This is a genomic window from Streptacidiphilus sp. MAP12-33, assembly GCF_041261265.1.
Classification (GTDB): Bacteria; Actinomycetota; Actinomycetes; order Streptomycetales; family Streptomycetaceae; genus Streptacidiphilus.
Map to the genome: position 1 here is coordinate 57,344 of NZ_JBGCCA010000029.1, position 56,175 is coordinate 113,518.

Genomic DNA, 56,175 nt, shown 5'->3' on the forward strand with positions numbered 1-56,175 from the left:
GGGCGCGCTGCTCGGCCGGGTCATCGGCCAGGACCAGGCGCGGCGCGTTCCCGCCGCCCGCGCCGTCCGCGCCGTCCGTGCCGTCCGAGACGGGTCGCGCCGCCGGGAAGCGGTCGGCGTAGCGGGACTCGGTGACCACGAGGCGGGTGCCGGTGTCGGCCGTCATGTAGGCGATCCGGTCCACCGGGTAGCCGGGGTCGATCGGAACGTAGGCTGCGCCCGCCCGCCAGATGCCCAGCAGGGCGGCGACCAGCTCGGGCGAGCGGTCGAGCAGCACGCCGACGGTCGTCTCGGGCCCGGCGCCCAGCTCGGCCAGGCGGCGGGCCCAGCACCCGGCGGCGGCATCCAGCTCGGCGAAGCTGGTGGTGCCGCCCGCCCACCGCAGGGCGACGGCCTGCGGGGTGCGGCGGGCCTGCGCGGCCAGCTGCTCGACGACGGGACGCAGTGCGGCGGGGTCGAGCGGCCGCTCGGTGCCGACCGGCTCCGGCCGGCCGTGGAGCAGCAGCTGCCGCTCCCCCTCCGACAGGAAGTCCAGTTCGGCCAGCGGCCGGTCGGGCTCGGCGGCGACGGCGGCGAGCAGCCGGGTGTAGTGCTCGGTGAACCGCTCGGCGGTGGCCGGGTCGAACAGGGCCGCGGCGTACTCCAGGCTGCCGTGCAGCGAGCCGTCGGCCTGCTCGGCCAGGTGCATGGTCAGGTCGAACCGGGCGATCCGGCCGGTGGCGGCGACCGGTGCGGCGGTGACGCCCGGCAGGTCGAGGCCCGCGCCGCCGTCCGCGGCCAGGTCGAACATGACCTGGAACAGCGGGGTGGTGGACAGGTCGCGCTCGGGCTCCAGCTCGTCGGCGATCCGGTCGAACGGCACCTCCTGGTGGTCGAACGCGTCCAGCACGGTGCCGCGGTTGGCGGCGAGCAGCTCGCGGAACGACGGCTCGCCCGACCAGCGGGCGCGCAGGGCCAGGCTGTTGTAGGCATAGCCGACCATGCCCTGGAGCTCGGGCCGGACCCGGCCCGAGACGGCGGTCCCGACCGTCACGTCCTGCTTGCCCGCCCAGCGGCCCAGCAGGGCCTGGTACGCGGTGAGCAGCACCATGAACAGGGTGGCCTCGCCGCCCCCGGCCAGACCGTCCGTGGCCAGACCGTCCGTGGCCAGACCGCGCAGCGACGCGGCCACACCGGCCGGCACGTCGAATCCCGCGACGGCTCCGGCCCAGTCGCGCTGGGCGGGGCGCTGCCGGTCCGTGGGCAGTCCCAGCGGGGCGACCCCGGCCAGCCGCTCGCGCCACCACTCCAGTCCCGCACGGGAGCCGTCGGCCTGACGAGCATTCAGCCAGGCCGCGTAGTCGGCGTACTGGAGCGACGGCTCGGGCAGCCGCTCGCCGCGGTAGCAGGCGGCCACCTCGTGCAGGAGCAGCGGCCTGGTCAGCGCGTCGCAGGCGATGTGGTGCATCACCACGCTGAGCACGTGGTCGTCCTCAGCCAGCCGCAGCAGCCGGATCCGCAGCGGGTGCTCGACGGTGAGGTCGAAGACCTCCACGGCGCGCTCGTGGGTGAAGGCGACGGCAGCGGCCTCACGATCCGCCGCAGCGAGCCCGGAGCGGACCTCCACGGCGAAGTCGGCCGGCTCGGCCGGGTCCACGAGCTGGACGGGGCCGGTGCCGCGCAGCAGGTAGCGGGTACGCAGGATCTCGTGCCGGGCCACCAGCGTGTCGAAGGCGGCACGCAGCGCCCGGGCGTCGAGCGGGCCGGAGAGCCGGAAGGACATGGGCAGCAGGTACTCGGGGCTGTCCGGGTCCAGCTGGTGCAGGAACCAGAGCTGGCGCTGTCCGGCGGAGAGCTCCAGCCGGTCCTGGCCGTGCGCCCGGGGGATGCCGCTGTGCGCGGGCCGGCCGGCCTTGGCGGCGGCCCGCCGGCGCATGAGCTCCGCCCGCAGCTCCTGCTGTGTCGGGGCGGTGGGTGCGGTCACGACGAGTACTCCCTGGAAACGACGGCGTCTGCGGTGGGTGCGGTGACAAGGTGGAGCGCCTCCAGCTCGGCGCGGAGGGCCTCCTCCACGGCCTCGGCGAGCCGGGCCACGGTGGGGTGTTCGAAGACGGCCCGCAGCGGCAGCTCGACGTCGAACTCCTCCTGGATGCGGGCGACGACCCGGGCGGCGCGCACGGAGTTGCCGCCGATCCGGAAGAAGCCCTGCCGTGCGCCGATCCGCGGCGCCTGGGCCGGTTCGCCGTGCAGCACCTCGGCCCAGATCTCGGCGAGCGCCTCCTCGACCGGGCCCTCGGGCTCGGTGTAGGGCTCGTCACCGAGCGCGGCGGTCAGGTCGGGGACCGGGAGCGCGGCGGTGTCGACCTTGTTGTGGCGGTTGAGCGGCAGCTCGTCGAGGTGGACCAGCAGGGCCGGGACCATGTAGTCCGCGAGCTTGGCCGCGCAGTGGTCGAGCAGCTGCGCCTCGGTGGTGCCGTGGCCGTCACCGACCCAGTAGCCGACCAGCGCCGCCTCCGGGCCAGTGCCCTGGACCACGACGACGGCCTGGGCCACGGCGGGGTGCTCCACCAGCACGCCCTGGACCTCGCCGGGATCGACCCGGCGACCGCGGATCTTCACGTGCCCGCCCTGGCGTCCGACGAACTCCAGCGCCCCGTCCGGCCGTTGCCGGGCCAGGTCGCCGGTGCGGTAGAGCCGGGTGCCCGGGGCGCCGTAGGGGTCGGGCACGAAGGCGGCGGCGGTCAGGTCGGCGCGGCCGTGGTACCCGCGGGCCAGGCCGACGCCGCCGACGCACAGCTCACCGACCACGCCGTAGGGGACCGGACGCAGCCAGGCGTCCAGCACCCGGGCGGTGACGTGCGGATAGGGGCTGCCGACGGGCACCGTGACAGCGGCGTCGGAGGCCTCCCAGCGGGTGGCCGCGATCGTCGTCTCGGTTAGCCCGTACTCGTTGACGAAGCGCTGCAGGCGGCGCGAGAGCTCCCGGGCCAGCGACGGCGGGCAGGGCTCGCCGCCGGTCTGGCCGACCAAAACGCGGCGTCCGAGCCCGGCGTCGATCAGCATCTGCCAGTGCGCCGGCGCGACCTGCAGGTGCGTCACCTCGTGGCGGTCGATCAGGCGCAGCTGGGCACGGTGGTCGTTCTGGTCCTGTTCTCCCGCCAGCACCACGCGTCCCCCGGCGACCAGCGGCATGAACAGCTCGGTGCAGGAGATGTCGAACGTCGGCTGGGCGAGCGCCAGCCACGCGTCGTCGGGTCCGACGCCGAAGTCCAGGTGGGCCTGGGCGGCGCGGAGCATGCGCAGCAGGGTGCGGTGCTCGACCTCGACGCCCTTGGGGCGGCCGGTCGAGCCGGAGGTGTACATCACGTAGGCCAGCCGGGCCGGGTCGTGGCGCTCAGCGGCCGGGTCGGCCTCCGGCGCGGCCGCGAGCTCCGCGTCGGTGTCCAGCGCCAGCACGGCGAGGGGAGCCCGGTCCGGCATGGCGGCCGCGACGGCGCGGGCCAGCCGGTCCGCTCCGGCGCCGTCCGAGACCAGCACGGTGGCCCCGGCGTCGGCGACGACGTAGGCGAGCCGCTCGTCCGGGGCGGCCGGGTCCAGCGGCACGTAGGCCGCGCCCGCCTGCCAGCAGCCGAGCACGGTGGCGATCAGGTCCGGGGTGCGCGGCAGCAGCAGCGCCACCCGTGTCTCCGGACCGGCCCCGAGCCCGCGCAGCCGCGCGGCGACGGCGGCGGCACGGCGCAGCAGCCGCCGGTAGCTCCAGCTCTCGACCGCCCCGTTCCCGGCAGCCCCGCTCTCGACCGCGCAGACCACCGCGGTGTCCTCGGGGGCGACCGCGGCGGTCTCGGCGACGACGGCCTCCACGCCGGTCACGGCGCGGAGCCCTGCGCCCGGCTCCGGCAGGCCCAGGCCCTGGGCCAGGATCCGGGTGCGCAACCGCTCGGGCAGCAGCTCCGCCTCGTCGAGACGGGCGAAGGGCCGGGTGGCGAGGGACTCCAGCAGCCGCAGCCAGCAGTCGGCGAGCCGCTCGACGGTGGCCGCGTCGAAGAGCGCGGTGGCGTACTCGGCCATGCCGAGCAGCGAGCCGTCCTCCTGACGCTGGAGCACGACGGTGAGGTCGGTGCGGGCGACCCGCCAGCCGCTGCGGAACGCCTCGAGGTCCTCGGCGCCCGTGACGGTACCGGTGCGGCCCTCCTCGTGGACGTCGAACATCACCTGGTACAGCGGGGTCCGGCCCAGGTCGCGGCCGCCGCCCAACTCCTCGACCAGCCGGTGGAACGGCAGGTCGGCGTGGGTCCGCGCCTCCCGGGAGCGGTCCCTGACCAGCGCCACCGCGTCGCGGAAAGTGGACTCCGCGGGGGCGTCGCAGCGCAACACCAGGGTGTTGAGGAAGAAGCCGACGACGTCGGCCACCTCGTCCTGGTCGCGCCCGGCGACGGGGATGCCGATCGGGAGGTCCCAGTGGCCGGTCAGCCGGCCGACCAGCGCGGCGAAGGCGGCCAGCAGCGTCTCCGGGAGGGTCGCGCCCCAGCTCCGGCCGAGGGTCGCGAGGGCCTCGGCGACGGGGGCGGGGACGGTGAACAGGTGCGCCGCGCCCGCCGCGTCCCGCAGGTCGGGCCGAGGCCGGTCCGTCGGCAGGTCCACCGTCGGCAGCCCGTCCAGGGCCCGGCGCCAGTAGGCGAGTTCGGCCTCGATCGCCGGCTCGCTCAGCCGGCGGCGCAGGTGGACGGCGTGGTCGGCGTACTGCACGGGCAGCTCGGGCAGGACGGCCGGGACACCGGTCGCGGCGGCCTCGGCGAGGGCGCGCAGGTCGCGTTCGAGCACCACGGACGACCAGCCGTCGCAGGCGATGTGGTGCACCGACAGGACCACCGTCAGCGCCCGGGCCTCACGGACCAGCAGCGCCCGCCAGACGGGGCCGTGCTCCAGGTCGAACGGCCGGGCCAGTTCGGCGGCGATCACCCTGGACCGCTGCTCCGGGTCGGTCACGGTGGCCGTGGCGATCTGCCAGGGCCCGGTGACGTCGGCCAGCTGCACCGGCTCGGCGCCGCGCAGCAGGTAGCGGGTGCGCAGGATCTCGTGCCGGTCGGCCAGCTCCTCGAGCGCCGCGTACACGGCGTCGTCGTCGAGGTCGGCGGGCAGCCGGACGAAGACCGGCGCGGTCCACTCGGCGCTGCCCGGCCGGAGCCGGTCGGCGAGCCAGAGGCCCTGCTGCCCCGGGGCCAGCGGCAGCCCCTCCGCACGGCGGTGCACGGGCAGCAGCGCGGTCGGCGCCGCGTCGGCACCGGCCTCGGCGGCGCTCTCCCGCAACGCCGCCTGGGCCGCCACCGTCGAGGCCAGCAGCAGCCGGCGGACCGGCACCACCGTGCCGAGCGCCTCGGTCAGCCGGACCGCGAGGCGGGTCAACTGGAGCGAGGATCCCCCGAGCTGGAAGAAGTCGCTGTTGGCGCCGATCTCGTCGACCGGCGTGCCGAGCAGCTCGGACCACTGCTCCGCCACCAGCCGCTCGGCGGCCGTGCGGACGGGCACGAGCGCCTCGGCGGGAGCGGCCGTGGACGGGTTCGGCAGGGCGCCGCGGTCGATCTTGCCGCTGGCCGTGAGCGGCCAGGCCGACACCGGCACGTAGACGGTGGGCAGCAGCGGCTCGGGCAGCGCGCGGCGCAGGAAGGCCCGCAGCTCGTCGGGGCGCGGCGCCTCGCCGCGCGACTGCACCCAGGCGGCGAGGCGGTAACCGCCGTCCGCCGTGGGGACGGCCCCGACGACGGCCTCGCGCACCCACGGGTGGGCCACCAGCGCGGCCTCCACCTCGCCGGGTTCGATCCGGACGCCGTTGACCTTGACCTGCTGGTCGAGGCGGCCGAGGTACTCCAGCGCGCCGTCGGCGCGCCACCGGGCCCGGTCGCCGGTCCGGTACAGCCGCGCGCCCGGGGTGACCGGGTGCGGCACGAAGCGCTCGGCGGTGAGCCCGGGCCGGCCGAGGTAGCCGAGGGCCAGCCCGGCACCGCCGACGTGGAGCTCGCCCGGCACGCCCACCGGCACTGGCCGGCCGGCCTGGTCCAGCAGCAGCACCTGGGTGCCGCCCAGCGGCCGCCCGATCGGGACGGCACCGGAGTCGACTTCGGCGTCGAAGCGGTGCTCGGTCACGTCGACCGAGGCCTCGGTGGGGCCGTAGGTGTTCCAGATCTCCACGCCCGGCACCGCGGCGGCCAGGCGCCGGCACAGCTCCGCGTGGAGCGGCTCGCCGGCGCTGAACAGCAGGCGCAGCGCGTGCAGCCGGTTCCATCCCGGCTCCTCGACCAGCCGCCGGTAGACGGACGGGACCGCCTGGAGCACGGTCACCTCGGCGTCGGCGGCGGCCCGCAGCAGCGCCGCGGGGTCGCGCTCGGCACCCTCGGGGGCGAGGACCAGCGTGCCGCCGGCCACCAGGGGCGCGAAGAGCTCCAGCCCGGCGGCGTCGAAGCCGACCGTCGTCTTCAGCAGCATCCGGTCCGCGGCGCCGAGCCGGTGCTTGTGCACCAGCCAGCGCACCCGGTTCGCGATGCCGCGGTGCGGCACCAGCACGCCCTTGGGGCGGCCGGTGGAGCCGGAGGTGTGCAGCACGTACGCGGGCGCCTCCGGGTCGAACGGCACCTCGCCGGGCACGAACGGGCCCGCGGCGGTACCGGCGTCGGCGTCGAGCCGGAGGGTGGCGGTGAAGTCCGGCAGCGCGGCCTCGGTGGCCGCCTCGGCCAGGACCAACGGCTGGTCGCAGTCCTCCAGTTGGAGCGCGAGCCGGTCGGCGGGGTGGGCCGGGTCGAGCGGCAGGTACGCGGCACCGGCCCACCACACGCCGAGCAGCGCGGCCGGAAGGCCGGGCCCGCGCCGCAGGCAGACGCCGACGATGTCGCCGGGGCCGACGCCGCGGGCGCGCAGCGAAGCCGCGACCCGTCCGGCCTGCTCGGCCAGCTCGGCGTAGCTGCGGACAGAACCGTCGGCCGCGCGGAGCGCGGGGGCCTCGGGGGTGCGCGCAGCCTGGGCGGCGATCAGGGCGGGGAGCAGCAGGCGGCCGGGGGCGGTACCCGACGGCGTCTGGTCGTTCACTTCTTACTCCTTCATCAGGTGTGGATCACGCGGTGACGGCCTCGGCCATACGGCGGCGCAGGCTCAGCGGGCGCAGGTCGGTCCAGATCTCGCTGATCCGTGCCAGGCACTCCTCGCGGGTCCCGGTCGTGCCCTCCTCCCGCCAGCCGGCCGGCAGCTCCCGTGCGGCCCACCAGATCGAGTACTGCTCCTCGTCGTTGAGCACGACGCGGTACACGGTCCGGTCGTCGTTCGGCTGTTCGCTCATCGGATGTCCCTCCACTGGGTCTGGATGGAGTCCATGCAACGCGCGCGGGCTATCGACGCCCTATCGATCCCGTATACGGAGCCCGGAAAAGGGGACGGGCCCCTGACGCCGGGGAGCGTCAGGGGCCCGTGGGGAGGTCGGCCGATCGGCAGGGGACCGATCAGGCGACGTTGACCAGGTTGTTCGCGATGGTGTTGTCGACACCGTTGTTCGAGTTGCTGTTGTTGTTGGAGTTGTTGCTGTTGTTGTTGCCGTTGTTCCAGTTGTCGATGTTGTTGGAGTTGTTGTTCAGGTTGGCCTGGACGTCGTTCTCCAGAATCCAGTTGACGTTGGCGTTGACGTTGTTGCTCATGTTCTTGCCCTCCTGTGATGGTTTGTCGGCCCGGGAACCGAGCTGCACCCTGGTGGTGTGCGGCCGGCGGGCCTCCTCGTAGCGGCTCAGGGCGGCGGCGATGCCGTCGGCCCCCTTCGCCGCTCCCTCGAGGCAGATGGCGAGTGCCACCCCGTCCTCGATGGCCTGGTTGGCTCCCTGCCCGTGGTGCGGGAGCATCGGGTGGGCCGCGTCGCCGAGGAGCGTGGTGCGTGCGGTGCTCCAGCGGTCGAGCGGCTCGCGGTCGTACAGGGCCCAGCGGCGCACCTGGCCGGCGGCGGGGATCAGGCTCCGCACCTCCGACGACCAGCCCGCCAGCAGCGCGTCCAGGTCGGACACGTCGGTGACGCTGGTCCAGGACTCGGCGTCGCCCTCGGGCGCCTCGGTGACCACGACATAGGTGAAGTGCGTGCCGCCGCTGACCGGGTAGAGCAGCACCCGGCCGCTCGGACCGGCGTACAGGTACATCAGCGACGGGTCCAGGTGCGGCATGTCCGCGGTGGCGACCAGCCCGCGCAGGGCGCTGTTGCCCGAGTAGACGGCGGCGTCCGCCCCGGCCACCGACCGGCGCACCCGCGAGTGCACCCCGTCGGCGCCGACCAGCACGTCGCACCACTCCTGGCGGCCGTCGGCGAACCAGAGCCGCACGCCCTCGGCGTTCTCCTCGAAGCCGGCCAGCTCGGCGCCCGTGTGGATGCGCTCCGGCGGGACCAGCGAGGACAGCATCGAGTGCAGGTCCTGGCGGCGCAGCGTCAGGTACGGGGCTGAGAAGCGCTCCTCCCAGGACTGCCCCATCTCCTGCCGCGCCACGACGGAGCCGTCGTGGAAGGCGCGCACCTCCAGCGCGTTCGGGCGGACGCCGGACGCCGTCAGCGCCGAGCCGAGGCCCAGGCGCAGCAGCAGCCGGCTGGCGTTCGGGCCGAGGTGCATGCCCTCGCCCTCCTCGCGCAGGTCGGCGCCGCGCTCGTAGACGTGGGCGTCGATCCCCCGGGCGACCAGCGCCGCGGCGGCCGTCAGGCCGCCGATCCCGCCGCCGACGACGGCGACGCGCAGCGGGCGGTTCGGGGCGGCGTTCTGTGAGCTCTGCTGACTGGTCATCGGTAGTCCCATGCGCTCTCGAAGGCTTCGAATTCGTCGTAGTCCGTACCGCCGCTGCCCAGCGCGAGCAGCGCGTCCAGCTCCGCCGCGCCGGTCAGGTCCGCGTCGGCGACGAGCGCGTCCGGATCGGCGGCCGCGGCGGCCAGCAGCCGCTCGTAGCCGTCCGCCAGCCGCTCGACGGTGGTGCGGTCCAGCACGTCGGTGTCGTAGGAGAGGACCAGGGTCAGGCCCTCCGAGGTCTGCTCCACCCGCAGCAGCAGGTCCAACTGCCCCTCCTGCTGCGGGACGTCGATCAGCGCCAGGTCCAGGCCCGCGTAGCGGACCGGGGGTCCCTCGGCCGCGCCCGCCGGCACGTTGGGCACCGGTGGCTCCATCCGGTCCATCTGGACCAGGAAGAGCCCCATGTGGAAGGCCCCGCTCTGCGGAAAGGCCAGGGCGGCCGGGTAGCGCACCCCGAGCAGCCCCTGCATGACCCCCTCCCCCGCGGCCTTGACCGTCTCGCGGAAGGTCGTCACCGGGCCGAACGCGGCACGCAGCGGGAAGGTGTTGAGGAAGCACCCGACCACGTCCCGCTGCGCCCGGCCCATCCGGCTGGTCGCCGGCACACCGAGGGCGAACTCCGGCTGCCCGGTCCAGCGGTGGGTCAAGGCCTGGAACACCCCGAGCAGGAAGGCGAACGGCGTGGCCGAGCAGCTGTTCGCCGCCCCCTCCAGCTCGGTGGAGGTCCCGGCGGGGAGCCTGCGGACCACCGTGTCCCCGCGCAGCGAGCGCACGGCCGGCCGGGGCCGGTCCAGCGGCAGCTCGGCGGCCGGGGCGCCGGCCAGCGAGTCGCGCCAGCGCTCCGCGGCCCTGGCCCCGCTCTCGGAGCCGAGGTAGCGCCGTTCCTCCGCCGCGTGGTCGCCGTAGCCGCCGCCGGGGATCTCCCGCCAGCCGGGCTCGCCACCACCGGCGAAACCGGCGTAGGCGTCCAGCAGGTCGCGGACCAGCAGCCAGCGGGAGGCGAAGTCGCTGACGATGTGGTGGGCCGAGGTCACCAGCGCGTGGTCCTCGTCCCCGCGGCGCAGCAGCGCCACCCGGAACGGTGCCGCGTCGAGCCGGAAGGGACGCGCGCCGATCTCCTCGGCGGCCTTGTGCAGCTCCGCCTCGCCGGCACCGTCCAGGTCGCCGTACTCCAGCCGCACCAGCGGGTCCACCGACTCGAACCGGACGGGCTCGCCGTCCTGCTCGGCGAAGACCGAGCGCAGCAGGCCGTGGCGGGCGCCGACGGCAGCCACCGCCCGCTCCATCGCCGCGCGGTCCAGCGGGCCGCGCAGGCGGAGCGGCATCACGATGTTGTAGGCGGCGCTGTCCGGAGCCAGCCGGTAGGCCGTCCACATGGACTCCTGGATCACCGTCAGCGGCAGCGCGGCACCGGTCACGGGGCTCATCCGCAGCCTCCCGCGTGGCTCAGCTCGCTCGCCGGTCCGGCGACGAGGGCCGGGTTCGGGCCCGCCCCGGGCTGCCTCTCGGCGGCGGGCGCGAGGGTCCCGCCCGCCTCCAGCGCGGCGACGAAGGCGGGCACCCGGTCCAGACCCCAGTACGGCTCGCGGCCGTCGACGAAGTACGGCACCCCGAAGACACCCTCACGATGCACGTCCAGCAGTGCGCGCACCGCCTGCTCGCGCAGCTCCGGGTCGTCGGGCCCGGCCGCGACCGCGTCCGGGTCCAGGCCGATCGAGGCGGCCAGCTCGACCACGGTGGCCAGGTCGCAGATGTCGCGCCCCTCCAGCCAGCGCGCCCGTCCGGCCCGCTCCACCCAGGCCCGGCCCAGGCCCTGGCGCTCCGCCAGGAACCAGGTCAGGTGGGCCGGCTCCCACCACGGCTCGCGGTCCACCGGCCAGCTGACCGCGAGGCCGCGGTCGGCCGCGAGACGCTTGACGTCCCGCAGGATGTAGAACTGCTTGGCCCGGGACATCGGCGTGTAGGGGAACTCGCCGCCGGCCTCGGCCAGCCCCTTGGCCGAGGCCTCGTCCGGCTCCCAGAAGGGCCGCCACTCGACGCGGTCGAGCACCTCCGGGTACCGGGCGGCGAGGTCGTGCAGGGCGAAGAAGTTGTAGGGACTGCGCAGGTTGAAGTAGAACCGCGGCTTCGCGGCGGCCCGTGCGGGCATCGCGCGTGCTCCTCTCGGGAGACGGGTCAGACGACGAGCCCGCCGTCGATGTGGAGGACCTGTCCGGTGATGTACGCGGCTCGCTCGGAGACCAGGAACGCCACCAGTTCGGCGACCTCCTCCGGCTCGCCGAAGCGGCCCAGCGGGATGCGTGCGGTCATCTCGGTCGCGTGCTTGGCGGGCAGGCCCGCCGTCATGTCGGTGGTGATGAAGCCCGGTGCGACGGAGTTGACCCGCAGCCCGGCCCGGCCGGCCTCCTTGGCCAGCGCCTTGGTGAAGCCGATGATCCCGGCCTTGGAGGCGGAGTAGTTGGTCTGCGTCGCGTGCCCCTCGGCGGCGACGGAGGAGAGGGTGACGATGGCGCCGCGACGGCGCTTCATCATCGGGAAGGCCACCGCCCGGCAGAAGTGGAACGTCCCGTCGAGGTTGGTGCGGATGACGTCGTCCCAGTCCTCGGGCCGCATCATCGCCAGATGCGAGTCCCGGACAATGCCGGCGGCGGTGACCAGCGCGTCCACGGTGCCGAGCTCCTGCTCGACGTCCCGCACGAACGCCTCCACCGCGAGCCGGTCCGTGACGTCCACCCGCCGGGTGAGCGTCCGCCCGCCGTGCTCCTGCGCGGCCTTCGCCGCGAGGCTCGCGGCCTCCTCGTTGGACTGGTAGCACAGCGCGACGTCGTACCCGTCCCGCGCCAGCACCTCCACCACCGCGCGGCCGATGCCCCGCGAACCACCGGTGACCACGGCAACCGGCCTCATGACGTTTCCTCTCCCTCTCATCGGACGTTGCACCCCTTTACGCGGCGTAGCCGCAAAAGGGGCGCGGGGCTCTGCTTGATCAACTGCGGGCGCGACAAGCCACCCGGCCAGGTAGGGCACCGAACGAGCAGGGCCATCCGCACGCCGGTGGTTGCCCGCGCCCACGCACGGGGCACCTCCCGGCCGAAGGCCGGGGGAGGAGCCGCGTATCGGCTGGGCCTCGCGCCCCTTGGCGGCTACGCCACCTGAGGGGGGTGCAACTGGCTGTCAGTTCAGCCGGAGCAGCGTCGCGCCGACGGTGCCGTCGCGGTCGACGGCGGTGACCAGGGCGAGGCGGTCCGCCAGTTCGGGGCGGTCCTCCCGCTCCGCGAGCACCGCGGCGAGTTGGAACGCCGCGGACGCGGCCGTCGCGTCGCCGAGCAGCGGACGGACGAACCGTCGCACGCCGGCCACGCCGGCCAGCGCGGCGTCCTCCTGCTTGCCCAGCAGACCCGGCGAGCCGCCGGGAACCACCAGGGCGACGTCGTCCGCGAGGACGCCCGCCCCGGCCAGCAGGTCGACGACGCACCGTTCCAGCGCGGCACCCGCGCGGTCCGGGTCCTGGAAGGCCCGGAACCGGGAGCCGAGCACGGTGGCCAGGACCTCCCGGCCCGCCGCCCGGGCCGCCGCGCCCTGCTCCAGCAGGAACAGCGCCGCGCCCTCGCCGAGCGGCTCCGGCTCGTCCCCGCCGTGCTCGGCGGCCCGCTCCAGCCGGGCGCGCTGGACGGAGAACTCCTCCGCCGCGCCGGCCAGCAGGGCCGTGGCGTGGCCGCCACGCAGCAGGCGTGCCGCGTACTGCAGCGCCAGCAGCGCGGTGGCCGCGCCCCCGGAGACGGTGACGTTGGGGCCCTTGAGGCAGTGCCGGATGGCGCTCTGGCCGGTGGGGCAGTTCATCACCGTGTTGGGGAAGGCGGCCGGGTCGACCAGGTAGGGCTTCTCGCCCGTCAGCGCGTCCCGGGTGAAGTCCATGATCGACTGGACGCTGCCGGAGGTGCCGAGCACCAGGCCGGTCGCCTCCGGGTCGGCGGCCAGGCTCCGGCCGTAGTCGGCGAGCAGCATCCCCACCGTGGCCACCGCGATGCCGGTGACCCGGTCCATCGAACGGGTCCCCTTGCGGCCCAGCACCTCGCGGATGTCGAAGCCGGGGATCAGCCCGGCCTCCGCGTAGGGCACCGGCCACAACGCCGGGTCCACCGGCGCGACGGCCCGCCGGCCGGACCGCAGGCCCTCGGCGAATCCGGCCCGGCCCAGGCCGAACGGGGAGGACACCGCCCAGCCGGAGACCACGAGCTCCAGCCCTGGCTCAGGGAACCGCTGATCGGCTGTGGCTGCCATGTGTCTCGACTCCTCTCCTGTATCGGGATGTTCGGGCGGGCCTCAGGCGACCCGGTCGGCGGATGCGGTGGCGGGCGCCGTGGCGGCCTCGTCCCAGCGGCCGAGGATCAGCACCGCGTTGTTGCCACCGAAGGCGAGTCCGTTGTTCTGGACGACCTTCAGCTCGGCCTCGACGGCCTGGTTCGGCACGCAGTCGACGTCGCAGAGCGGGTCGGTGCTGCGGTGGTTGATGGTCGGCGGGATGAAGCCCTCGCGCAGCGCGAGCGCGCAGGCGGCCGAGGCGAGAGCGCTGGCGGCGCCCATGGTGTGGCCGATCATCGACTTGATGGACACGGTCCGCGGCAGGGCCTCGCCGAAGACCTGGCGGATCGCGCCGACCTCGGTCACGTCGTTGGCCTTGGTGCCGGTGCCGTGCGCCGAGATGAAGTCGACGTCGGCGGCCTCGATCCCGGCGTTGCGGTGGGCCGAGGTGATGCACCTGGCGATCGAGTCCCGGTCCGGCGCGACCGGGTGGCTCGCGTCACAGGAGAGCCCGTAGCCGAGCACCTCCGCGTAGATCCGCGCGCCCCGGGCGAGCGCGGAGTCGAGCGACTCCATGAGCAGGATGCCCGCGCCCTCGCCGGTCAGGATGCCCTGGCGGTCCGCGTCGAAGGGACGGCAGACGTCCGGGGCGATGGTGCCGAGCCGGTAGAAGCCGGTGAAGGTCTTGCGGCACAGCGCGTCCGCGCCGCCGCACAGGGCCACCTCCACGTCGCCGGAGCTGATGGCGTCGTAGCCGTAGCCGACCGCGTAGTTGCCCGCCGAGCAGGCGGTGGGCACGGTGACCGTCTCGACGTCCTCCAGTCCCAGCTCCCGCACGATCCCCGCGGAGAGCCGGCCGGGCCAGACCCTGCGGGCGACCACCGGGTCGAGCCGGTCCTCGCCGCCGGCGACCTGGAGGCCGGTGAGATGGTCGAGGTCACGGGACTCGCCGTCGGTGGTCCCGACCGAGACCAGCGCCCGCTGGTCCCTGACCTGCGCCACCGTCAGTCCGGCGTCGGCGACGGCCATCCGGCCGGCGGCGACGGCGAACTGGGACGCCCGGCCCAGGTCGTCGGCGGGCAGCTCGTCCATCCACTGCCGCGGGTCGAAATCGGTGATCTCACAGGCGTTGGCGTGGGCGAAACCGGTGGTGTCGAAGGCGGTGATCGGCTTGGCGCCGCTGAGCCCGGCCCGCAGGCCACGGGCGAAGGCGTCGACCCCGGTACCGATGCTGGTCACCACGCCGAGGCCGGTGATCACCACCCGCTTCCGGCCGGCCGGCCGGTGCCTCGACAGAGCGGCGCCGCCGGTCACTTGGCCTGAGCCTCTGCGACGACGGCGTACACGCCGACCAGGTTCACCATGCGGCTGAGCTCGGCCTGCTCCAGGGCGATGCCGAAGATCCGCTCGAGCGAGGCGAGGATCTCGATGGTGCGCAGCGAGTCCGCGTCGTGCTCCTCCTTGAACAGGCTGGTGTCGGTGACCTCGTCCAGCTCCAGCTCCAGGATGTCGCAGACGAGCTGCTTGATCTGCTCCCGCTGAGCTGCGTCGAGGGCGGGGGTCGAAGTGGTCATCTCTGCCTCCGAATTGCGGTCAGTGCGGTGTGTTCGGTCGGTGGTTCGGGCGGTGCTTCGATCGGTGCTTCGATCGTGGGGCGGGCCGCTATCCCTGGCCTATATCGGCCAGCGACGCCCCGCCGGCCGCGCCCACCGGCACGTCCTCGGCCGCGGAAAGGCCCTGCCACAGGTGGGAGACCTCACCGAAGTTCTCGCGGACCCAGTCGTCGTCGAAGATCGTGTCGAGGTACCGGTCGCCGCCGTCCGGCAGCACCAGCACCACGTTGGCGCCCGGTTCGATCCCGGGTGCGAGCCACTCCAGGGCGGCGACGACGGCCCCGGAGGAACCGCCGGCCAGGATGGCCTCACGCTGGACCAGCACCCGGCAGCCGACCACGCAGTCGAGGTCGGTGACGTGGTGCACGTGCCGGGCGTCCTCGGTGCGCAGCAGTCTCGGCACCACCGAGGCGCCGTGGCCCGGGATCAGCCGGGCGCAGGACACCGGGGAGCCGAAGAGCGCGCTGCCGACCGCGTCGACGGCGTGCACGACGGTGCTCAGCCCGGCCTCGCGGACGTAGGCGGCGCAGCCGCCGAGCGTGCCGCTGGTGCCGGCGGCGACCAGCAGGTGGTCGACCTTGCCGTCGAGCGCGTCGGCGATCTCGCGCATGGTGGTGCGGTGCGCCCGCGGGTTCAGGGTGTTGGCGTACTGGTCGGGCCAGTAGGCGTGCGGGGTCGTGGCGATCAGCTCGGCGACCCGGCGCAGCCGGGCCGGCAGCAGCTCGCCGGTGACCGGATCCGGCCGGGTCACCACCTCGATCTCGGCGCCGTAGGCCCGCAGGATCGCGAGGTTCTGCGCGGTGGTGCGCCGGTCGACGACGCAGATGAAGCGCATTCCGAAATACCGGCAGATCTGGGCGATCCCGATCGCCAGGTTTCCCGAACTGGATTCCACGACAACCGAGCGGCCGGGCACGAGTTCCCCGGACCGAATGCGTCCGATCAGCATCGAGAGCGCCGACCGGTCCTTGATACTGCCGCCCGGATTGAACCGTTCCAATTTGGCGAATATCCGGAACGGAAAGCCGGGCAGCAGCCGCTCCAACTCGACGAGCGGGGTCTCCCCCACGGTGGAGAGGACACCCTTCAGCCCTTCTGCGTACGGCATCTGCGGCAGCCATCCTCTGCTGGGATTTCAGGTGGTTTCGCGTTCGAGAACGAGGTTCACCCCACCCGCTATACGCGCTCGATAATCCGTTCGGCGACCTGGCTATAGCTGGCTCATAGTGCCGGGACGAAGCCTTGCGACCAGCACGCTGAATCGCACGCACGTCCCACTGGTCCCCGGATCTCGAAAGAGGGTTCGCTCAATGACCGGAACCGATACCCGTATCAAGAAGGTCGTCATCCTCGGCGGCGGCACCTCCGGCTGGATGACGGCCGCGTACCTCGGCAAGGCGCTCCAGGGCGCCGTCGAGGTGACGGTCCTCGAAGCACCCGCGATCCCCCGGATCGGCGTCGGGGAGGCGACCGTCCCGAACCTGCACCGCGTTCTCTTCGACTACCTCGGCATCGCCGAGGAGGAGTGGATGCGCGAGTGCAACGCGAGCTTCAAGATGGCCGTCAAGTTCGTCAACTGGCGTACCGAGGGCCGCGGTGAGCCGACGGCGAGATCCCTGGCCGACGGCCGGCCGGACCACTTCTACCACCCGTTCGGCATCCTGCCCGACCACGACAACGTGCCGGCGCCGCAGTACTGGTTCCAGCGCAAGTTCGAGCAGGGCGACGACGAGCCCTTCGACTACACCTGCTTCCGCGAGCCCCCGGTCATGGACGCCAAGCTCTCCCCGCGCACCCTGGACGGCGAGGCGGCCACCCGCTACGCCTGGCACTTCGACGCGGCCATGGTCGCCGACTTCCTGCGCCGCTTCGCGACCGGGAAGCAGGGCGTCAGGCACGTCGAGGACGAGATGACGTTCGTGGAGAAGGACGAGCGCGGCTTCGTGCACGCCCTGCACACCAAGGGCGGGCTGGTGCTGGACGCCGACCTGTTCGTGGACTGCTCCGGATTCCGCGGTCTGCTCATCAACCAGGCCATGGAGGAGCCGTTCCTCGACATGAGCGACCACCTGGTCAACAACGCGGCGGTGGCCACCGCGATCCCGTTCGACGGCCGGACCGAGGGCGTCGAGCCGTACACCTCGGCCATCGCGATGTCCGCCGGCTGGGCCTGGAAGATCCCGATGCTGGAGCGCTTCGGCACCGGCTACGTCTACTCCACCAAGTTCACCACCCAGGAGGAGGCCACCGCGGAGTTCTGCGAGCTGTGGGGCCTGGACCCGTGGACCACCACGTTCAACCACGTCCGGTTCCGCGTCGGCCGCAACCGCCGCGCCTGGGTGAAGAACGTGGTGAGCATCGGTCTCTCCTCCTGCTTCCTGGAGCCGCTGGAGTCGACCGGCATCTACTTCATCACCGCCGCCATCTACCAGCTGGTCAAGCACTTCCCCGACCTGACCTTCGACGAGCGGCTGCAGGACGCGTTCAACCGCGAGATCGAGACGATGTTCGACGAGACGCGCGACTACCTCCAGGCCCACTTCTACTTCGCCCCGCGCAACGACACCCCGTACTGGCAGGCGATGAAGGAGCTGACGCTCGCCGAGCCGATCAAGGAGAAGGTCGCGGCCTACCGGGCCGGCCTGCCGGTCAACACCCCGCTGACCGACGAGCACAGCTACTACGCCAACTTCGAGGCCGAGTTCCGCAACTTCTGGACGAACGGCAGCTACTACTGCATCTTCGCCGGCCTCGGCCTGGAGCCGGACCGTCCGCTGCCGCTGCTGGCCTACAAGCCCGACTCACTGACGGCGGGCGAGGCGATGTTCCGTCAGGTCAAGACGGAGCAGCAGAACCTCCTGGAGACCATGCCGACCATGGCCGAGTACCTCCAGCAGCTGCACGCCAAGTGACCTCACGCCAGTAGCCCGACGGCGCACGGCGGTTCCGGCGAGCCGAGCCTCGACCGGAACCGCCGCCCCGGACACCGCCCCCCGACGCTCCGCACTCCGCCCTGCACCCACCCGACGGGAGACCGACGTGATGACCCAGTCCAGGCCCGCAGGTGATTCCCTCGCCGCACAGTCCGCAACCGACGCCGGCGCGGCCACACCCGAGCCCGACATCCGCCCACTGATGACCCGGTTCCCCTCCGGCGTCTCGGTGATCACCGCCCTCGACGACGAGGGCCTGCCCCGCGGCCTGACCTGCAGCTCGCTCGCCAGCGTGGCACTCTCCCCGCCCACCGTGGTGGTCTGCCTGCGCAGCGCCAGCCCGAGCCTCGTGGCCGTGCTCGACTCGGGCCAGTTCGTGCTCAACCTGCTGCACGAGGACGCGCAGGCCACCTCCGACCTGTTCGCCTCGGGAGCGACGGACCGCTTCGAGCGCGTCGAGTGGCGGCTTCCCCTCGGGGCCGGCGGGCCGCACCTGGTCAACGACTCCATCGCGATCGCCGACTGCCGGGTGGTCCGCACCCTCGAAGTCGGCGACCACACCGCCGTGTTCGGCGAGGTCCAGCGGCTCGCCGTCGAGGAGGGCGCCGAGCCGCTGCTCTACGGCCTGCGCCGGTACGGGCGCTGGTCCGACACCGCCCCCCGCCCCGTCAGCACGGTCGCCGGCGCCCCCGCGCCGTCCGGCCCGTCCACGTCCTGATCCGCCGGGGCCGCCCCGGCATACCGCGAAGGAGTCACCCGTGTCGCAACCCGATCCGCTTCCGCAACTACTGCTCGCCGTGCCCGCGGTCATCCTCGCCTGCAAGGCGGGGGCGCTGCTCTTCCGCCGCTTCGGTCAGCCGCCGGTGATCGGGGAGATCGTCGTCGGCCTGATGTTCGGCCCCTCGCTGCTGGGCTGGCTCTGGCCGGCCGGGCAGCACGCGCTCTTCCCGTCCACGGTGCTGCCGTACATCGTCCAGTTCGGCAACATCGGACTGCTGATCTTCATGTTCCTGGTCGGCCTGGAACTGGACACCTCGACGCTGCGCGGGAACAGCCGGACGGCCCTGGCGGTGAGCCAGGCCAGCATCCTGCTCCCCCTGACGCTGGGCTCGCTGCTCGCGATCGCGATGTTCCCGGCGTTCGCCCCGCACGGGATCTCCCGGCTGCCGTTCGTCCTGTTCATGGCCGTCTCCATGAGCGTGACCGCGTTCCCCGTGCTCGCCCGCATCCTCACCGACAAGGGGATGTACCACACCCGTATCGGCACCCTCGCGATGGCGTGCGCGGCCGTGGACGACGTGACCGCCTGGTGCCTGCTGGCCCTCGCGGTGGCCGTCGCGGACAGCGGTTCGACGACCGGCGTGCTGATGACGGCCGGCCTCTCGGCGGCGTTCCTGGCGCTGATGGTCTGTGTCGCGCGTCCCCTGATCGCGCGCTGGACCGACCGGGCCACCCGGGTCGACAGCGTCGTGATGGTCCTGCTGTTCAGCGGGCTGTGCCTGTCGGCGCTGGCCACGGACCGGATCGGGGTGCACGCGCTGTTCGGCGCGTTCCTCTTCGGCGCGATCGTGCCACGCGGCTCGGGCGCGATCGAGCGCTCCGCCGCGCGCCTGCGGGCCTTCGCCCAGCCGGTGCTGCTGCCGCTCTTCTTCATCTCCACCGGACTCAGCACCAACGTCAGACTGCTCGCGGGCCGTCCCGCGGACCTGCTGTGGGGCCTGGCCGTGCTCGCGGTCGCCGTCGTCGGCAAATGGGGCGGCAGCAGCCTGGCGGCGCGTGCCGCGGGCCAGGGCTGGCGCGACGCGCTCTCCATCGGCGCGCTGATGAACAGCCGGGGGCTGACCGAGCTGGTGGTGCTCAACCTCGGCCTGCAGCAGGGCGTCATCGGCACCGAGCTGTACACAATGCTGGTCCTGATGGCCCTGGTGACCACCACTCTCACCTCCCCTGCCCTCTCGTTGCTCCGCGGCCGGCAGACCGAGGAGGAGGTCCCCACCCTGCCGGACGAGCTGCGCGACCCGCTGCCGGACGAGTCCCGGCAGCTCCCGGCCGCCGTGTGACCGCCGGTCGCGCGAGCGACCTGCCGGTCCGCCGCCGGAGGTGCCCGGGCCCGAGGGCCCGGACGCTCCTCCGGCGGCGGTCGTGCGTCCTGCTGCGATTTCTGCCGTGCGGTCCTGCCGTGCGGTCCTGCCGTGCGGGCCTGCCGTGCGGTCCTGCCCGGTCCTGCCGTGCGGTCCTGCCGCCGGTCCTGCCGCCGGTCCTGCCGTGCGGTCCTGCCGTGCGGTCCTGCCGTGCGGTCCTGCGACGCTTCCCGCCGACCGTCTCGCGGTTCGGCGGGCAGGCGCCGGACGGCCGCGAGGGCTGCCTCGGCCGCGTGGCGGGTCAGGCGGCCGCGAGGGCTGCCTCGGCCGCGTGGCGGGTCAGGCGGCCGTGAGGGCCGCCTCGGCCGCCTCGCCGGCGTGGCGCCGGCTCGCGGCGATCCACGCGTCGAGCACCCCGGCGGCCGCACCTGAGTCCACCGAAGCCGCCGCGCGCCCCAGCGCCGCGGCGAGCCGCGCGGTGACCGTCCGGCCCGCGGCGTCCTCGCCGGCCGCCAGGGCGGCCGCCGCGGCGAGCAGGACCGCGTCGCGCACCGGTCCGCGCTCGCCGGCCAGGACCCGGCGCACCACCGCCGCGTTGTGCGTGACGTCCCCGCCGAGCAACGCGTCCCGCGCGGCACGCTCGATCCCCAGGTCCCTGGGGTCGAGCCGTTCCTCGCAGAGCCGCCCGCCGCCGACACTGACCACGGTCGAGCCGGCAGAGACGCTCAGCTCGTCCAGTCCGTCGTCGCCCCGGAAGACCAGGGCGCGCACCCCTCGTGCGGCGAGCACCCCGGCGACCAGCGGCACCAGCCGCGGGTCGGCCACCCCGACCGCGAGCGCGGCCGGTGCGGCGGGGTTGGTCAGCGGGCCCAGCGCGTTGAAGACCGTCGGCACGCCCAGCTCCCGCCGCACGCCCCTGGCGTGACGCATCGCCGGGTGGAAGTCGGGGGCGAAGCAGAACGTGATCCCGACCTCCTCGACGAGGGCTCCCACCCGTGCGGGCGGCAGCGTGAGCCGCACGCCCAGGCACTCCAGCACGTCGGCGGAGCCGGACCGGGACGTGGAGGCCCGGTTGCCGTGCTTGACCACCCGGGCCCCGGCGCCGGCCGCGACCAGCGCCGCCATGGTCGAGACGTTGACGGTGTCGGCGCCGTCCCCTCCGGTACCGACGATGTCGACGGTCGGCCCCGGAACGTGCAGCGGGACCGCGTGGGCCATCATGCCCCGGACGAAGCCGGTGAGTTCGGCCACCGTCTCGCCCTTGGCCCGCAGGCCCACCAGGAGCGCGGCGAGCCGGGCCGGCCCGACCTCTCCGCGCATCACCTGGTCCATCGCCCAGGCCGCCTCGGCCGTTCCGAGGTCCTGCCCCCGCAGGATGCCGTTCAGCAGCCGCGGCCAACGGCGCTCGTCCGGGTCCGGCGTCCCCTGTGCGCCGGCCGGGTTCACGCCCTCGGCGTTGCGGTGACGGTTCACGGCGTTCTCCTCCTCGGTCGGTTGGCGGCCCGTGACCGTCTCAGTGCCAGGGCTGGTCGCCCGGCGAGGCGGTGGCGGCGACCTGCGGCTGCTGGACCGTGTCGGCGACGTGGTGGACCGGACGGGCGGTGCCGTGGTCGGTGGCGATCTGCACCGTGCCCAGAACGGTCAGGGCTGCGGCCAGGGCCAGGAAGAAGCGCTTGGCCGTGTTCCCCGTGACGACCTGCATGTCAGTTCACTCCCCTTGTGTCGCGCACCCCCCGGTGCGCTCTCTGCTGACAACAAGAACGCTACGGAGCGGCGACTTCGGCGCCATATCGTCCGGCTTTTGCCCGGCGATAGAGCCTCGCCGGAGCCTCGCCGGAGCCGTCCCCGAGCTCGCGCCGAACGTGGCGGCGCGGAGCCCCCGAGGGGACTCCGCGCCGCTGACCTGCGGTGATATCGTGCGCCCCGAATCAGACCCGGGCCGCGAGGAAGTTGTCGAGCAGCCGCAGTCCGCCGACCGTGGTGATGGACTCGGGGTGGAACTGCACCCCCTCCACCGCGTCGGTGCGATGCCGCAGACCCATGACATATCCGTCGTCCAGGGCATGGGCGCTGGCCACGAGCCCGTCGGGCAGGGGTTCGGCGACGATGAGGGAGTGATAACGCGTCACTTTCATGGTCCCCTGGCCCCCACCGCCCAGGCCGCGGAAGACGCCGGCCCCGTCGTGGCTCACCTCGCTGGTCTTGCCGTGCTTGAGCCGGTCCGCGACGGTCACCCGGCCGCCGTAGGCGAGTGCGATGGCCTGGTGTCCCAGGCAGATGCCGAGCAGCGGCACGCGCCCCGCGAAGGCGTGCACCAGCTCGACGTGCCCGGACTCGGCCGGATGCCCGGGTCCGGGCCCCAGCACCACGGCGTCGGGCAGCCGTTCGGCCAGGCGCTCGGGTGTCTCGGTGCGGGAGCGCACGACTTCGGTCTCCGCCCCGAGGGTGCGCAGGTACTGGTCGATGATGTGCGTGAAACTGTCGTAGGCGTCGACGAGCAGGACTCTCACGACCGCAACTCCTCACCGGTCAGCGCCCAGTAGGCGGCTCCCATCTTGTGCAGGGTCTCCCGCCACTCCGCCCGCGGGTCGGAGTCGGCGACGATCCCGGCGCAGCTGCGCGTGGCGAACCGCTCCCCGTCGTGGACCACGGTGCGGATGCACAGGGCCAGTTGGGACCAGCCACGCAGGTCGATCAGGCCCACGGCGCCGGCGTACATGCCGCGCTGCGCGGGCTCCGGCTCCAGCTCCTGGATCAGCTCCATCGCGCGGATCTTCGGTGCCCCGGTGACGGTTCCGGCCGGGAAGGTCGCCGCCAGCACCGACCAGACGTCCTCCCCGGCCGCGAGCTCGCCGCGCACCGTGGAGACCAGGTGGAAGACGTGCGAGAAACGCTCGACCGTCATCATGCCCTCGGTGGCCAGCGTCGTCGGCCGGCAGACCCGGCCGACGTCGTTGCGGCACAGGTCGACCAGCATCACGTGCTCGGCCTGCTCCTTCTCGCTGGCCGTGAGCTCCGCGATCCGGGCCGCGTCGACCTCAAGGTCGCCGCTGCGCGGGGTGGTGCCGGCGATCGGGCGCATCACCAGCTCGCCGTCCTCGCACCGGAAGAGGACCTCGGGGCTGGACCCGATCAGGGTCTGGCCGCCGCGCGGCACCAGGTACATGTAGGGGGAGGGGTTCCGCGCCCGCAGGCGCCGGTAGACGTCGAACGGGCTCAGCGTCGTCTCCACCTCGATCCGGTGGCCCAGCTGGATCTGGTAGATGTCGCCGACGGCGATGTGCCCGAGGGCGCGCTCGACCCGCTCCAGGAAGACCGGCTCGTCCACGGTGCGCCCGACGTGCGTCGGCGCGGGCGCCGTGGGCACCGGTGGCAGGCTGCCGGGCCCGGCGGCCGACACGGCCGCGATCCGGCCCAGCTCCTCGGCCTCCGGTGCCTGACGGCCGTCCGCCGCGGCGGCCCGCCGGTCGCCGAAGTGCGGGCTGGACGCCGTCAGCAGCCGGGGCGCGCCCGTGCCGGCCACGTCCTCGTACCAGAGGGTCTGCCGGAACAGCGTGAGCACCAGGTCGGGCTCGCGCTCCCAGCCGCCCTCGGGGGCGGTGCGCGGCGGCAGCTGCTCCATGTGCCAGGCGGCGCCGTAGCCGACCGTGGCCAGGAAACCGAAGGCGTACCCGGCCCCGGGCCCGGACGCCCCGGACGCACCCGGCGTTCCGGACGCACCGGACGCGCCGTCGCTCACCGCGAAGACGCCGTTGACGGCACGCAGGAACGCCCACAGTTCCTCGGGTCCGGCGAGGCCGTACCCGTAGACCGGGCCGTCCTTGCCGGTCACCGCCCCCTGCGGGGCCAGTCCGCACTCCTCCGCGACCCGGGCCAGGGCCCGTACCAGCGGGGCGCGCCCGGAGAGGTCCACCCGGTCGGGCAGCACCCGGATCTCCGCCAGCGCTCCGCGGCCCAGCACCGTGACGCCGGGGTCGGCGCCGGGCCCCTCCAGGCCCTCCAGCAGGAACACGTCCGGCTCGCCGCGCGCTCTGAGCGCGGCGTAGAGCCGCAGCGCCGAGTGCGGGGCGAGCCGGTCCTCCGTGACGTGCACGGAGACGGGAGCCCCCGTGCCCGCGGTGGCGGGCACGGGGGGATCGAGCAGTGTGGTCACCAGGTCCTCCTTCGGCGGTCAGCCATAACGACGAAGCTCGTGGAAGAAGCCGTCCACGACGGCGAGGTCCCCGGTCCCGCGGAGGGTGTCCAGCACGTGCCTGCCGACCGCGAGGTCGAGCACGCCGAGACCGAAGGGGGAGAAGAACACCGGAACGCCGGCGGGGATCTCCAGCCGGCCGGTGAGCACGTCGTACAGCGTCCCGTCGACGAACTGACGGCTGCCGGTGCGCTGTTCGGCGAGGTGGACGGAGGTGTCGGCCTTCAGGCAGTGCTCGACGTCGTCGACGACGTTCAGGCCGCTGAGGACCACCTCGGGGGCCAGGTCCCGCAACGAGACGTGCAGGACCAGCGGGTTGTGGTCGAACCAGCGCGGCTCGGTGACGTGCGGGACGCCCGCCACCGTCGCGAAGACGACCAGGTCGCTGTCGCGGATCAGGGCCTCCGGCGTGGCCTTGATCTCCACCTTTGCGCTGTCGGCCGCGCCCGACCGGTGCAGGTGGTCGGCGAAGCCGGCGGCGTGCTCCGTGCTCAGGTCGTAGAGCCCGATCTCCTCGAACTCCCAGCCGGTGCCGGCCAGGTACTCGTGGATGTAGCGGGCGATCAGGCCGAGCCCGATGAAGCCGATCCGGCGCGGACGCCCGCGCCCCGCCGAGAGCCGGTCCGCGGCGAGCGCGGCGGAGGCGGCGGTGCGGACGGCGCTGATGATGGACGACTCGAGACAGGCCAGCGGGTATCCGGTGGCCGGATCGTTCAGGATCAGCACGGCGCTGGCGCGCGGCAGTCCCTGCGCCACGTTCTCGGGGAAGCTGGAGATCCACTTGATCCCGTCCGTCGGCGCGGGACCTCGGACGGACGCGGGCAGGGCGATGATCCGCGAGCTGGGCCGGTCAGGGAACCGGAGGAAGTAGGAGGGAGGGTTGACGGTGTCCCCCGCCCCGTGCAGGCGGTACGTCTCCTCGATCAGCCGCACCACCTCACGGTGACGGCCCCGCAGCACCCGCTCCACTTGGGTACCGGGTACGACGGCGAACGACGGAGCCCCGATGGTCGGCGGCATGGCAGACTCCACAGGTCGGCAACAAGGCGTGCCTGCACGCTAGGAAGCCGACCTATCGGAGCCCTATGCCGCCGACCCGGCCGCGACGGCGGACCGGCTCCGGCTCACCCCAGCTCGCCGAGCGCCTCCCGGGCCCGGGCCTGCCAGCTGGGCGCGTCGACGGTGGAGAACGCCACGACGGCGGCGGTGAGGTCGTCGCGGGCGGTGGCCGGGTCGCCGAGGGCGACGCGGGACTGTGCGCGCACCAGCAGGATCTGCCCCTCCATCAGCGGGCTGACCGTGCGCTGGGCCAACTCCCGTGCCTCGTCGAGATGGTGCAGAGCGGTGGCCGGATCACCGGCGGCGAGCCTGCTCTCGCCCAGCCCCCACAGGGCGTAACCCAGCCCCATGACGTCGGACTTGCCCCGGGAGATCTCCGCCACCCGGGCGAAGGCCGCCTCCGCCTCCGCGTACCGGTCCAGCGCCAGATAGGCCCGGGCCAGCCGGTGCTCCGCCTGGGCCAGACCCCGCTTCTCCGCCTCGCCGTCGCCGAGCCGCTCGCACAGCCGCACCGCCTCCAGCGCGAGGTCGACCGCGAGTTCGGCCCGCCCCTGGTCGGTGCGCACCTGCGCCAGATTGGTCAGCGCGTGGGCCTCCTGCACCAGGTCGCCGGCCTGGCGGAAACCGTCCAGGGCTTCCTCCAGGCGCTCCAGCGCGAGGTCCAGCCGGCCCTGGATCCGGTCGACGATGGCCAGGTTCCGCAGCGTCATGGCCCGGCCGAGGGCGGAGCCGGCCCGCTCGTGCAGTTCCAGTGCGGCCTCCAGCTCGGTCACCGCCGGGTCGAACCGCTGGAGGTACAGGTGCATCGACCCGAGGTAGTGCCGCATCACGGCCTGGCCCAGCACGTCACCGGCCTGCCGGGAGGCCTCCAGCGAGAGCTGCGCGCAGACCCGCCAGTCCTCGGTGTAGTTGCGGGTCTCGAACAGCCGGATCATCGACGCGGTCAGGTCCCAGGCGACGTCCGCCCGCCCGGCGCGGGCGGCCTGCTGGATCAGGGCGATCAGCGAGAGCCGCTCGGCCTCGTACCACTCCAGCGGGTCGGCCAGCAGCTCCTCCAGCAGGGTGGCGGGGACGTCGAGGCGCTCGGCGGTGCTGTGGACGACGCTGTTGTCGCCCACGTGCTCCCGGTGGTGCGCCTCCTGGGCGATGGTCAGGTAGGTGCCGAAGACCCGGTCCCGGGCGGCGGCGCGCTCGGCCTCGGGCTCCTCCTCGACGGCGCGCTCCCCCGCGTACAGGCGCATCAGGTTCTGCAGCCGGTAGCGGAAGGCGCCGGTCGCGTCCACGCCGACCACCTCGACGAACTGCGCGTCGATCAGCTGCTCGATCAGCAGCTCCGCGTTCATGACGCCGGTGTCCAGCAGGGCCGCGCCCACCCACGCGGTGAAGTCGGGGACGTCGAGCAGGCCCAGGCGGCGGTAGAGCCTGGCCGCCTTGTCGGAGAGGTAGCGGTAGCTCATCGCGAAGCTCGCCCGGATCTGGGACTCCCCCTGGCTGAGCTCGTCAAGGCGCCGCCGCTGGTCGTTGAGCCGGCTGACCAGGTGGTGGGCGGTCCAGTGCGGCTTGGAGGCGAGCCGGGCACCTGCGATCCGCAGGGCGAGCGGCAGCCGGTCGCAGAGTTCGACCAGCCGGTCCGTCGCGTCGGGGGCGCCCTCTATCCGCGGCCGGCCCACGATCCGGCAGAGCAGTTCGGCGGCGTCCGACGCCGGCAGCAGGCCCAGGTGCACCCGCGCCTCGGCGGGCCAGGTGACCAGTTGCTCCAGTTGCTCCCTGCTGGTGATCAGCACGCAGCTGCCGCCCCGGCCGGGCAGCAGCGCGCGGATCTGCGCGAAGGTGCGGACGTTGTCGAGGACCAGCAGCACCCGCCGGTCGGCCAGCACGCTGCGGTAGAGGGCGGTCCGCTCCTCGAGCCCGGCCGGTATCCGCTGGCTCGGCACCCCGAGCGACCGCAGGAACCGGCCCAGCACGTCGGAGGTGGTGACCGCCTCGGACTGCTCGTCGTAGCCGCGCAGGTCGACGAAGAGGCGGCCGTCGGGGAACTGCTCCGCGACACGGTTCGCCCAGCGCACCGCGAGGCCGGTCTTGCCGACGCCGGCCACGCCCGTCACCAGGCCGACGGTCGGCGCGGTGCTCCGCGAGGGATCGGACTCGACTGTCCCGAGCAAGCTGTCCAGGCACTTCAGCTCCTCCTCGCGCCCGGTGAAACCCGGGACGTCCGGAGGCAGTTCGGACGGGATCACCCCCACCTCGACCGGCGGCTCGGCCGCGACCGTCACCGCCGTCTCGGCGACGGTGCCGGTCGCCGCGCGCGCGTGACCCTGCGCTTCGGCCCGCGAGGGCTGGGCGGCGGCCAGGGTGAGCGCCGGGTCGTCCCGCAGCACCGCGTCGTGCAGATCCTGGAGCAACGGGCCCGGATCCATGCCGAGTTCCTCGATGAACTGCCGCCGGGCCTCACGGAAGGTCTCCAGTGCCTCGGCGCGGCGCCCGGACCGGTACTGAGCCAGCATCAGGTGGTGGCGGGTGCGCTCCCGCAGCGGGTGTTCGCGGGCGACGAGCGCCAGGCGCGGGACGAGTTCCTGGTCCTGGCCGAGCTCCAGCCCGACGGCGGTGGCGTCGTCGTAGGCGTTGAGCCGCTGCTCCTCCAGGCGTGCGGCCTCGTCCTCGACCAGGGATCCGGTGACGCCGGACAGCGCCGGCCCCCGCCACAGCTCCAGGGACTCGCCGTAGAGCCGGGAGGCGTCCTCCAGCCGCCCGGCCCGCGCGGCCAGCTCGGCCTCGGCCACGAGCCGGCTGAAGTCGGTCGAGTCCAGGTGGTGACCGTCGGGGTTGAACTGGTAGCCGGGGTGCACGGTCACGATGATCTCGGCGCCGGCACCCTCGGCCCGAAAGGCCTTGCGCAGGGCGGCGATCACAATCGCGACCTGGGTTCTCGCGGTCGCCGGTGGCCTCCCGCTCCACACCTCGTCGACCAAGGCGTCCACCGGCACGATCCGGCCGGCGCGCAACAGCAGCATGCCGAGGATGGTGCGTTGGCGAGCACCACCGACGGCGATCGGCCGTAAACCCGCCGTCACCGTCAGTGGGCCCAGGATCCTGAAACTGAGCCGTTCCCCCACCGGACCTCCCAGGTCCACATACCCGACTGGGAATGTGTGATGTGACGCACACTACCTGTCAGGTCCGCGCAGCCCACTCATCCTATTGGTCGATTCTTTGATGTTGTGCCAACCGCGCTGCACAGCAAGGGAAAAGAGTTTCCACAATAGACCGGATTTCCTTATTCCTGCGGCGGGCCGGGCACCGAACGAAGGCCTTCGGCGAGCCACTTCGGATCGGTGACCGGTGCCTCGCAGACGAACCCGCGGCAGAGGTAGGCGGCTGGCGACCCGTCGACGAGCGGCTGCTCCGGGCCGGCCACCGCCACCACCAGACCGGGCGCCGTTCCGGACAGCGCGGCCAGGCGCAGCGCGGCGGTGGCCGGATCATCCGGCGCTCCCGCGAGAGCGACCTTGCGGGGTCCGTCGAGCAGCGCCTGCGCCACCGCGAGCCCCCAGCCGACGAAGCGCGGCGCCTGCCCGGCCAGCGGCGTGACGACGGTCGACGCACGCTCGGCGGCGGTGCGGTGGCGCTCGGAGTCGGTGAGCGCGGCATAGGAGAGCAGCGCACCGGCGGCCGCCGTCCAGCCGGAGGGCGCGGCGTTGTCGGTCGGGTCCTGCGGGCGGCGGATCAGCTGTTCACCGTCGGAGGGCGTGTCGTAGAGCGCTCCTGACGTTTCGTCCGTGAACCGGGTCAACACCACGTCGAGCAGGTCCCCGGCGGCGTCGAGCCAGCGCGTGTCGCCGGTGACGCCGTGCAGGACGAGCAGACCCTCGGCGACGTCGCCGTAGTCCTCCAGCACGCCGGCGTTCTTCCCGGCCACCCCGTCACGCGAGGTGCGGCACAGCCGGCCCGCCGCGTCGCGGTGCACGTCCAGCAGCAGCGCGGCGGCGACGACCGCCGCGTCGAGGCAGTCCGGACGGTCGAGCAGCGCGCCGGCCTCGGCGAGCGCGGCGATCGCCAGGCCGTTCCAGGCGGCGACGACCTTCTCGTCCCGCGCGGGACGCGGCCGCAGGTCACGCGTGGCGAGGAGCCGGACCCGCGTCTGCTCGTCCGCGTCGCCGGGCTCGTCCTCGCCCGGCCACTGCAGGACGGAGGCGCCCTCCTCGAAGGTGCCCTGCGGCGTCACCCCGTAGCGCTCGGCCGCGCGGCGGCCGTCCTCCTCGCCGAGCGCGTCGACGAGTTGCCCGGGCGTCCACACGTAGAAGGCGCCCTCGTGGTGGCCGCCGTCCGGCCCGGCACTGTCCGCGTCCAGCGCGGAGGCGAAGCCACCCTCGGGTGTGCGCAGTTCACGCAGCAGGAAGTCCGCCGTGTCCTCGGCGACGCGCCGTGCGAGGGGGCTGCCGGTGGCCCGCCACAGGTGCAGGTAGACCCGGAGCAGGAGCGCGTTGTCGTAGAGCATCTTCTCGAAGTGCGGCACGACCCAGCGTGCGTCGACCGAGTAGCGGGCGAAGCCGCCGCCGAGCTGGTCGTGGATGCCGCCGCGGGCCATGGCCGCACAGGTGCGCTCGACCAGGTCCAGCGCGGCCCGCGAGCCGGTCGCGGCATGGTGGCGCAGCAGGAACTCCAGCACCATCGACGGCGGGAACTTCGGCGCGCCGCCGAACCCGCCGTTCCGCTCGTCGAACTCCCGCCCGAGACCCGCGAGCGCCTGCCGCATCGCCTCCGCCCCGGGCACGTCCGCGGCGGCGAGCCCCGCGTACACACCGCCGCGCCCGCTGAGCTCGTGCACGATCCGGTGCGCCACCTCGGCGACCTCCTCGCGCCGTCCCCGCCACGCGTCGGCGACGCCCTCCAGCACCTGCCGGAACGAGGGCAGGCCGTGCCGGGGCTGCGGCGGGAAGTACGTGCCGAAGTAGAACGGCTCCCCCTCGGGCGTCAGGAACACCGTCATCGGCCACCCGCCCTGCCCGGTGGCGGCCTGCACGGCCTCCATGTAGACCGCGTCCACGTCCGGCCGCTCCTCGCGGTCCACCTTCACCGCGACGAAGTGCTCGTTCAGGTACTCCGCGAGCCCGGCGTCCTCGAAGCTCTCGTGCGCCATGACATGACACCAGTGACAGGCGGCGTAGCCGACGCTCAGCAGGATCGGCACGTCCCGCTCCCGCGCCGCGGCGAACGCCTCGTCACCCCACTCCCACCAGTCGACCGGGTTGTCGGCGTGCTGCTGGAGATAGGGCGAGGTGGCGTCCGCGAGCCGGTTCATGCGCAGTAGCGTTTCACGCCCCGCGCCGTGATGCGCGGATCGGGAGGCTTTTGTCCATCCCCGGGTGGACGCGCGGGTCCACCCGGGGTTCCATCCAGGGGCTGAGCACTTGCGCACCGCCGGAACCCATAGTCGGACGCATGACGCTCACCGACTGGATCATCGACCTCGCTCTCCTCCTCATCGTCTTCCGCCAGCTGCGCGAGGAGCGGCTCACGGCGCGCACCGTGCTGCTGCCGCTGGGCATCGTCGGCTGGGTGGCCTACAGCTACCTGCACTCCATCCCCACCGCCGGGAACGACGCCGTCCTGGTGGGGCTGTTCACGGGCATCGGCGTGACGTTCGGCCTGCTCGGCGGCCTGCTCACCCGCGTCCGCACGCTCGACGGCTCCGTGCGCGTCAAGGCCACCGCGGGCGCCGCCGCCCTGTGGGTCCTCAGCATGGGCTTCAGGCTCGGCTTCGCCGTCTGGTCCTCGCACACCTCCGGAGAGACCCAGCTGGCCCACTTCTCCGCCGCCCACCACATCACCAGCGGCCAGGCCTGGGTGGCCGCCCTGGTCCTGATGGCCCTCAGCGAGGTGGTCGTGCGTCTCGGCACCATCGTCCTGCGCGGCCGCCTCCTGACCGGCCGCGAGAACCGGACCGGCGTCACGGCCGCGGCGCCCCACCCCCGCGCCTACGTGTGAGACGCGCCGCGTCGGACCTACTCGACCTCCGGCACGGACGCGGGTGCGGCACGGACGCGGGTGCGGCACCGCCGCGGACGGCGGAGCGCGGGGTCGGGACGAGGGTGCGGTCCAGTCGGGTGCGCAGCGTGGTGGCCGCGTCCAGGAGGTAGTTCTGGCGGACCTGCCAGGGGCGGCGGTCGCCCTGGCGGGGGAAGGCGGCGACGGAACGCTGGACGCAACCGGAGGCGAGGTCGAGCAGGGGGCGCTCGGCCAGCGGGCCCTCGGGGCGGGGGACGACGGCCGCGTAGTCGTGGCGGGACATGTGGCCCAGGACCTTGCAGACCAGCCGGGAGGTGAGGTCGGCCCGCAGGGACCAGGAGGCGTTGGTGTAGCCGATGCACAGCGCGAAGTTGGACCACGCCGCCGGGAGGGCCCTGGAGCTGGCCGCCGCCGACCACGGCACCACCTTCGCGCAGATCCTCGACGCGGAGCGCCGCGACGCCGCGCACCGGTACCTGACCGCGACGGACCTGCCGCTCTCGCAGATCGCCGCGCTGCTGGGGCTCTCCGAGCAGTCGGCGCTCACCCGCTGCTGCCGGCGCTGGTGGGCCGCGACGCCGACGGCGGTCCGCCGCGACGCGGCTGTGAACCGATCCGTCTGAGATTTCTTCGCGGCGGGTGTCGATTCCGGGTCGCGCCGAACGACGCGTTCACGAAAGGCTCGGACCGAACCACCCGAAAGGACACCGCCATGCGTTTCATGATGCTGCTCCGTCTCGACCCCGCCACACTGCCGGAAGCCGGTCCCGACGAGAAGCTGATGACGGAGATGGGTGAGCTGATCGCCGACATGACGAAGGCGGGTGTACTCGTCGACACCGGCGGCCTGCGCCCGCTGGACGAGTCGGTCCGGATCCGGCAGACCGGCGGACAGCAGACCGTGGTCGACGGCCCGTTCGCGGAGGCCAAGGAGTTCATCGGCGGCTACTGCATGCTCGACGTGGCCGACCAGGCCGAGGCCAAGGCCTGGGCCTCCCGCTTCCTGGCCCTGCACGGGCCGGAGTGGGACATCGAGACCGAGATCCGCCAGGTCGAGTCCCCGGAGTAGACCCGGGCGTGCTGTCATTGGTACCCGTGGCGGAGAAGGCGGAGAACGAGACCACCGACACGGGTACCGACCCGACCACCCCGGCCCGCACCGGGGCAGGCACCGGGGCCGGCGGCGACGCCCGCGCCGCCGTCGAGGCGGTGTGGCGGATCGAGGCGCCGCGGCTGATCGCCGGGCTGACCCGGCTGGTCCGGGACCTCGACCTCGCCGAGGAGCTGGCCCAGGACGCCCTCGTCGCCGCGCTGGAGCAGTGGCCCGCCGAGGGCGTGCCGCGCAACCCGGGCGCCTGGCTGACGACCACCGCCAAGCGCCGCGCGATCGACGGGATCCGGCGCAACGAGCGCCTCGCCCACAGACTGCGACTGCTCGGCCACGAGCAGGAGATCGCCCAGCAGCTCAGAAGCTGGGAGCCGGAGGCGGCGGACCCGAAGGGGATCCAGGACGACCTGCTGCGCCTGGTCTTCACCGCCTGCCACCCGGTGCTGGGCCGCGAGGCGCGCGTCGCGCTGACCCTGCGGCTGCTCGGCGGGCTGACCACGGACGAGATCGCCCGCGCCTTCCTGGTGCCGGAGCCGACCGTCGCCCAGAGGATCGTGCGCGCCAAACGCACGATCGCCGCCAAGCGCTTGCCCTTCGAGGTGCCGCAAGGCGCGGAGCTGCGGGAACGGCTGGCCTCCGTGCTGGAGGTGGTCTACCTCGTCTTCAACGAGGGCTACTCGGCCACCGCCGGGGAGGAGTGGATGCGCCCCGCCCTGTGCGAGGACGCGCTGCGGCTGGCCCGTGTCCTCACCGGGCTGCTGCCACAGGAGCCCGAGGTGCACGGACTGGCGGCGCTGCTGGAGTTGCAGGCCTCCCGGTCGCGCGCCCGGGTGGACTCGGCCGGCGCGCCGGTGCTGCTGCTCGACCAGGACCGGTCCCGCTGGGACGGGCTGCTGGTCCGCCGCGGCTTCGCGGCGCTCGCCCGCGCCGACGAGCGGGCCCGCGCCCGGGGCGAGAGGCCCGGGCCCTACGCCCTGCAGGCGGCGATCGCCGCCTGCCACGCGAGCGCGCCCACCGCGCAGACCACCGACTGGCGGGCGATCGCCCGCCTCTACGGCGCGCTCGCCGCGTCGACCGGCTCCCCCGTCGTCGAGGTGAACCGGGCCGTCGCCGTCGGCATGGCCGAGGGGCCGCAGGCGGGCCTCGCGGTGCTCGACGCGGTGGCCGGGGCGCCCGCGCTGCGCGACTACCACCTGCTGCCCAGCGTCCGCGGGGACCTGCTGGCGCGCCTGGGCCGCGCGGACGAGGCGCGTGCGGAGTTCGAGCGCGCGGCGGCCCTCACCCGCAACGAGGCCGAGCGCGCGTTGCTGCGCGAACGGGTCGCCGGGCTGGGCGTGCGGCACCCCCCGGGCGGGACGACGATGGATGCGTAGCCCACCGACGAAAGGAGGTGGAACTCATGCGCATGCTCATGACGATCCGCCTCGACAACGACAAGACCAGTCAGGCCATCACCGACAAACGTCTCGCCGAGTTCATGCAGACCAATCTCGGCCGCCTCCAGCCCGAAGCCGCCTACTTCGCCACCATCGACGGACAGCGAGGCGGCTTCGTCGTGTTCGACATGAAGGAACCCGCGCAGATGCCGTCGATCGCCGAGCCGTTCTTCCAGGAGCTCGGCGCCGAGGTGACCTTCTCCCCGGTCATGGTGCCCGAGGACATCGGCCGGGGCCTCGACCCCGGCTACCAGCCGCCGTCCTGACCGCGAACCCCGGCGAACCCCGGCGAACCCCGCCCGAACCCCGCCTGAACCCGCCGCGCGCCGGACTACCAGGCGAACGCCTCCGGTGCGGGGCCCGGGCCGGGGAAGATCTCGTCGAGCCCGGCCAGCAGCTCCGCCGAGAGCGTCAGCTCCACCGCGCGCAGCGCGGAGTCCAGTTGCTCCCGGGTGCGCGGGCCGACGATCGGACCGGTGACGCCGGGTCGGGTCAGCAGCCAGGCCAGCGCCACCTCACCGGGCTCCAGGTCGTGCTTGGCCACCAGGTCCTCGTACGCCTGCACCTTGGCGCGCAGCACCGGATCGCCGAGCCCCGCCGCCGAGCGGCCCACCCTGGTGCGGGCGCCGCTCCCCTCGGCCTCCTTGCGCAGCGCACCGCCGAGCAGGCCCTGGTGCAACGGCGACCACGGGATGACCCCGAGCCCGTACTCCTGCGCCGCCGGGATCACCTCCAGCTCGGCGCGCCGCTCGACGAGGTTGTACAGGCACTGCTCGCTCACCAGGCCGAGCCCCAGCCGCCCGCGCCGGGCGGTCTCGTTGGCCTGGGCGATCTTGTAGCCGGCGAAGTTCGACGAGCCCGCGTAGAGGATCTTGCCCTGCTGGACCAGCACGTCGACGGCCTGCCAGATCTCCTCGAACGAGGTCAGCCGGTCGACGTGGTGGAACTGGTAGACGTCGATGTGGTCCGTGCCGAGCCGGCGCAGGCTGGCCTCGACGGCCCGGCGGATGTTGACGGCCGAGAGCCGGTCGAAGTTGGGCCAGGAGGCGTCGACGATGCCCTCACCGTCGATCATGTTGCCGTAGACCTTGGTGGCCAGCACGACCTTCTCGCGCCGGCCGCCGCCCTTGGCGAACCAGGAGCCGAGGATCTCCTCGGTCAGGCCCTTGTGTTCGGTGACGCCGTAGATGTTGGCAGTGTCGAAGAAGTTGATCCCCGCGTCGAGGGCGGCGTCCATCAGGTCGTGGCTTGCGGCCTCGTCGGTCTGCGGGCCGAAGTTCATCGTGCCGAGGACGAGACGGCTGACCTTGACCCCGGTGCGTCCGAGCTGCGTGTATTCCATGACGCCCATCCAACGCTCTTGGAGCGCACTCGAAGCAAGCGTTTCCCGGCGCGACCGCGGCGGCTGCCGCGCCTAGGGTGGACCACATGGCGCTGCATCAGGGACAGGACAAGCAACACCCACTGGACCTCCCGCGCGTGACCGGCGTGGAGGACCTCCTCAACGGGATGGAGCAGGCGGTCCCGAAGAACCGGATTCCGCCGGGCCCGCTCCCGGCCGCAATCACCCACCAGCTGATCCGCGACGAGCTCCTGCTCGACGGCAACGCGCGGCTCAACCTCGCCACCTTCGTGACCACCTGGATGGACCCGCAGGTGACCGAGCTCATCGGCGAGTGCCTCGACAAGAACATGATCGACAAGGACGAGTACCCCCAGACGGCCGAGTTCGAGCGCCGCTGTGTGAACATCCTCGCCGACCTGTGGCACGCGCCGGATCCGACCCAGGCGGTGGGCTGCTCCACCACGGGCTCCAGCGAGGCCTGCATGCTGGCCGGAATGGCCCTGAAGCGTCGCTGGATGCAGCGCAACCGGGAGAAGTACGACAACGGCACCGCCAGACCCAATCTGGTGATGGGCGCCAACGTCCAGGTCTGCTGGGAGAAGTTCTGCAACTTCTGGGAGGTCGAGTGCCGACTGGCTCCCATGGAGGGCGACCGCTTCCACCTCGACGCGGAGTCCGCGCTGGCCCTGGTCGACGAGAACACCATCGGTGTCGTCGCCGTGCTCGGCTCGACCTTCGACGGCAGCTTCGAGCCGGTCAAGGAGATCTCCGACGCGCTGGACGCACTGCAGGAGCGCACCGGCCTGAACGTCCCCGTCCACGTCGACGGCGCGTCCGGCGGCATGATCGCGCCCTTCCTCGACCCGGACCTGCTCTGGGACTTCCGTCTGCCGCGCGTCGCGTCGATCAACACCTCGGGCCACAAGTACGGCCTGGTCTACCCCGGCGTCGGCTGGGCACTGTGGCGTGACGCGGAGGCGCTGCCGGAGGAACTGGTCTTCCGGGTCAACTACCTCGGCGGCAACATGCCGACCTTCGCCCTCAACTTCTCGCGCCCCGGCGCGCAGGTGATCGCCCAGTACTACAACTTCCTCCGTCTGGGCCGCGCCGGCTACACGGCCGTCCAGCAGGCGAGCCGTGACGTCGCCATCCGGCTGGCCGAGGGCATCGCCGCCCTCGGCCCCTTCCGGCTGCTGACGCGCGGCGACGAGCTGCCCGTCTTCGCCTTCACCACGACGGACGACGTGACGTCCTTCGACGTGTTCGACGTCTCCCGCAGGCTCCGCGAACGCGGCTGGCTGGTCCCGGCGTACACCTTCCCGGAGAACCGGACCGATCTGGCGGTGATCCGTATCGTCATCCGCAACGGGTTCACCCTCGACCTGGCCGACATGCTCCTGAACGACCTGGCCCGGCTCATTCCCGAGCTCCAGGCCCAGCCGAGCCCGGGAACCGAGCACGGCGTGCAGGCCAGGAGCGGCTTCCACCACTGACCCGGACCGGCTCCGGGACCGGTCAGGCCCTAGCTCGGGTCGGGCGCGCCGCGGCGTGCGTAGCGGAGCCAGCAGACGACGAGGCAGGTGCCGTAGAAGGCGACGAAGCTCCACAGCGCACTGGTCACCGAGAAGTTCGCGAACATCGCCGGGATGAAGAAGAACCCGTACGCCGCGATCGCCGAGGAGAACCCGGTCACCGCGCCGGACTCCATCTCCGCCTGCCGCAGCGCCGCGGCCTGTGCCGCCTCGCCCTTGCCGGAGGCGGCCCGCAGCGCGCGGTTGCGGAAGATCACCGGGATCTGCTGGAACGTCGAGCCGTTGCCGAGGCCCGAGAAGGAGAACGCGCACAGGAACGCGATCAGGAAGCCCCAGAAGTTGCCGCCCGCGCCGCCGGACGGCAGGAAGGCGATGACCGCCACGATCGACGCCGCCATGCCGGCGAAGGAGATCAGGGTGACCTTCGCGCCGCCGATGCGGTCCGCCAGCCAGCCGCCGCCCCAGCGGGTGAGCGCGCCGCACAGCGGGCCGAGCCAGGCGTAGGTGGTGGCCGAGTAGGCCGGGTTCAGCGGGGTGAAGGTGGTCTTGATCAGCAGCGGCAGCGCCGCCGCGAAGCCGATGAACGAGCCGAAGGTGCCGACGTAGAGCCAGGTCATCAGCCAGGTGTTGGAGCGCTTGAAGACCACCCGCTGCTTGCGGAAGGGCGCTGCCGAGGCCTTGAGGTCGTTCATCAGGAACCAGGCCAGCCCGGCCATCACCAGCAGCAGCGGGATCCAGAGGAGGGCGCCGTTCTGGAGCCAGACCTGCCCGCCCGCCTTCTTGGCCTGCGGCCCGCCGGCCGGGGCCAGCAGCACACCCGCGGTCACGACCAGCGGGGCGACCAGCTGAACCACCGAGACGCCGAGGTTGCCGAGCCCGCCGTTGATGCCGAGCGCGTTGCCCTTGAGGCGCTTGGGGTAGAAGAAACCGATGTTGACCATGGACGAGGCGAAGTTGGCGCCGCCCATGCCGCACAGCGCGGCGATCAGCAGCATCACCCAGTACGGCGTCGAGGTGTCCTGCACCGCGAAGCCGAGCCAGGCGAGCGGGACCACCAGCACGACCGTGCTGAGCGCGGTCCACCTGCGCCCGCCGACCAGCGGCATCACGAAGGTGTAGACGATCCGCAGCGTGCCGCCGGTCAGGCCGGGCACCGCGGTGAGCCAGAACAGCTGCGAGGCGCTGAACGGGAAGCCGACGGCCTGCAGGTTGACCACCGTCACGGACCAGACCTGCCAGACCACGAAGCCGAGCAGCAGGGCCGGGACGGAGATCCACAGGTTCCGGGCGGCGACCTTGCGGCCCCGGGTCAGCCAGAAGGCCTCGTCCTCGGGCTTCCAGTCGGTGATGGTCCTTCCGGGACGGTACTGGGCGCCGTCGGGTTCTGCTCCCGGCGCTGGTACGGACTCCGGTTCGGCTGTGGTGCGCTGGCTTACCTGTTGCATACCTCCCAGATTCGCGCCGCACCCGGCGCCGAATCTGCGGTGCAACGTCCCGACCTGGACCTGACGAAGGTCCTACTCCTCGCCGGTGGCGGGCGCGAGCGCCCACTTCTCCTCGACCCGGCCGAAGCGCCAGAACGCGAGCGCCACCACCCAGGTGGCCACGAAGAGCCCGACGATCACGAAGCCGACGTTGTTCAGGTTCAGCCCGGCGATCCAGCCGACCACGCCGCCGCTGATGTTCAGCTTCTCGGCCAGCAGCCCGGTCAGCTCGATGCCGCCGATGATCACGGCGACCGCCACCGAGAGCCCGGTGATGGTGATGTTGTAGTAGACCTTGCGGACCGGCTGCGAGAACGCCCACTCGTAGGCGAAGTTCATGAACGAGCCGTCGATGGTGTCCAGCAGCGACATGCCAGCGGCGAAGAGGACCGGCAGGGTCAGGATCGCGTACCAGGGCAGCGAGAACGCCGAGGCGCCACCCGCGAGCACCAGCAGCGAGACCTCGGTGGCGGTGTCGAAGCCGAGGCCGAACAGCAGGCCGACCGGATACATGTGCCACGGCTTGGTGACGGCCTTGGTGACCCGGCCCAGGATGCGGTTCATCAGCCCGCGCTTGTTCAGGTGCTCCTCGAGCGCGGCCTCGTCGTAGTGGCCGCCGCGCATCTTCCTGAAGACCTTGATGATGCCGACCAGCACCACCGCGTTGATCACGGCGATCAGCATCAGGAAGACGCCGGAGACGGTCGTGCCGATGGTCCCGGCGACGCTCTGCAGTGTCGAGGAGCCGTTCTCCACCTGGCCCGCCAGGGCCTTCACGCCGAAGGAGAGCAGCAGGCAGAGGCCGAAGACCACGGACGAGTGGCCGAGCGAGAACCAGAAGCCGACCGAGAGCGGGCGCTTGTCCTCACCCATCAGCTTGCGCGTGGTGTTGTCGATCGCCGCGATGTGGTCGGCGTCGAAGGCGTGCCGCATGCCGAGCGTGTAGGCGGTCAGGCCCATGCCGATGCCGAAGACCTGGGTGCCCACCTGGTAGTGGTGGGGGGCGACGATCAGCGCCAGGACCCCCCACCCGACGACGTGCAGGGCGAGGACGAACGCCGCCATGCCCCCCAGCCGGGCCCACTCGCGCCGGGTCAGAGCGCCCTTGATGCGCGTGATCGTCCCCATGCCACACACCCCTCCGTGGATCAGCTGCCGATCCACCGTAGGGGCTGGTGATATTTAGTTGCAAGTTGTTCGCAATAGCGAACAGCTCGCGTCTCGCGTTACGGCTTCTTGAGGTCCTCGGCGGCGACGGGCTCGGGCTCCTCGACGAAGTCGACCTTGCCCAGCGAACGGTTCATCGCCTTGAGGATCCACCAGGTGCCCGCGCCCAGTGCGGCGAAGACCAGGAAGCCGAGGATGCCCGGCGTGACCTTGTTCTGGTCCAGGGCGAGCAGGGCGGTGGCGGCGGGGTGCATGGCAGTCATCACGAGTCCATGGTCTCAGGAGGCGTTGGAGATCTTGGCGGCACCCACCTGGATCCCGTCGAACAGGTCTCCCTCCGGGATCGTGGAGTCCACCAGCGAGCGGGCCAGCTCGTAGTCCTCCGTCGGCCAGACCTCCCGCTGGATCTCCAGGGGCACCCGGAACCACGGGCCGTCCGGGTCGATCTGGGTGGCGTGGGCGATCAGCGCCTTGTCCCGGATCTCGAAGAAGTCGCCACAGGGCACCTTCGTGGTGATCTCGCGCGGCTTGCGGTCCGAGTCCTCCCAGCGGGCGATCCACTCCTTGTACGGGGACTCCAGACCGCGCTCGTTCATCGCCGCGTCCAGCGCCCTGATCCGCTCCAGGGAGATGCCCTGGTTGTAGTAGACCTTCAGCGGCTGCCACGGCTCGCCCGCCTCGGGGTAGGCGTCCGGGTCACCCGCCTTGTCGAAGGCCACCATCGTGATCTTGTGGGTCATGATGTGGTCCGGGTGCGGGTAGCCGCCGTTCTCGTCGTACGTGGTGACCACGTGCGGACGGAACTCGCGGATCAGCTTCACCAGCGCGCCGGCCGCCTCCTCCACCGGCTGGAGCGCGAAGCACCCCTCCGGCAGCGGCGGCAGCGGGTCGCCCTCCGGCAGGCCGGAGTCGACGAAGCCCAGCCATGCCTGCTTGACGCCGAGGATCTCCCGCGCGGCGTCCATCTCCTTGGCGCGGACCTCGTGGATGTTCTCCTCGATCCACGGGTCGCCCTGGAGCTTGGGGTTCAGCACCGAACCGCGCTCGCCCCCCGTACATGTGGCGACGAGCACGTCCACACCGCGTGAGACGTACATCGCCATGGTGGCCGCGCCCTTGCTGGACTCGTCGTCCGGGTGCGCGTGCACCGCCATCAGTCGCAACTGCTCAGTCACTGCCCCTGTGCCCTTCGTCTTCGGTACAGACTCCTATAGTGACGGACAGGGGCATGCCGTTGATTCCGCGATCATGAGCGGAACCCCCGAAGGAGGCCAAAGTCCGATGGCGGATACCACCCCGGACGTAGGACCCGCGCCCGCCGCGGCTCCGACCCGACCCCCCGCGGGCCGCTACGGCCGCCGCGACGAGGCGAAGGCCAAGGTGCGCGGCAAGCGCCTCTACTACGTCACCGTGGCGCTGGTGGTGGCCCTGGTCGCCGCGATCGGCTACAAGTACGCCTCCGGCCAGAGCGTCAACGGAGAACTCCAGACCTTCCGGGTGGTCTCCGACCACGAGGTCAGGATCACCCTCCAGGTCAGCAAGCCCGCCGACAAGGCGGTCTCCTGCACGGTCCGCTCCCGCGACGACAACGGCGACGAGGTCGGCCGTCTCAGCGTCGAGATCCCCAAGGGCAGCGGCGAGGCGCAGACGACGGTCGTGCTGAAGACCACAGCTCGCGGCACCACCGGCGAGCTCGTCGGCTGCTCCTGACTCTTCGCGCCGGAATTGTTAGGGTGGGGGTTTCGCCCGTTCTCCCCGAGCGGGCGATGATTTGTATCCCAGTACCTACGAGGAGCACCAGTGACCCAGACCAGCGACAACGTCACCTGGCTCACCCAGGAGGCGTACAACCAGCTCCGTGCCGAGCTGGAGCACCTGTCGGGTCCGGCACGCAACGAGATCGCGCAGAAGATCGAGCAGGCCCGCGAAGAGGGCGACCTCAAGGAGAACGCCGGCTACCACGCCGCGCGCGAGGAGCAGGGCAAGATGGAGCTGCGCATCCGCCAGCTCACCCAGCTCCTGGAGCGCGCCAAGGTCGGCGAGGCTCCCGCGGACAACGGCGTGGTCGGCCCCGGCATGAGCGTCACGGTCGCCTTCGACGGCGACCTGGACGACACCATGACCTTCCTGCTCGGCTCCCGCGAGGCCGCGTCGAGCGACATCGAGGTCTACTCCCCGCAGTCGCCGCTGGGCCGCGCGATCGTCGGCCAGAAGGTCGGCACCGACGTGACCTACGAGCTCCCGAACGGCCGCAAGGCGAACGTGAAGATCACCGAGGCCAAGCCCTACACCGGCTGAGACCTCCCGCGACGCTCCCCCGTACCGCTCCGCCGGGCCGACCTCAGGCCGTGGCGGAGCGGTACTTGCGTACGGACAGGTACGAGAAGACCGCCATGATCAGCAGCGACCAGCCGACCGAGACCCAGACGGCGTGCTGCATGGGCCAGGACGTGTTCGGGGCCCCGGTCGGGTTGCCGAACAGCTCGCGGCAGGCCTGCACCGTGGCACTGAACGGGTTCCAGTTGGCGATCGGCTGGAGCCAGCTCGGCATCCCGGAGACCGGTACGAAGGCGTTCGAGACGAAGGTCAGCGGGAACAGCCAGATCAGCCCGGCCGAGGTGGCCGCCTCGGGGCTGCGCACGGAGAGACCGATCAGCGCGCCGATCCAGGAGAAGGCGTAGCCGAGCAGCAGGAGCAGGCCGAAGCCGCCCAGCGCCTGGAGGAAGCCGTTGTTGATCCGCCACCCGATGAGGAAGGCGACGATCGCCAGCACCAGCACCGTGAACGCGGTCTGCACCAGGTCGGCCAGCGTCCGGCCGACCAGCACGGCCGCGCGCGCCATGGGCAGCGACCGGAACCGGTCCACCAGGCCCTTGGTCATGTCCTCCGCGATGCCGGCCGAGGCCCCGGCCACCGCGAAGGTGACGGTCTGCGCGAAGATACCCGCCATCAGGTACTGCTTGTAGGAGTTCGGGTCGCCGCCCGGCACCTGGATGGCGCCGCCCATCACGTAGGTGAACAGCAGCACGAACATGACCGGCTGCATCAGCCCGAAGACGACGATCTCGGGGATGCGGGTCATCCGGCGAAGGTTCCGCTTCGCGACCACCCACGAGTCCCGCAGCATCCCGACCACGCCGCCGCGGATCTGCCGCGGCGCCGCGCCGGTGGTGAGCGTCGTGGCGGTCATACCCGGGCCTTCTTCCTGCTCGTGGCGGCCTCTTCCGGCTTCTCCCCGTCCGCGTCCCCGTCCGTGTCCTCACCGGACTCGGTCACGTGACCGGTGAGCGAGAGGAAGACGTCGTCGAGGGTGGGGCGGCGCAGACCGATGTCGTGGATGAGGACGTCGTTCGCGTCCAGCTCGCGGATCACGTCCGCGAGCACCCGGGCGCCGCCGCTCACCGGCACGGTGATCCGCCGGGTGTGCGGCTCGACCGTGGGCTCGCCGATGGCGTACGGCGCCAGTGCGGCCACGGCCGTGGCCAGCATCGCGGGATCGGTGACGACCACCTCGACGCGCTCCCCGCCGATCTGCGCCTTCAGCTGGTCCGCGGTGCCGCGGGCGATGACCCGGCCGTGGTCGACGACGGCGATGTCGTGGGCGAGGCGGTCGGCCTCCTCCAGGTACTGCGTGGTCAGCAGCAGCGTGGTGCCCTCGGCGACCAACTGCTCGATGACCTCCCACAGGGCCATCCGGTTGCGCGGGTCGAGTCCGGTGGTCGGCTCGTCCAGGAACATCACCGGCGGCCGGACCACCAGCGCGGCGGCGAGGTCGAGGCGGCGGCGCATGCCGCCGGAGTAGGTCTTGGCGATCCGCCCGGCGGCGTCGGAGAGGTTGAACCACTCCAGCAGCTCCTTGGCTCGCGCCTTGGCCTCGCGCGCGGACATCTGGTAGAGCTCGCCGACCATCTGCAGGTTCTCCTGCCCGGTCAGGTACTCGTCGACGGCTGCGTACTGGCCGGACAGCCCGATCAGGCTGCGCACCTTGTCCGGGTGCTTCAGCACGTCGACGCCGGCGACGGTGGCTCTGCCCGAGTCCGGCCGCAGGAGCGTGGTGAGCACCCGCACCGTCGTCGTCTTCCCGGCCCCGTTGGGGCCGAGCAGCCCCAGCACGGTGCCCTCCGGCACGTCCAGGTCCACACCGTCGAGCGCCCGCACGTCCCCGAAGGTCCGCACCAGCCCCTCGGCGGAGATGGCTGCCTCGCTCATCGACTCCCGCTCCCTCCGGCGATCAACAACGCGATCTCCCCAGCCTCGCGCATGAAGGCAGCCGTCGCATGTCCATCGGCGGAAGTCGCGCCACCCAGGGGCGCGGGGAACCGCGCGACAAGCCACCCGGTGCGGCCAGCTCCCGAACGAGCAGGGCCGTCCGCACCCCGTGGTTGCTCGCGCCCCGCGGCGGAGCCGCTGACGGGCGGAGCCCCGCGCCCCCGAGGTGAGTGCGACTCCTACGCCTGCGACAGCACCACGTAGCCCGACTCGCGGAGTTCGGCGACGACCGAGGCGCAGTGCTCGCCGCCCTTGGTCTCCAGGTGCAGGTCCACCTCCGCCTCGCCGATGCCCAGCTTCGGGTCGGTGCGCACGTGCGCGACGTCCACCACGTTCGCGTCCGTGCGCGACAGCACACTGAGCAGGTCTGCCAGCGCGCCGGGGCGGTCGTTGATGCGGAGACGGAGCGAGAGGTAGCGGCCCGCGGCCGCCATGCCGTGCCGCAGCACGCGCTGCATCAGCAGCGGGTCGATGTTGCCGCCCGAGAGGACCGCGACGACCGGGCCCTCGATCTCCGTGCCGTGCTCCAGCAGCGCCGCGACCGGGCTCGCTCCCGCCGGCTCCACCACGAGCTTGGCCCGCTCCAGGCAGACCAGCAGGGCCCGCGCCAGCGCGTCCTCGCTGACGGTCAGCACGCCGTCGGCGAGCTGGTTGATGATCTGGAACGGCACCTCGCCGGGGCGGCGGACCTGGATGCCGTCGGCCATCGTCCCGCACTTCTCCAGCGTGACCGGGCGGCCGGCCCGCAGCGACGGCGGGTACGCGGCCGCGCCCTCCGCCTGGACGCCGAGCACCCGCACGTCGGGGCGGACCTGCTTGACCGCTGCCGCCACGCCCGCGAGCAGGCCGCCGCCGCCCGTGCCGACCAGGATGGTCCGCACCTCGGGGCACTGCTCCAGGATCTCCAGGCCGACGGTGCCCTGGCCGGCGACCACGTCCGGGTGGTCGAAGGGGTGGATGAAGACGGCGCCGGTGGTCTCGGCGTACTGGAGCGCCGCCTCGAGCGTCGCATCGAAGTGGTCGCCGACCAGGCGCACGTCGGCACCGTAGTCGCGGGTCGCGGCGACCTTGGGGAGCGGCGCCGCGACGGGCATGAAGACCGTCGAGCGGACGCCGAGGGTGTTCGCCGCGAGTGCCACGCCCTGCGCGTGGTTGCCCGCGCTGGCGGCGACGACCCCGGCCGCGCGCTCGGCGGGCGAGAGCCCGGCGATGCGCACGTAGGCGCCGCGCAGCTTGAACGAACCGGTGCGCTGCAGGTTCTCGCACTTGAGCTGGACCGGGGCGCCGATCAGCGACGAGAGGTAGCGGCTGCTCTCCATGGGGGTGACACGGGCGAGGCCCGAGAGCATCTTGTGGGCCCCTCGGACGTCGTCGAGGGTGATCGGCCAGGCGTTCATAGGGTTCAGCCTAGGGCCTGGCGCGGATACGCTCGGAGAGCTCAGCCGTACGACAGATCGCGACGATGCCGATGCCCGAGAAGCGCCTGCCCGACACCGCCCACGCGGAGCTCTACGACCGGCTCCAGTACCAGGTCGCGATCTTCGCGCGCCGGGTGGAACAGGCCCGGATCGGCGCCCTGGGCGACCAGCGGAACTCGATGGACCGGGCGGCGTTCCTGCTGCTCAACCGGTTGGACCGGACCGGGCCCGTGGGCGTGAAGGCGCTGGCGCAAGCGATGGGCATCGACTCCTCCACGGTGACCCGGCAGGTCGCCCCGCTGGTCGACTGCGGCCTGGTGGACCGGGTGCCCAACCCGGACGACGGCCGGGCGGTGCTGCTGGAGCTCTCCGAGCAGGGGCGCGGGCGCCTTTCCGAGGTGCGCGCCTCGCGGCAGGAGCTGATGCGGATGCTGCTGGACGACTGGCCGCGGGAGGAGCAGGAGAGCTTCGTGGCGCTGCTGACCAGGTTCAACCAGTCCATCGAGGCGCACCGGCCGTAGGCGGTGCGCCACCGCGCCGCCGCGCCGCCGCGCCTCGACGGTGGACCGGTCAGCCCAGTGCGCGCTGCAGGTCGGCCAGCAGGTCGTCGACGGACTCGATGCCGACGGAGAGCCGGACCAGGTCGCTCGGCACCTCCAGGGCGGAGCCGGCGGCCGAGGCGTGGGTCATCCGGCCCGGGTGCTCGATCAGCGACTCGACGCCACCGAGCGACTCGCCGAGGGTGAACAGCTCGGCCCGGTTGCAGACCTGCACCGCGGCCTCCTCGCCGTCACGGTGCCGGAAGGACACCATGCCGCCGAAGGCGCGCATCTGCTTGGCCGCGATCTCGTGGCCCGGGTGCTCCGGCAGGCCCGGGTAGAGCACCTGGGAGATCTTCGGGTGTCCGGTCAGGAACTCCGCGATCCGCGTGGCGTTGGAGCTGTGACGGTCCATCCGGACGCCGAGGGTCTTGATGCCGCGCATGACCAGCCAGGAGTCGAACGGCCCGGCCACGGCACCCATGGCGTTCTGGTGGTACGCCAGCTCCTCGCCGAGCGCGGCGTCGTCGGTCACCAGCGCGCCGCCGACGACGTCGGAGTGGCCGCCCATGTACTTGGTGGTCGAGTAGACGACCACGTCCGCGCCCAGCGCCAGCGGCTGCTGGAGGTAGGGGCTGGCGAAGGTGTTGTCGACGACCAGCAGCGCGCCGGTGTCGTGGGAGATGTGCGCGAGCGCGGAGATGTCGGCGATGCCGAGCAGCGGGTTGCTGGGCGTCTCCGTCCAGATCACCTTGGTGTTCGGCCGCACGGCGGCGCGCACGCTCTCCGGGTCCTGGGTGTTGGCCACCGACCACTCGACGCCCCAGCGAGAGAGCACCTTGGAGAAGAGGCGGAAGGTGCCGCCGTAGGCGTCGTTGGGGATCACGATGTGGTCCCCGGGCTTGGTGACGGTGCGCAGCAGAGTGTCCTCGGCGGCCAGCCCGGAGGCGAAGGCGAGGCCTCTACGGCCACCGTCCAGCGCGGCGAGGTTCTCTTCCAGCGCGGTGCGGGTGGGGTTGGCGGAGCGGCTGTACTCGTAACCGCCGCGCAGGCCGCCGACGCCGTCCTGCTTGTAGGTGGAGACCTGGTAGATGGGGGTGACCACGGCCCCGGTCTGCGGGTCCGCCTCCTGCCCGGCGTGGATGGCCAGGGTCTCGAAGGCGTAGTGGTGGTGCTCGTGCTCGCTCATGTGCCCTGAGCGTAGTCCGCCGGGCGGGCCGACGCCCGTTCCCACGGCCCTCAGCGAGGGGGCCAGGTGAGGATCGCGCTCCGGATCGCCGCGAGGTCCTGCGCGCACAGCCCGCGCACCGGGTCGACGGCATGGAGCAGGGCCGGCCCGGGGTGGTGCGCGGCCACCCAGCGCCGGTCCGCCGCACCGATCTCGTCGTCGACCCAGACGAAGGGCTGCCCCGCGGCGTGGGCGAGGATCGGCCGGGTCTTCCAGTGCAGCCCGGGCGGGCCGTCGTGCTCCGGTTCGTCGAGGACCGCGAGCGGTGGCAGGCCCAGCCGCGGCGCGACCGTCGCGTTGGCCTCCGCACCCCAGGTGGTCGCCCAGACGAGTTCACACCCGAGGTCCAGCAACTGCACTCCCAGCGCCGGGTCCGCCCGGGCGAGCAGCGGACCGGCGGCTTCGGCCGGCGGCGGCGGGTAGGTGCGGTGGTCGCGGCCGCCGAAGGGGATCAGCACACCGTCGATGTCCAGGAAGAGCAGCGGGCCACGGGTCATGGCCGCACGGTAGCCCGTCGCCGGTCCGGCTACAGCTCGCTGACGATGCCGAGGTGGGCCGCCCGCATCGCCGCGACGAGTTCCGGGGCGGCGGAGGCGACCGAGCCCGAGTGGTGGGGCGGGTGCGGGTCGTACTCGACGAGCAGCTGGATCGACTCGGCCGTGGTGTCCCCGGCCCAGCGTCCGGCGAGGTGCAGGGCGAGGTCGAGCCCGGCCGATACGCCCGCCGCGGTCGCGTACTTCCCGTCCAGGACGACCCGCTCGCTGACGGGGGCGGCGCCCATGGCCGTCAGATGGTCGAGCGCGTGCCAGTGGGAGGTGGCGCGGCGGCCGCCGAGGAGTCCGGCGGCGGCGAGCAGCAGCGAGCCGCTGCAGACGGAGGCGGTCCAGGTGGTCGACGCGTCGATGCGGCGGGCCCGACGGCGTCCAGCGCCGTGAATCGGTCGTACAGCGGGATGGCGATGCGCATCGGTTCACACTCCTCGTCGGAAGAACGGAACAGTGACGTACGGGGCAGCAATGCCGTGTTTCCCACCACCCGAGACGGAGAAGCGAAAGAACTGTTCGAAGCCACGACACCCGATCGGCTACTCTCGCGCGGGTGACCCAGACCCCGCCGCCCCCGGGCGTGTTCCAGCAGCCCGCCTACGGGCCCGCGCCGGTCCCCGCGCCCGCGTCGGCCGAGGGGAAACTGAGCGCGCTGGCCGTCTGCGCGCTGGTCGCCTCGGGGATCGCGCTGGTGCCGGTGGGCGTCGTGCTGGGCATCGTCGCGCTCTTCCGTACCCAGCGGCTGCGGCAGCGCGGCAAGCGCCTGGCCGTGGTCGCACTGTCGCTGTGCGCGGCCTGGACCGCGCTGGGCATGGCGGCGATCATCACCGGCGCCGCGGTGGTGGCCTCCCACACGGGTGACGTCGACGCCTTCGCCCCGGGCACCTGCTTCGACTACCACGACGGCGTGGACGTCACCGAAGGCGTGGACGTCCTTTCCTGCGGCAACCCTCACGACGGCGAGGTCGTCGCCCACCAGGGCCTGGGCAGCAGCTACCCCGGCGAGGACGCGGCGGCCCGGGAGTCCGTGGTCGGCTGCATCGGCGACGCCGCCCGCGCGATCCCGGACGCCGATGCCCCCGATCCGGCCGTCACCCGGGTCAAGGTCTACTACCCCTCCCCCGACGCCTGGGACGCGGGCATGCGGTCGGCCACGTGCGTGCTGACGCACGTGGACCACAGCCCGATGACCGGCGACGCCCTCGACGGCTCCTCGCTGACGCCGCAGCAGCGGCAGGTGCTTCAGACGACCAACGAGACGGTGCTGCTCCGCCTCAAGCTGCTCGACGTCCCGGCGAGCGGCTGGAAGATCGCCGCCGCCCTCGAGCAGCGGCTCGCCACGGCCGACCAGGCCGAGAGCGCGGCGCTGGCCGCGCTGGCGGCCGACCCCCCGGCCGGCACCACCTCCGACCTCCCGGTCTCGCTGCACGACCTCTCCGCCGCGGACACGACCGAGGCCGCCCAGGCCCGCTCGGTCGCGGCGGGCATCATCGGCGAGAGCTCCTGGCAGTCCCGGATCGACGCGGGCGACCAGCCGTACCTCGACACGACGTCGGCCTACAAGGACCTCCGCAGCTCCCTCGGCGTCCCCGCCCCGGGCGCACTCGGCTAGGACCCCGGCGGGCAGCAGGCCCGGCGGCTACGCCTGGACCGCGCTGCCGGCCTTCCACGACGGCCAGTCCATGTTCCAGCCGTTCAGGCCGTTGGCGGGGTCCACCGTGCGGTCGCCGGAATTGACGACCTGGACGACGTCGCCCACGAGCGAGCTGTTGTAGAACTTCGCCCCCGGCGTGCTCGGGTCGGACGCCCCCTTGGCGTCGTGCAGGCCGATGCAGCCGTGGCTCGTGTTCTCGTTGCCGAAGGTGCCCACCGACCAGTAGTTGCCGTGGATGAAGGTCCCGGACGTGGTCAGCCGCTGCGCGTGCGGCACGTCGGCGATGTCGTACTCGCCGCCCAGGTTGACGGTGCGTGAGTCCATCCGGGTCTGCAGCAGCTTCTCGGAGATCACCATCTTGCCCGCCCAGGTGGTGTGCTCGGGGCTGCCGCCGGAGATCGGGAACTGCTGGGTGACCTGGCCGTCCCGGGTGACGGTCAGCTGCTTGGCCCCCAGGTCGGCGACGCTGGTCTGGCTCCGGCCGATGGTGAAGGTCGCCGATTTGGCCTGGGTGCCGAAACGGCCCGGCGCGCCCTGGAGGTCCTTGAGCGCGAGGGTGACAGTGACCTTGGTGCCGGGCTTCCAGTACTCCTGCGGGCGGAAGTCCAGCCGGGTGTCGCCGAACCAGTGGCCCACGATCTCGACAGGCGGTTCGGCCGTCACGGTGACGGCCTTCTGCACGGCCGCCTTGTTCGTGATCGCGTTGTTGAAGTTGATCGACACCGGCATGCCGACCCCGACGGTCACGCCGTCGTCGGGTGTGTACACACCCACGAAGGTCTTCGCGGGCTTGCCGGTCGTGAACGCGGACGTGCTGGTCGCCGCCGTGCCAGCGGTGTCCTTGGTGACGGCCGCGAGCTTGTACCCGGCGCTGGAGGCGAGCGGGGTCGTGCTGGTCCAGCCGCTCCTGTCCGCGGAGAGCCGACCGGCTATCTGCTTGCCGTCAGGGCCGGTCAGCGTCACCGAGTCCAGCGTCCCACCGGCGACCTGGACGGTGACCGGCGTGGTCATGTCCACCCCGGTCGCACCGTCCTTCGGGGTGACGCTCACCGTCGCCTTGGAGGCCACCGGTGACGAGCCCCCGGAGGCCCCGGAGCCCTTGCCGTCCGATCCGGAACCCGAACACGCTGCCAGCAGCAGCACCGGCGTCCCGACCATGCCCGCCACCACGGACCGTCGGGTCCAGTTCGCCGCTGTCGTCATCTCGTCCGCTCCTGCCTTCCGGGTGTAGTGCGCTTATCACCCTAAACAGGACTGCCAGTAACGCCCAATTCGGACTTCTCAGGCAATACTCATCTGGCGGAAGGTCACCGCCCGGCGCCCCGCCCCGGACTCACTCCTCGGCACCGGCCTCGAAGGGCTCCCAGTCCTCGGTGTCCTCGTCGTAGTCCACGGGCTGGGTCTCCCAGCCGGCCTCGGCCAGCTCGACACCGGGGATGTTCGCCAGCATCGCGACCGGGTCGATGAAGTGGGCGACGGCACCGCTCGGGTCGAGGTTGATCGCCTCGACCGCCTCGGCGCGCTCGTCGTCCTCCAGGTACTCGTCCTTCTCGACCTGCTCCAGCGCCGCCGCCTGGAGCGCCTTCTCGTCGACGATCTCGGCGATCAGCTCGATCTGCAGCCGGATGTACCGCGGGGAGCTGCTCTCAGTAGTCATGGGCCGAGCCTATCCAAAGGCCGGGAAGGTGATTAGCATCGTCCGGACCAGCGCGAAACAGCCGTGATCACGGCCGTCGTACGTAGGAGCGCCCGTGGGTCGCCGCCATCTCACCTTCACCGCCGTCGCGGCCGGCATCGGCACGGCAGCGATTCTGGCCGTCTCGCCCTATGCCTCGTCAGGTGCCTCCCCGGTGGCGCCGGTTCACACCGCCGCCACCGCGAGCACCGTGTTCACACCGTCCGATTCGGTCCGCACGAACGGGACGCCGTACCTGGTGGGCGGCGCGGGCTTCCTGCTGGCCGGTGCGGGCCTGGTCGTCGTCCGCCGACGCGCCACGATGTGAGCCGCAGCGTCCGAGCGGCGTGAAACCCGCCCGAGAACACCAGTAGGGCCGGCCCCGCGGGGCCGGCCCTACTGTCTCCGTCCTGTTCCCCCACCCGGGAACGCGGAGCTGGTGCCGCGGGGCGCCGCACCCCATCGTTGGACCGACAGGGGCGGGACGACGGCGATCCCCGCGGGCTGGACGCGGCCGGCCGGGTCAGGGCCGTCCGACGCGTCCTGGTGACGGCGGAGTCCGGGAGCCGCTCCATTCCCCGCTGTCACCACGCTCGGCTTCTTGCCGTGACAACAACAATGCCGGAGCGTTGTTAACCACGTGCTGCCGGTACGTGACGCCTACGTACCATTTGGACCTACTGTCGCGACAGGAACGCGAGCAGGTCCTGACGCGTGACGATGCCCTGCGGCTTGCCCTGCACCAGCACGACCGCGGCGTCGGCCCGGCCGAGCACGGTCATCAGGCTGCTGACCGACTCCATCGAGCCGACCACCGGGAGCGGCGCCGACATGTGGGTGCCGAGCGTGTCCTCCAGCGTGAAGCGCTTGGCGATCAGACCGTCCAGCAGGTCGCGCTCGACGATGGAACCGATGACCTCACCGGCCATCACGTCCGGGTGGCCGGCGCCCGGGGAGACCACCGGCATCTGCGAGACGCCGTACTCGCGCAGGATCTGGACCGCCTCGCCGACCGTCTCGTCGGGGTGCACGTGGACGAACTGCGGGATGCCCTCGTGCTCGATGGCGTCCTTGCGGGCCAGGACGTCCCCGACGTGGGCCTCGTCGCCGCCCTCCTCCATGAAGCCGTAGTCGCGCATCCACTCGTCGTTGAAGATCTTGCTCAGGTAACCGCGGCCGGAGTCCGGCAGCAGCACCACGACGACGTCGTCCGGGCCGAGCCGCTTGGCGACCTCCAGCGCGGCCACGACCGCCATGCCGCAGGAGCCGCCCACCAGCAGGCCCTCCTCCTTGGCGAGGCGGCGGGTCATCTGGAAGGAGTCCTTGTCCGAGACCGGCACGATCTCGTCGGCGACCGTGCGGTCGTAGGCGGTGGGCCAGAAGTCCTCACCGACGCCCTCGACCAGGTACGGACGGCCGGTGCCGCCGGAGTACACCGAACCCTCGGGGTCGGCGCCGACGACCTGGACCTTGCCGCCTGAGGCGTCCTTCAGGTAGCGGCCGGTCCCGGAGATGGTGCCGCCGGTGCCCACGCCGGCCACGAAGTGGGTGATCTTTCCCTCGGTCTGGTCCCACAGCTCCGGGCCGGTGGAGTCGTAGTGGGAGGCCGGGTTGTTCGGGTTGGAGTACTGGTCCGGCTTCCAGGCGCCCGGCGTCTCGCGGACCAGGCGGTCGGAGACGTTGTAGTAGGAGTCCGGGTGCTCAGGCGCGACGGCGGTCGGGCAGACCACGACCTCGGCGCCGTAGGCGCGCAGCACGTTGATCTTGTCGGTGGAGACCTTGTCCGGACAGACGAAGATGCACTTGTAGCCCTTCTGCTGGGCCACGATCGCGAGACCGACACCGGTGTTGCCGGAGGTGGGCTCGACGATGGTCCCCCCGGGCTTCAGCGCCCCCGAGGCCTCGGCGGCCTCGATCATCTTCATGGCGATGCGGTCCTTCACCGAACCGCCGGGATTGAAGTACTCCACCTTGGCCAGGACCGTGGCGGAGATGCCTTCCGTCACCTTGTTCAGCTTGACCAGGGGGGTGTTCCCGACCAGGTCGATGATCGAGTCGTGGTACCGCAACGGATCCTCCGCGGTGTGGCGGTGCGAGCGAAATATGCGGAGCGCACGGTTTGTCGACCCCGCGGGTGCCAGCGTAATGCGGGAGACTCGGTCCAAGGCACGCTCGCGGGCGCGGCAGGCGGCGGCGTCGGTCGGCGGAGGCGGTCCGCCCGGGCGGTGGACGGCCGAAACCGTACGGATGCTGCGCGCACGGCCGAAACACAAGCGCGCCGCGAGACGTTACCGGGTATTGACGCAGTGATGCCGATACTCCGCGTCGCTGCGGGCCGCCACAAACGGTCCCGGTGGCCGGAGCCCTACCCACTTGGGGGTGGTCATGTCACGAGCACGAGTTGCCCGACGCATCGCCGCGGCTGCGGCCTACGGCGGTGGCGGAATCGGCCTCGTCGGTGTCGGGCTCGTCGGCCTGCTGCTGGCCGAGGCCAAGATCGCCGAGCACCAGCTGGACTCGCTGAAGGGGGAGCCGCCCCGCGCGGACGGCCGCTACGGGACGGCCTTCGCCGCCGCCGACGCCCGACCGCTCATGTTCGCCGTCCTCGGCGACTCCACCGCCGCCGGCTTCGGGGTCGACCGCGGCCGGGAGACCCCGGGCGCGCTGCTGGCGGTGGGCATCGCCTCCGTCACCGAGCGGCCCGTCGACCTCTTCGTCGTCGCCGCCAACGGCGCGACCTCGGAGGATCTGCCCCGGCAGATGGAAGCGCTGCTCCAGATGACCGGCCCGGAGGGTCCGGAGCTGGCCATGATCATGATCGGCGCCAACGACGTCACCCAGATGACCAAGCGCGCCACCGCGGTGCGCCTGCTCGGCGACGCCCTCAAGCACCTGCGCGCGCTCGGCTGCGAGGTGGTCGTGGGCACCTGTCCCGACCTCGGCACGATCGAGCCGGTCCGCCCGCCGCTGCGCTGGCTGGCCCGGCGTGCCAGCCGCCAGCTCGCCGCGGCACAGGCGATCACGGTGGTCGAGGCGGGCGGACGCACCGTCTCCCTCGGCGACCTGCTGGGCCAGGAGTTCCGCGGCCGCCACGAGATGTTCGCCTCCGACCGCTACCACCCCTCGGCCCAGGGCTACGCCACCGCCGCCATGGCCATGCTGCCGACCCTGTGCGCCGCACTCGGTGTCTGGCCGGAGATCCCCCGGGAGCAGCGCGCCGAGGGCCTGCACACTCTTGCCAAGGCCGCGGCGGTCGCCGCCTCCCACGGCGGCACCGAGGTCGCCCCGGCGGGCCACTGGGCCCAGCTGCTGCGCCGGGCGCGCCGCCCGCTGAGCGCCGTCGGCAACGGCGGGAGCGCCGACGGGAACGGCGGGGTGGAGCACGTGCCCGACGACGCCGCCGAGGCGGTGGCCGACCCGGCCCTGTCCACCTCCCTGTCTACGTCAGACAGCTCACAGTGACGGAGCACTGACGGACCCCCTACCAGGGAGTAGCTTTCTGGCAGGCCTGTCGTCATCACCCGGCTACCTCCCGGGCCGCGACGGGCCGGCCGCCCTCCTCTTCCAGCATCTCCAGGAGCCACGATGCCCGAAGCCGTTATCGTCAGCGCCGCCCGTTCGCCGATCGGCCGGGCCGGCAAGGGCTCACTCAAGGACGTCCGCCCGGACGACCTCACCACGCAGATCGTGGCCGCCGCGCTGGCCAAGGTGCCCGAGCTGGACCCGCGCGACATCGACGACCTGATGCTCGGCTGCGGTCTGCCCGGCGGCGAGGCCGGCTACAACCTCGGCCGCGTGGTGGCCGTGCAGCTGGGCATGGACCACCTGCCGGGCTGCACCATCACCCGCTACTGCTCCTCCTCGCTGCAGACCACCCGCATGGCGCTGCACGCGATCAAGGCCGGCGAGGGCGACGTCTTCATCTCGGCCGGCGTCGAGACCGTCTCCCGTTATGTCAAGGGCAGCTCGGACGGGCTGCCGGACACCAAGAACCCGCTCTTCGCCGACGCCGAGGCCCGCACCGTGGCCCGCGCGGCCGCCGGCGCGGACATCTGGCACGACCCGCGCGAGGACGGGCTGGCCCCGGACGTCTACATCACCATGGGCCAGACCGCGGAGAACCTCGCCCAGCTCAAGGGCGTCACCCGCCGCGACATGGACGAGTTCGGCGTCCGCAGCCAGAACCTGGCCGAGAAGGCCATCGCCGACGGCTTCTGGGCCCGCGAGATCACCCCGGTGACGACGCCCGACGGCACGGTCGTCAGCACCGACGACGGTCCGCGCGCGGGCGTCACGCTGGAGGCGGTCGAGGGCCTCAAGCCGGTGTTCCGCCCCGACGGCCTGGTCACCGCCGGCAACTGCTGCCCGCTCAACGACGGCGCGGCGGCCCTGGTGATCATGTCCGACACCAAGGCCCGCGAGCTGGGTCTGACCCCGCTGGCCCGGATCGTCTCCACCGGTGTCAGCGGCCTCTCCCCCGAGATCATGGGCCTCGGCCCGGTCGAGGCCTCCAAGCAGGCGCTGCGCCGCGCGGGCCTGTCGATCTCGGACATCGACCTGGTCGAGATCAACGAGGCCTTCGCGGCCCAGGTGATCCCCTCCTACCGCGACCTCGGCATCGACCTGGACCGCCTGAACGTCAACGGCGGCGCGATCGCGGTCGGCCACCCCTTCGGCATGACCGGCGCCCGGATCACCACCACCCTGATCAACTCGCTCCAGTGGCACGACAAGCAGTTCGGCCTGGAGACCATGTGCGTCGGCGGCGGCCAGGGCATGGCGATGGTCATCGAGCGACTGAGCTGACCTCTCTCATGAGAAGTTCAGGATGACCCGTTTGGTCCAATAGCAGACGGGTAAGGGTTGGGTCACGTTCCGACGCGGCCCGACCCTTTTTCTTTATCCGTCCTTCACTTTTGATCGACGGAGCGCGACCATGCGATTGCATTCCGTAGAGAATTGCCCTCCGGAGATTTCTCGCAATGTCGGACGTCACAGATGAAAAGGGCATTACGCCCTGCCGGGATTTGCCTGCGTGCGGCACTGTTGGGTTGACCGCCCGTACGAATCCTCGCAAGGGGTGCCTCCCGTGACCGTCCTCCTACTCGTTCTGCTCGTGCTGGTCACCGCGCTCGCCGCCACCACGCTGCTCTCCGTCCGCGCCCTGCGGCGCCGTCTGGAGTCGGACCTGGAATCCACCGTCCGCCGCGCCGTGGCCGTGGCCCTGGCGGAGGACCGGGAGCGCGAGATCGCCGAAGCACGGAGTTTCTGGGCCGAGCAGGAGGCCCGCGCCGCGGAGGATTCCGTCGAGGGCGTCTCCGCCGACTCCCTCGACGACCTGGTGGCCGAGAACACCCTCTTCCTGCCGGCGCCGCGCTCGCTTTTCAACGGCTCGGTCGTGGACGAGTCCGGCGAAATGGATCCGGAGTTCTCGGACGCGCTGCGCTCCGCCCTGGAGGAGATGATCACCGAGGGCGACCGCGCGCCGCGCCCCCGCCACCCCGCCGAGCCGGGCTTCGTCCCGCAGCCCGCGCCCACCCCCGAGTGGACCGACCTGCGCCTGCTGGAGCTGGTCGAGGTCGGCACCGTCCTCAAGGACGTCCGCCCCGGCCCGATGGGCACGCTCGACGTGTACGTCTTCGAGGACGAGACCACCCTCTGCGTGGCGCCCGGCGACGCGGGGACGGGCGCGCGCATCCGCGAGGCCGTCGCGGAGGGCACCGAGGTCCGCCTCCTCGGCACCTCCCGCCTCCCGGGCGCCCACGCCCTCACCTTCGCCCTCTCCGAGACCGAAACCGTCTACGTCCTCGCGGACCGC

Annotated in this window: 48 protein-coding genes and 1 pseudogene (2 of these 49 only partly in view); 17 read left to right on the forward strand and 32 right to left on the reverse strand. The window is 72.5% G+C overall.

The features are described from left to right. From ABH931_RS26375 to sbnA, 11 genes are all read right to left on the reverse strand, one after another. On the reverse strand, positions 1-1,963 hold the beginning of the coding sequence (locus ABH931_RS26375) for an amino acid adenylation domain-containing protein (RefSeq protein WP_370118064.1). Its footprint begins 4,697 nt before the window's first position; 1,963 of the gene's 6,660 nt are visible here — the first part of the coding sequence; its start codon is at positions 1,961-1,963; its stop codon lies off the left edge, out of view. After that, the gene (locus ABH931_RS26380; RefSeq protein ID WP_370118066.1) at positions 1,960-7,056 is read right to left on the reverse strand and encodes an amino acid adenylation domain-containing protein; all 5,097 of its coding nucleotides are present in this window, start codon (positions 7,054-7,056) and stop codon (positions 1,960-1,962) included. The genes ABH931_RS26375 and ABH931_RS26380 overlap by 4 nt, the downstream gene beginning before the upstream one ends. A 25-nt stretch (positions 7,057-7,081) precedes the next feature. Then, the gene (locus ABH931_RS26385) at positions 7,082-7,303 is read right to left on the reverse strand and encodes an MbtH family protein (protein WP_370118069.1); all 222 of its coding nucleotides are present in this window, start codon (positions 7,301-7,303) and stop codon (positions 7,082-7,084) included. A 160-nt stretch (positions 7,304-7,463) separates the two neighbouring features. Then, complete coding sequence (locus ABH931_RS26390; protein WP_370118072.1) at positions 7,464-8,771, reverse strand: FAD-dependent monooxygenase; 1,308 nt, start codon at positions 8,769-8,771, stop codon at positions 7,464-7,466. Further along, positions 8,768-10,198, reverse strand: a complete 1,431-nt coding sequence (locus ABH931_RS26395) for a condensation domain-containing protein (RefSeq protein ID WP_370118075.1) — start codon at positions 10,196-10,198, stop codon at positions 8,768-8,770. Before ABH931_RS26395 ends, ABH931_RS26390 begins: the two co-directional genes overlap by 4 nt. Then, entirely contained in the window at positions 10,195-10,920 is a 726-nt protein-coding gene (locus tag ABH931_RS26400) for a 2-hydroxychromene-2-carboxylate isomerase (RefSeq protein WP_370118078.1), read from the reverse strand. Before ABH931_RS26400 ends, ABH931_RS26395 begins: the two co-directional genes overlap by 4 nt. A 26-nt stretch (positions 10,921-10,946) precedes the next feature. Further along, positions 10,947-11,678 carry a 3-oxoacyl-[acyl-carrier-protein] reductase gene (gene fabG / locus ABH931_RS26405; protein ID WP_370118081.1) on the reverse strand — a complete coding sequence of 244 codons (732 nt, stop codon included), beginning with the start codon at positions 11,676-11,678 and terminating at the stop codon, positions 10,947-10,949. A gap of 267 nt (positions 11,679-11,945) precedes the next feature. After that, positions 11,946-13,052, reverse strand: a complete 1,107-nt coding sequence (locus ABH931_RS26410; RefSeq protein WP_370118084.1) for a beta-ketoacyl synthase N-terminal-like domain-containing protein — start codon at positions 13,050-13,052, stop codon at positions 11,946-11,948. A 42-nt stretch (positions 13,053-13,094) separates the two neighbouring features. Then, positions 13,095-14,387, reverse strand: coding sequence for a beta-ketoacyl synthase (locus tag ABH931_RS26415; protein WP_370118088.1), 1,293 nt, complete (start codon positions 14,385-14,387; stop codon positions 13,095-13,097). After that, entirely contained in the window at positions 14,384-14,647 is a 264-nt protein-coding gene (locus ABH931_RS26420) for an acyl carrier protein (protein ID WP_370118090.1), read from the reverse strand. The genes ABH931_RS26415 and ABH931_RS26420 overlap by 4 nt, the downstream gene beginning before the upstream one ends. 88 nt (positions 14,648-14,735) lie before the next feature. Continuing rightward, positions 14,736-15,794, reverse strand: a complete 1,059-nt coding sequence (gene sbnA, locus ABH931_RS26425) for a 2,3-diaminopropionate biosynthesis protein SbnA (protein WP_370118093.1) — start codon at positions 15,792-15,794, stop codon at positions 14,736-14,738. 202 nt (positions 15,795-15,996) lie between these two features. Between sbnA and ABH931_RS26430 the strand changes: the two genes are divergently transcribed. From ABH931_RS26430 to ABH931_RS26440, 3 genes are all read left to right on the forward strand, one after another. Beyond that, complete coding sequence (locus tag ABH931_RS26430; RefSeq protein ID WP_370118096.1) at positions 15,997-17,598, forward strand: tryptophan halogenase family protein; 1,602 nt, start codon at positions 15,997-15,999, stop codon at positions 17,596-17,598. 130 nt (positions 17,599-17,728) lie between these two features. Continuing rightward, a complete protein-coding gene (locus tag ABH931_RS26435) occupies positions 17,729-18,337 on the forward strand; it encodes a flavin reductase family protein (protein WP_370118100.1) in 609 nt (202 codons plus the stop codon). Positions 18,338-18,377: 40 nt separating this feature from the next. Then, complete coding sequence (locus ABH931_RS26440) at positions 18,378-19,679, forward strand: cation:proton antiporter (RefSeq protein ID WP_370118103.1); 1,302 nt, start codon at positions 18,378-18,380, stop codon at positions 19,677-19,679. A gap of 360 nt (positions 19,680-20,039) precedes the next feature. Here the strand turns inward: ABH931_RS26440 and trpD are convergent, their stop codons facing one another. The 7 genes from trpD to ABH931_RS26475 all read right to left on the reverse strand — a co-directional run bounded on the left by trpD (position 20,040) and on the right by ABH931_RS26475 (position 30,250). Continuing rightward, complete coding sequence (gene trpD, locus ABH931_RS26445) at positions 20,040-21,146, reverse strand: anthranilate phosphoribosyltransferase (RefSeq protein WP_370118233.1); 1,107 nt, start codon at positions 21,144-21,146, stop codon at positions 20,040-20,042. 67 nt (positions 21,147-21,213) lie between these two features. Then, positions 21,214-21,402 carry a hypothetical protein gene (locus ABH931_RS26450; RefSeq protein ID WP_370118106.1) on the reverse strand — a complete coding sequence of 63 codons (189 nt, stop codon included), beginning with the start codon at positions 21,400-21,402 and terminating at the stop codon, positions 21,214-21,216. Between the two features lie 226 nt (positions 21,403-21,628). Then, a complete protein-coding gene (locus ABH931_RS26455; protein WP_370118109.1) occupies positions 21,629-22,210 on the reverse strand; it encodes an aminodeoxychorismate/anthranilate synthase component II in 582 nt (193 codons plus the stop codon). Then, the gene (locus ABH931_RS26460) at positions 22,207-23,853 is read right to left on the reverse strand and encodes an anthranilate synthase component I family protein (RefSeq protein ID WP_370118112.1); all 1,647 of its coding nucleotides are present in this window, start codon (positions 23,851-23,853) and stop codon (positions 22,207-22,209) included. Before ABH931_RS26460 ends, ABH931_RS26455 begins: the two co-directional genes overlap by 4 nt. Before the next feature lie 18 nt (positions 23,854-23,871). Further along, positions 23,872-24,912: a 2,3-diaminopropionate biosynthesis protein SbnB gene (sbnB, locus tag ABH931_RS26465; RefSeq protein WP_370118115.1), complete on the reverse strand. Its 1,041-nt coding sequence runs from the start codon at positions 24,910-24,912 to the stop codon at positions 23,872-23,874. Between the two features lie 104 nt (positions 24,913-25,016). After that, entirely contained in the window at positions 25,017-28,082 is a 3,066-nt protein-coding gene (locus tag ABH931_RS26470; protein WP_370118117.1) for a BTAD domain-containing putative transcriptional regulator, read from the reverse strand. 143 nt (positions 28,083-28,225) lie between these two features. Next, positions 28,226-30,250 (reverse strand): thioredoxin domain-containing protein, encoded by a 2,025-nt coding sequence (locus tag ABH931_RS26475; protein ID WP_370118120.1) that lies wholly within the window; start codon positions 30,248-30,250, stop codon positions 28,226-28,228. A gap of 140 nt (positions 30,251-30,390) precedes the next feature. Here ABH931_RS26475 and ABH931_RS26480 point away from each other — a divergent pair, with 140 nt between their 5' ends. From ABH931_RS26480 to ABH931_RS26500, 5 genes are all read left to right on the forward strand, one after another. Continuing rightward, positions 30,391-30,936 carry a hypothetical protein gene (locus tag ABH931_RS26480; protein ID WP_370118123.1) on the forward strand — a complete coding sequence of 182 codons (546 nt, stop codon included), beginning with the start codon at positions 30,391-30,393 and terminating at the stop codon, positions 30,934-30,936. Between the two features lie 377 nt (positions 30,937-31,313). Beyond that, positions 31,314-31,580 carry a helix-turn-helix domain-containing protein gene (locus tag ABH931_RS26485; RefSeq protein ID WP_370118125.1) on the forward strand — a complete coding sequence of 89 codons (267 nt, stop codon included), beginning with the start codon at positions 31,314-31,316 and terminating at the stop codon, positions 31,578-31,580. An 89-nt stretch (positions 31,581-31,669) separates the two neighbouring features. After that, complete coding sequence (locus ABH931_RS26490; RefSeq protein ID WP_370118127.1) at positions 31,670-32,026, forward strand: YciI family protein; 357 nt, start codon at positions 31,670-31,672, stop codon at positions 32,024-32,026. 140 nt (positions 32,027-32,166) lie between these two features. Beyond that, a complete protein-coding gene (locus tag ABH931_RS26495; RefSeq protein WP_370118236.1) occupies positions 32,167-33,438 on the forward strand; it encodes an RNA polymerase sigma factor in 1,272 nt (423 codons plus the stop codon). Between the two features lie 26 nt (positions 33,439-33,464). Then, positions 33,465-33,767: a hypothetical protein gene (locus ABH931_RS26500; protein ID WP_370118130.1), complete on the forward strand. Its 303-nt coding sequence runs from the start codon at positions 33,465-33,467 to the stop codon at positions 33,765-33,767. Positions 33,768-33,832: 65 nt separating this feature from the next. Here ABH931_RS26500 and ABH931_RS26505 read toward each other — a convergent pair whose 3' ends face one another. Further along, on the reverse strand, positions 33,833-34,843 hold the full coding sequence (locus ABH931_RS26505; RefSeq protein ID WP_370118133.1) for an aldo/keto reductase: 1,011 nt from the start codon (positions 34,841-34,843) through the stop codon (positions 33,833-33,835). An 86-nt stretch (positions 34,844-34,929) separates the two neighbouring features. Here ABH931_RS26505 and ABH931_RS26510 point away from each other — a divergent pair, with 86 nt between their 5' ends. Continuing rightward, positions 34,930-36,339, forward strand: a complete 1,410-nt coding sequence (locus ABH931_RS26510; RefSeq protein WP_370118136.1) for a glutamate decarboxylase — start codon at positions 34,930-34,932, stop codon at positions 36,337-36,339. 29 nt (positions 36,340-36,368) lie between these two features. On the opposite strand, the gene ABH931_RS26515 is transcribed toward ABH931_RS26510, so the two are convergent. The 4 genes from ABH931_RS26515 to mca form a co-directional block, all read right to left on the reverse strand. After that, on the reverse strand, positions 36,369-37,823 hold the full coding sequence (locus ABH931_RS26515; RefSeq protein ID WP_370118139.1) for a NarK family nitrate/nitrite MFS transporter: 1,455 nt from the start codon (positions 37,821-37,823) through the stop codon (positions 36,369-36,371). 72 nt (positions 37,824-37,895) lie between these two features. Further along, positions 37,896-38,990: a HoxN/HupN/NixA family nickel/cobalt transporter gene (locus ABH931_RS26520; RefSeq protein ID WP_370118141.1), complete on the reverse strand. Its 1,095-nt coding sequence runs from the start codon at positions 38,988-38,990 to the stop codon at positions 37,896-37,898. Between the two features lie 98 nt (positions 38,991-39,088). Next, a complete protein-coding gene (locus ABH931_RS26525) occupies positions 39,089-39,292 on the reverse strand; it encodes a hypothetical protein (protein ID WP_370118144.1) in 204 nt (67 codons plus the stop codon). A 15-nt stretch (positions 39,293-39,307) separates the two neighbouring features. Beyond that, positions 39,308-40,204, reverse strand: coding sequence for a mycothiol conjugate amidase Mca (gene mca / locus ABH931_RS26530; protein WP_370118147.1), 897 nt, complete (start codon positions 40,202-40,204; stop codon positions 39,308-39,310). A gap of 106 nt (positions 40,205-40,310) precedes the next feature. On the opposite strand from mca, the gene ABH931_RS26535 reads away from it, so the two are divergent. Together ABH931_RS26535 and greA are read left to right on the forward strand one after the other, a co-directional pair. Next, a complete protein-coding gene (locus ABH931_RS26535; protein WP_370118150.1) occupies positions 40,311-40,739 on the forward strand; it encodes a DUF4307 domain-containing protein in 429 nt (142 codons plus the stop codon). 90 nt (positions 40,740-40,829) lie between these two features. Next, a complete protein-coding gene (gene greA, locus ABH931_RS26540) occupies positions 40,830-41,327 on the forward strand; it encodes a transcription elongation factor GreA (RefSeq protein WP_370118152.1) in 498 nt (165 codons plus the stop codon). A gap of 43 nt (positions 41,328-41,370) precedes the next feature. Here the strand turns inward: greA and ABH931_RS26545 are convergent, their stop codons facing one another. The 3 genes from ABH931_RS26545 to ilvA all read right to left on the reverse strand — a co-directional run bounded on the left by ABH931_RS26545 (position 41,371) and on the right by ilvA (position 44,695). Continuing rightward, a complete protein-coding gene (locus tag ABH931_RS26545; RefSeq protein ID WP_370118155.1) occupies positions 41,371-42,219 on the reverse strand; it encodes an ABC transporter permease in 849 nt (282 codons plus the stop codon). Beyond that, positions 42,216-43,238, reverse strand: coding sequence for an ATP-binding cassette domain-containing protein (locus tag ABH931_RS26550; protein WP_370118158.1), 1,023 nt, complete (start codon positions 43,236-43,238; stop codon positions 42,216-42,218). The genes ABH931_RS26545 and ABH931_RS26550 overlap by 4 nt, the downstream gene beginning before the upstream one ends. Positions 43,239-43,477: 239 nt before the next feature. Then, positions 43,478-44,695 carry a threonine ammonia-lyase gene (ilvA, locus tag ABH931_RS26555; protein ID WP_370118161.1) on the reverse strand — a complete coding sequence of 406 codons (1,218 nt, stop codon included), beginning with the start codon at positions 44,693-44,695 and terminating at the stop codon, positions 43,478-43,480. A gap of 71 nt (positions 44,696-44,766) precedes the next feature. On the opposite strand from ilvA, the gene ABH931_RS26560 reads away from it, so the two are divergent. Then, on the forward strand, positions 44,767-45,237 hold the full coding sequence (locus ABH931_RS26560) for a MarR family winged helix-turn-helix transcriptional regulator (protein ID WP_370118164.1): 471 nt from the start codon (positions 44,767-44,769) through the stop codon (positions 45,235-45,237). Positions 45,238-45,286: 49 nt separating this feature from the next. Here ABH931_RS26560 and ABH931_RS26565 read toward each other — a convergent pair whose 3' ends face one another. The 3 genes and pseudogenes from ABH931_RS26565 to ABH931_RS26575 form a co-directional block, all read right to left on the reverse strand. Beyond that, entirely contained in the window at positions 45,287-46,444 is a 1,158-nt protein-coding gene (locus ABH931_RS26565) for a cystathionine gamma-synthase (protein WP_370118167.1), read from the reverse strand. A gap of 50 nt (positions 46,445-46,494) precedes the next feature. After that, on the reverse strand, positions 46,495-46,980 hold the full coding sequence (locus ABH931_RS26570; RefSeq protein WP_370118170.1) for an HAD domain-containing protein: 486 nt from the start codon (positions 46,978-46,980) through the stop codon (positions 46,495-46,497). Between the two features lie 29 nt (positions 46,981-47,009). Continuing rightward, positions 47,010-47,393 (reverse strand): annotated as a pseudogene (locus ABH931_RS26575) (DJ-1/PfpI family protein); the annotation flags it as partial. 188 nt (positions 47,394-47,581) lie between these two features. Between ABH931_RS26575 and ABH931_RS26580 the strand changes: the two are divergent. Next, positions 47,582-48,640, forward strand: coding sequence for a septum formation family protein (locus tag ABH931_RS26580; RefSeq protein WP_370118173.1), 1,059 nt, complete (start codon positions 47,582-47,584; stop codon positions 48,638-48,640). A gap of 27 nt (positions 48,641-48,667) precedes the next feature. Here the strand turns inward: ABH931_RS26580 and ABH931_RS26585 are convergent, their stop codons facing one another. Both ABH931_RS26585 and ABH931_RS26590 read right to left on the reverse strand, forming a co-directional pair. After that, the gene (locus ABH931_RS26585) at positions 48,668-49,885 is read right to left on the reverse strand and encodes an Ig-like domain-containing protein (RefSeq protein WP_370118176.1); all 1,218 of its coding nucleotides are present in this window, start codon (positions 49,883-49,885) and stop codon (positions 48,668-48,670) included. A 130-nt stretch (positions 49,886-50,015) separates the two neighbouring features. Beyond that, positions 50,016-50,339: a hypothetical protein gene (locus ABH931_RS26590; protein WP_370118180.1), complete on the reverse strand. Its 324-nt coding sequence runs from the start codon at positions 50,337-50,339 to the stop codon at positions 50,016-50,018. A gap of 94 nt (positions 50,340-50,433) precedes the next feature. Here ABH931_RS26590 and ABH931_RS26595 point away from each other — a divergent pair, with 94 nt between their 5' ends. Further along, positions 50,434-50,685, forward strand: coding sequence for a hypothetical protein (locus tag ABH931_RS26595; RefSeq protein ID WP_370118182.1), 252 nt, complete (start codon positions 50,434-50,436; stop codon positions 50,683-50,685). Between the two features lie 349 nt (positions 50,686-51,034). On the opposite strand, the gene ABH931_RS26600 is transcribed toward ABH931_RS26595, so the two are convergent. Continuing rightward, a complete protein-coding gene (locus tag ABH931_RS26600; RefSeq protein WP_370118185.1) occupies positions 51,035-52,426 on the reverse strand; it encodes a cystathionine beta-synthase in 1,392 nt (463 codons plus the stop codon). A gap of 316 nt (positions 52,427-52,742) precedes the next feature. Here ABH931_RS26600 and ABH931_RS26605 point away from each other — a divergent pair, with 316 nt between their 5' ends. From ABH931_RS26605 to ABH931_RS26615, 3 genes are all read left to right on the forward strand, one after another. Next, a complete protein-coding gene (locus ABH931_RS26605) occupies positions 52,743-53,819 on the forward strand; it encodes an SGNH/GDSL hydrolase family protein (protein ID WP_370118188.1) in 1,077 nt (358 codons plus the stop codon). A 123-nt stretch (positions 53,820-53,942) separates the two neighbouring features. Then, complete coding sequence (locus ABH931_RS26610; protein WP_370118191.1) at positions 53,943-55,163, forward strand: acetyl-CoA C-acetyltransferase; 1,221 nt, start codon at positions 53,943-53,945, stop codon at positions 55,161-55,163. A 283-nt stretch (positions 55,164-55,446) separates the two neighbouring features. Continuing rightward, positions 55,447-56,175: the 5' portion of a hypothetical protein gene (locus ABH931_RS26615; RefSeq protein ID WP_370118194.1), read on the forward strand. It continues 18 nt past the right edge of the window; only the first 729 of its 747 coding nucleotides appear in the window; it begins with the start codon at positions 55,447-55,449; its stop codon lies beyond the right edge, outside the window.

What these genes read in the sequence shown, in the direction of transcription:
- ABH931_RS26390 (WP_370118072.1), bottom strand. Translation starts at nt 8,771, where the DNA reads ATGACCAGTCAGCAGAGCTCACAGAACGCCGCCCCGAACCGCCCGCTG.
- ABH931_RS26400 (WP_370118078.1), bottom strand. Translation starts at nt 10,920, where the DNA reads ATGCCCGCACGGGCCGCCGCGAAGCCGCGGTTCTACTTCAACCTGCGC.
- ilvA (WP_370118161.1), bottom strand. Translation starts at nt 44,695, where the DNA reads ATGAACGCCTGGCCGATCACCCTCGACGACGTCCGAGGGGCCCACAAG.
- ABH931_RS26610 (WP_370118191.1), top strand. Translation starts at nt 53,943, where the DNA reads ATGCCCGAAGCCGTTATCGTCAGCGCCGCCCGTTCGCCGATCGGCCGG.
- ABH931_RS26500 (WP_370118130.1), top strand. Translation starts at nt 33,465, where the DNA reads ATGCGCATGCTCATGACGATCCGCCTCGACAACGACAAGACCAGTCAG.
- ABH931_RS26520 (WP_370118141.1), bottom strand. Translation starts at nt 38,990, where the DNA reads ATGGGGACGATCACGCGCATCAAGGGCGCTCTGACCCGGCGCGAGTGG.
- ABH931_RS26515 (WP_370118139.1), bottom strand. Translation starts at nt 37,823, where the DNA reads ATGCAACAGGTAAGCCAGCGCACCACAGCCGAACCGGAGTCCGTACCA.
- ABH931_RS26605 (WP_370118188.1), top strand. Translation starts at nt 52,743, where the DNA reads ATGTCACGAGCACGAGTTGCCCGACGCATCGCCGCGGCTGCGGCCTAC.
- ABH931_RS26435 (WP_370118100.1), top strand. Translation starts at nt 17,729, where the DNA reads ATGACCCAGTCCAGGCCCGCAGGTGATTCCCTCGCCGCACAGTCCGCA.
- ABH931_RS26525 (WP_370118144.1), bottom strand. Translation starts at nt 39,292, where the DNA reads ATGACTGCCATGCACCCCGCCGCCACCGCCCTGCTCGCCCTGGACCAG.
- ABH931_RS26430 (WP_370118096.1), top strand. Translation starts at nt 15,997, where the DNA reads ATGACCGGAACCGATACCCGTATCAAGAAGGTCGTCATCCTCGGCGGC.
- ABH931_RS26565 (WP_370118167.1), bottom strand. Translation starts at nt 46,444, where the DNA reads ATGAGCGAGCACGAGCACCACCACTACGCCTTCGAGACCCTGGCCATC.
- ABH931_RS26395 (WP_370118075.1), bottom strand. Translation starts at nt 10,198, where the DNA reads ATGAGCCCCGTGACCGGTGCCGCGCTGCCGCTGACGGTGATCCAGGAG.
- ABH931_RS26490 (WP_370118127.1), top strand. Translation starts at nt 31,670, where the DNA reads ATGCGTTTCATGATGCTGCTCCGTCTCGACCCCGCCACACTGCCGGAA.
- ABH931_RS26410 (WP_370118084.1), bottom strand. Translation starts at nt 13,052, where the DNA reads ATGGCAGCCACAGCCGATCAGCGGTTCCCTGAGCCAGGGCTGGAGCTC.
- ABH931_RS26560 (WP_370118164.1), top strand. Translation starts at nt 44,767, where the DNA reads ATGCCCGAGAAGCGCCTGCCCGACACCGCCCACGCGGAGCTCTACGAC.
- ABH931_RS26385 (WP_370118069.1), bottom strand. Translation starts at nt 7,303, where the DNA reads ATGAGCGAACAGCCGAACGACGACCGGACCGTGTACCGCGTCGTGCTC.
- ABH931_RS26480 (WP_370118123.1), top strand. Translation starts at nt 30,391, where the DNA reads ATGACGCTCACCGACTGGATCATCGACCTCGCTCTCCTCCTCATCGTC.
- ABH931_RS26510 (WP_370118136.1), top strand. Translation starts at nt 34,930, where the DNA reads ATGGCGCTGCATCAGGGACAGGACAAGCAACACCCACTGGACCTCCCG.
- ABH931_RS26570 (WP_370118170.1), bottom strand. Translation starts at nt 46,980, where the DNA reads ATGACCCGTGGCCCGCTGCTCTTCCTGGACATCGACGGTGTGCTGATC.
- ABH931_RS26475 (WP_370118120.1), bottom strand. Translation starts at nt 30,250, where the DNA reads ATGAACCGGCTCGCGGACGCCACCTCGCCCTATCTCCAGCAGCACGCC.
- sbnB (WP_370118115.1), bottom strand. Translation starts at nt 24,912, where the DNA reads ATGCCGCCGACCATCGGGGCTCCGTCGTTCGCCGTCGTACCCGGTACC.
- ABH931_RS26485 (WP_370118125.1), top strand. Translation starts at nt 31,314, where the DNA reads ATGCACAGCGCGAAGTTGGACCACGCCGCCGGGAGGGCCCTGGAGCTG.
- ABH931_RS26550 (WP_370118158.1), bottom strand. Translation starts at nt 43,238, where the DNA reads ATGAGCGAGGCAGCCATCTCCGCCGAGGGGCTGGTGCGGACCTTCGGG.
- ABH931_RS26535 (WP_370118150.1), top strand. Translation starts at nt 40,311, where the DNA reads ATGGCGGATACCACCCCGGACGTAGGACCCGCGCCCGCCGCGGCTCCG.
- ABH931_RS26545 (WP_370118155.1), bottom strand. Translation starts at nt 42,219, where the DNA reads ATGACCGCCACGACGCTCACCACCGGCGCGGCGCCGCGGCAGATCCGC.
- fabG (WP_370118081.1), bottom strand. Translation starts at nt 11,678, where the DNA reads ATGAGGCCGGTTGCCGTGGTCACCGGTGGTTCGCGGGGCATCGGCCGC.
- ABH931_RS26585 (WP_370118176.1), bottom strand. Translation starts at nt 49,885, where the DNA reads ATGACGACAGCGGCGAACTGGACCCGACGGTCCGTGGTGGCGGGCATG.
- ABH931_RS26505 (WP_370118133.1), bottom strand. Translation starts at nt 34,843, where the DNA reads ATGGAATACACGCAGCTCGGACGCACCGGGGTCAAGGTCAGCCGTCTC.
- ABH931_RS26590 (WP_370118180.1), bottom strand. Translation starts at nt 50,339, where the DNA reads ATGACTACTGAGAGCAGCTCCCCGCGGTACATCCGGCTGCAGATCGAG.
- ABH931_RS26450 (WP_370118106.1), bottom strand. Translation starts at nt 21,402, where the DNA reads ATGCAGGTCGTCACGGGGAACACGGCCAAGCGCTTCTTCCTGGCCCTG.
- ABH931_RS26420 (WP_370118090.1), bottom strand. Translation starts at nt 14,647, where the DNA reads ATGACCACTTCGACCCCCGCCCTCGACGCAGCTCAGCGGGAGCAGATC.
- sbnA (WP_370118093.1), bottom strand. Translation starts at nt 15,794, where the DNA reads ATGCCGTACGCAGAAGGGCTGAAGGGTGTCCTCTCCACCGTGGGGGAG.